Source organism: Methylorubrum sp. GM97, from assembly GCF_024347855.1.
GTDB classification, from domain to species: domain Bacteria; phylum Pseudomonadota; class Alphaproteobacteria; order Rhizobiales; family Beijerinckiaceae; genus Methylobacterium; species Methylobacterium extorquens.
In genome coordinates, this window is the sequence record NZ_AP025942.1 from 56,309 (window position 1) to 112,256 (window position 55,948).

Below are 55,948 nucleotides of genomic sequence, written 5' to 3' on the forward strand. Positions count from 1 at the left end.
CAGCTCTTCATGCCAGCACGACGGAGAACGTTGCTTCCGCTTCGTCACGCGGTTCGACGTCCTGGCAGGACAGGCTGATTAAGTGCGAAAAGGGGGGCGTGGCTGCATTTTCCATTCAACGGATCATGACGAGCCCAGAAACGTCTGCAACCCACCGAGGCTGTCTTCAGATCGCCTCGCACAAGGCAAACCCTCTATGGATCGTCGGACCGTCGTTTGCCAGAACCCGACCTTCTTCTCGGTCAGCATGAACCGCCGCATGATGGCGCTTCGCAAGATAGACCGCCCGATGTGTGAGACACACTCGCTGGACCGGTGAGGATCTCAGGGTGCGACAGCCTCGGCGGAATGGTTCGCCCACGCGCCGACAGGGACGTCGCGACGCGCTTTGACGCGCGCCAGCGCCTACAGCCCGGAGCGAGGCTGCTCGGTCGCGGCCTTGGCACGGTCCGGAATGCCCAACCCTAGCGCCTTGGCAATCTCTGAACGGTCTCGGCTATAGGATGCGGCCACCATCGGGTAATCGGCTGGCAGGCCGAACCGCGCGCGGTAGCTGCACGCGTCGAGGCCGCGGCTGGTCAGATGCCGCTTGAGCGTCTTGTAGGGCCTGCCGTCGATGAAGCTGATCAGCGCGTCCGGCGTAATCGACTTGCGGACCTCGGCCGGCGTTGGCCTTGCACTCTCCGGAGCGGGCGGCGCCGTCGTACCCAGCGAAAGGAGCGTTTGGTGCACGGTCCTGATCAGGTCCGGCAGGATGGCTCCGGGAAGATGATTGTTGCGCACGTAGGCGATTATGATGTTTGCCGTGACGGCTTCCAGACCGCAGCTGTCGTCGGTGACCATGCAGGTTCCCATCCCTTTTTGAAAAGGCCGGCACGCCGCCATGCCTCGGCCGCGACCAGCGTATTGAACAACCGCTCTCCGTCGGGCCCGCATGACCCGAAGCCGGCTTCCATGGACCGGGAGCCCGTGAACTCGGTGTCGTGAAGTTGGCCGGACAACCGAACCGGGACAGCGACGGGCCGGCCGTCCGCTAGGCCCGCACCCCAGCCTCATCCGGGCTGCCCACGTGAGGCGGGATGGGTTGCAGAACGATGGTCTAGAGCCGTGCCCGACCACCTTGGGTCGGATCACGCCTCTATCCTCTTGTTGTGCCGCGCTTTCTTTCGACGAACCGGAACCCACTTCGTCGGAAAGCGCTCTAGCGCCCTGCTGCGTCCGCGCAGGGCTGGCCCGAGCTCGGCGGTGAAGATCCAAAGTCCGCCTCTCGTGCATCCTTCATGAGTTCGGTCGTCGCGGCCTCTGCCTCCTCCAGATCGTTGCAGGCCATGCTCTCGACGGCGTGACCGCGTGCCCGATCGTAGAGTTCGACCCGGAGCGCCACACTCTCAGGCGGCGCGTCGGCTGCCAGTGTCTCGATCAAGCAGATCTCTCGGGTGCCGAATTGGGCGATCACGGCCATCTTGGAGCCGTCCGCCCGCGCGGGCAGCAGGATCAGCCGGGTGTAGGCCTGGACCAATAAGCGCTGCGGATCGAAAGCGCGGGTCGACCAGGGGTCTCGCAGGCAAACAACGGGCATCATAAATTCTGTCGCATCAGGCGGATTGATCTGGTCCAGCTGGATTGGACGTGTTTCGCACCCAATCTGGGGGCCGATGAGATCAGGAGAGCGGTGGAGACTGCTCTTTGACCAGCCGCATCCCTATCAGGGACATCTGCGGCTCGTCCTGCTATCTTCGGCCAAAGTGCTGGTACCTCATGCCATTCACAGCCAACCTCACCGCGACGAAGCAGGAGGTGCGTTCGCGCGCGGCGGCGCCGTCCATGCCCCCGAGCGCCACGGGCGCGCTGGCCCGACTCGCGGTGGCTCGCGCGGCTGCGTCAGGGATTGATGTCCGGCCGTGCCTGTCCAGGGCCGGTCTGAGCGAGCGCCAGATCAAGAACCGGCACGCTCGCATCGGTGCGACAAACCAAGCCGCGCTCGTCGGTCTGCTGGCTGAGGCGCTCGAGGATGACCTCTTCGGTTTTCATCTCGGCCAAAGCTTCGAGCTCGGTGAGATTGGTCTGCTTTATTACGTGATGGCCTCCGCCCCAACGCTGCGCGACGCGCTCTGTCGGGCGGAGCGCTACGCCGCGATCACGAACGAGGGTATCGCCCCGATCTACAGCCAGAGCGGTGAGGTCCGCGTCTCTTATGTCGGACCGGCTCGGCACGCTGCGCGGCATGAGGTCGAGTTCTGGATGACGGGTCTCGTCCGGGTCGCCCAGCAACTGACCAGCTTGCGACTATCGCCAATTCACCTGACCCTGTGCCACCCACGCCACGCGGGAGCCCGCGAGATCGAGGCCTTCCTCGGCTGCGCCATTGCGTTCGATGCCCTGGTGGACGAGGTTCGATTTTCCTCTGCCGCGGGGAACGCGGTCCTGACCGGCGCCGACCCCTACCTGCACGATCTCCTGCTCGGGTACAGCGAAGAAGCGCTCGCTCATCGTGTCCGTTTGGCGGAAAGCCTACGTACGCGGGTGGAGAACGCGGTGATGCCGCTCCTGCCGCATGGTCGGCCGCGCATCTCCGAGATTGCACGGGCACTGGGCACAAGCCAGCGAACCCTGTCCCGCCGCTTGACCGAGGAGGGGCTCAGCTTCGAGAGCGTGTTGGAAGAGATGCGGCGGGACCTTGCCCTGCGCTACCTTCGAGACACGCGTCTCTCGATCTCGCGCATCGCTTGGTTGCTGGGGTTCCGGGAGGCCACCGCCTTCACCCACGCCTTCCGGCGCTGGACGGGCCAGTCGCCGACGGAAGCGCGGGTAGAGCGGGACCGGGCTCTGAACCCGCCGCCTCCGCAGCGGTCCAATTAAGCCCTTCGGACGGCCGCGGTCAGATACCGAGCTGTGTAACCTCGGTCAGACCATCTCCCAGCAGACCTCGTCCACCGTCGCACGGTTTTGAAGCCTGCCGTAGGGCAAAGTCGATCGGCGCAGTCGTGAAGAGCTTGCGAGGCATGGCATCCGCCCTCCTTCAGGGTTCAGAGTGCCGAAACCTTGCGCCGGGCGCGGACCGTTTTGCTGAGCCAGGGCGAGATGGCACAGTCCCGGTCAAATGTCCCGACTGATCAAGCGTAGAATTTTGCACACCATAAAATGAGGCTGCAAAAGGAGACAATCCGTTTCTTGCCGTGGACGGTGCCGCGGAGGCTCCTGCCTCGCGGAGGCTGTGGCAGTAGCGCTAGGCAACCGGTCCAACAGATGTTTTTTACAAATCTCCATTCGATTTGCGAATTTCATCACTTTGCACGCCGACGGGCAGCCTCCGGATCCTGACTGGTGGCGCAGGAGACTGCGCGGACAACTATAGGAACACAATGTCTCCGAATTGATTGGAAGTCTGAAAATGGATTTATCAATTAGTTATGGCACCGGAACATGCAAAAGGAGGCATAAGCATGCGAGTTGCAGTGTTCAGTGCGAAAAACTACGAGCGCGCGCTTCTCGATGATCTGAACGTCGGCCAGGAGCATGACCTCACGTATTTCGATGCCTTGCTCGAACCAGGGACGGCCTCACTGGCGGCTGGGTTCACCGCAGTCAGCGTCTTCGTCAACGATAGCGTCAACCGCGATGTTTTGAGGCAGCTCGCCCAGGGGGGAACGAAGCTGGTCGCAACGCGATGCACGGGCTTCAACCACATCGACTTGGAGGCCGCGGATGAATTCGGAGTTCGAGTCGTGCGCGTCGTCAACTATTCTCCGAACTCCGTTGCCGAATTTGCAGTCGGATTGCTGCTGGCGCTCAATCGCAAGGTCCACCGTGCCTACAATCGGACGCGCGAGGGGAACTTCAGACTTGATGGTCTCATGGGGTTCGACCTTGTCGATCGTACCGTGGCAGTGATCGGCACCGGAAAGATCGGGACCATCTTCGGACGGATCATGGCTGGCTTCGGATGCCGGGTAATCGGGTTCGACGTGCACCGGTCGCCCGAATTTGAAAGAATTGGCGGACGCTATGTCGACGCTGCGGGCGTTGAAGAGGCGGACGTCATCTCCATGCATTGCCCCTTGACGCCCGAAACCTATCACATCGTCGATGCGCGAACGCTTGGGCGCGTGAAGAAGGGCGCACTGCTAATCAATACGAGCCGCGGCGGCTTGATCGATACCGACGCGGCGATCGATGCACTTAAATCCGGCCGGTTGGGCGGGCTGGCGATCGACGTCTACGAGCAAGAGGCAGAGCTGTTCTACAGAGATCTTTCGAGCACTGTGATCCCGGACGACGTCATCCAACGCCTCATCTCGTTCCCCAATGTCATCGTTACGGGACACCAAGCGTTCTTCACCCAGGAAGCGCTGGAGACGATCCTCGGCACGACGCTCAAAAGCATCTCTGAACTCGAGGCGGGCCACCCTCTCACAAACGAAGTTGCAGCTCCGAGACGCTTGCAAGGATGACCGATGCTGCGCCCGCGCTATGTTCCACCCGAAGATATTTTTCCGCCAAACCCCTGGGCATTTGAGGCCGTCCAATACGACGCACGTCTGGCGCAAGAATTGACGGGCCAAGCCGAGACGATGTTTGCCCTGTCCAACGGGTATCTGGGCATCCGCGGTTCAGTAGAGGAAGGTACTCCGGTTCAAGAGGCCGGCACCTATCTGAGCGGCTTCTACGAACACCGCCCGATTTCCTACGGTGAGCATGCCTACGGCTTCCCAACCGTGGGCCAGAGCATCTTGAACTGCCCGAGCGGTACGGCCCTGAAGCTCTTCGTCGAAGACGAGCCGTTCGTCGTTCCGCAAGCCGAGATCCTGTCATATCGGCGGAGCCTCGATCTGCGAGCCGGCACGCTGAACAGAGATGTTCGCTGGGCTTCGCCGGCGGGCACGCGCCTGCATATGCGGACGGTGCGTCTTGTCTCCCTCGCGCATCGACACCTCGCTGCCATCGCGTTCGTCCTCACGGCAGAAGATGCCGACGTCGAGATCGCGATCTCCTCGGAACTCGAAAACGCTCCGTCATCGACGGCCGACATCGCGGACCCCCGCCTCGCGGCGAGCCTTGCCGGGCGTGTCCTGCACCCCACGGGATTTCAAGCCGAGGGGATGCGCGCCATGTTGGGTTACCGGACTGAAAGCTCCGGGTTTCACCTCGGCTGTGGGATGGACCACGCGGTCTCCTCGGAGAGCTCATATCTCACAGAGCAGGTTTGCAGCGACGATTTTGCTGCCGTAACGATCCGCTGTAAGCTTGCGCGAAACAAGCCGATCGTGATTTATAAATATTTGAGCTATCATTATTCAGACAACTCTGCTCCGGCGCGGATCTTGTTCCAAACCGCCCTAACCCTGGACCGAGCGCTCAAGAGTGGATTTCAGGAAATCGTCGAGCGTCAAAGGAGCGATGTCGAACGATTTTGGGCGCGAGCCGATGTTGCGGTTGAGGGTGATAATCCGAGAACTCAGCAGACGATCCGCTGGAACCTCTTTCAGCTGCTGCAAGCTTCGGAGCGATCGGAGGGGCACGGAATCGGCGCCCGAGGTTTGACCGGAAGGACTTATGAGGGGCACTATTTCTGGGACACGGAAATATACGTGCTGCCATTCCTGATTTATACGAATCCAGCAATCGCGCGTAGTGTTCTAAAATTTCGCTACGACATGCTGGACAAGGCGCGGGCGCGCGCGCGCGAATTGGGTCACCGTGGGGCGACCTTTCCCTGGCGAACCATCAACGGCGACGAAGCGTCGGCATATTATGCTGCGGGAACGGCTCAATATCACATCAATGCTGATATCGCGTACGCCCTGCAAAAATATGTGAATGTTACCGGCGACAATGAATTCCTCTGGAGCTATGGCGCGGAAATTCTAACGGAGACTGCCCGCCTGTGGTTCGATCTCGGCTTCTTCTCCGAGTCGAAAGGAGGAAAATTTTGTATCAACGGTGTGACTGGACCGGATGAATATACCGCCATCGTGAACAATAACTGTTTCACGAACCTGATGGCACGAGAAAACTTGCGCTACGCCGCCCAGGTGGTTCGCGATCTCAAGCGCATGCACCCCGATCGATTTGATGCATTGGCCCAACGCACTGGTTTGGACAGTTCCGAACTGGCCGATTGGGAAGACGCATCCGAAAGGATGTACTTGCCCTATGACGAGCGTTTGAAGATTCATCCTCAGGATGACGATTTTCTGGATCTCGAGAAATGGGATTTTGCGGCAACTCCAGAAAACAAATATCCACTCCTACTGTACTATCACCCCTTGAATCTCTACAGGTCGCAGGTCATCAAGCAGGCCGATACCGTGATGGCCATGTTTTTGCTCAATGAGCACTTTACCCACGAAGAGAAAAGACGAAACTTCGAATACTACGATCCAATTACCACACACGATTCATCTTTATCTGTTTGCATTCAGAGTGTTGTAGCGAATGAAATCGGCCTGCGGCATAAAGCAATCGAATATTTCAAATTCGCCGCGGCAATGGATATGTCGGATATCGGCGGGAATATGATGAACGGCGCTCACGTCGCCGCAATCGGCGGCACGTGGCTTGCCCTCGTCTACGGCTTCGCGGGACTTCGCGACAGCAAGGGGTGCATTTCGTTCAATCCTGTCCTCCCGAAGGAGTGGTCCCACCTGAGTCTTGTCCTGACCGTAAGAGGACAGAGGTTTCGGATCGAGGTTGATCCCAACTCTGTCATTTACACTCTTCTCAGCGGAGAGCGGCTGGAGTTCTCGCATGTTGGCGAGGATCTCGTTCTTTCCTCCGCGGAGCCGGTGATCACGCGCCCGACCGGTCAGGGGCGGGCGGACGCTTAAAAGTCGAATGAGTCGGCCTGACAAGGCCTTGAACCGATCATGGTCAACGGGCCGTCTCATCGAGCGATGGGTCGGCGCCGACCCGTCGAGCAAATGACAGGTGCGGGACAATACTGGGATCCTCGGTATCAGCGAGGCGCGCACTGAAGTGGGAGTCCTTCCATGATGGCCTCAGTCAGCGAGCTGGTCGGGACGCAGCCGATCCTCGCACTCTTCCTCGCCATCGGCCTCGGTTATGCGGTGGGGCAAATCAGTATCCTGAACTTTTCCCTCGGCGTGGCGGCCGTGCTCTTCGTCGGCTTGCTGATCGGTGCCCTCGCCCCGAAGGCCCAAATCACCGGTCCGCTCGGTTTGGTCGGGCTGATCATGTTCCTCTACGCGATCGGGATTCTTTACGGGCGCCAATTCTTCGAGGGTCTGTCGGGGCCTGGGCGTATCTATAACGTGCTCGCGACCGTCGCAGTCGTCGCCAGCCTGCTGGTGGCGCTCGGCCTCGGCGCTATTTTCGATGTGAAACTCGGCCATACCCTCGGCATTTTCGCCGGTTCAATGGTCAGCACCGCTGCGCTTCAAGCCGCACTCGACACGATTGGGAACCGGGACCCATCCGTCGGCTACTCGGTCTCGTATCCGTTCGGCGTGATCGGCCCGATCCTCTGCCTCTATTTCATGACGCGCCGAGCGAAGCCGGTCTTTCCGCCGAAGCCATCGCGCTTCCACCTCGGCGAAGTGACACTCGAACGCCTGCCGTCCTCTGGCGCGACGCTCGGCGCCGTCATGGCGACGCTTCCGGCTGGCGTGCAGATTGCCGGCGTGCGGCAGGAGCATCATAACCGGCTGCCGGATCCAGACCTCGAACTGCATGCCGGTGACGCGCTTCTGATTGCGGCCGATCGCGCCGCGGCGTTGGACGAGGTCGCCACGGCGCTCGGACACATCGACCAGGGCAGACTTGCCAAGGATCGAAGCGATATCACCTACCAGCGCTTCTTCGTCTCGAAGTCGGCCCTGACCAGCGTGAGATTGGCCGACCTGCCCATGCCGCCGGATGTATCGATCCGCATTCTGCATGTCCGACGCTATGACGTGGACCTCATGCCCTCGCCGGACTTGATGCTGGAGTTGGGCGACCGGGTCGGCGTCATTGTGGCACCCGGGCAAGTGGTTGCCGCCCGGGCGCATTTTGGGGATACCCTGAAATCAGCCGCGGAATTCAGCTATGTCTCCGTCGGCCTCGGCATGGTGCTCGGCGTCCTTCTCGGCCTCTTGCCGATCCCCGTCCCGGGCGTGGGCACCGTCACGCTCGGCATCGGCGGTGGCCCCCTCATTGTGGCGCTGATTCTCGGCAGGCTTCGGCGCACTGGGCCGCTCAGCTGGGTCATGCCGCTGCCCGCCAATATCGTGCTGCGGAATTTCGGTCTGACGCTGTTTCTGGCGACGGTCGGGATCAATTCCGGTCAGGCTTTCGTCACCACGGTAGTGCAGACCGGGCCTCTGATGCTGCTGATCGGCGTGGCGGTGCTGCTGACCACGGTCGCAATCGTATTGCTCGTTGGCTTCTACCTGCTCAAAATCCCGTACGACGACCTGCTCGGTGTGGCCTGCGGTGCCACCGGCAACCCTGCCATTCTGGCCTATTCGTTGCGCATCGCGCCAACTGACCGGCCGGATATATGTTACGCGATGATCTTTCCTTCAATGACCATCGTCAAAGTACTCAGTGTGCAGATCATCGGCCTTCTCTCTCTTTCTGGTTGACTGTCTACCGGTGCAGCGTAGGGGCATGCACTTTTATTGCGGAAGACATCGCAGCGTGTGAGGGTTCGGCTTGGCAGCCAAGCCCCGGGGCCTCTCGGTGCTAGAGCGCTTTCCGATGAAGTGGACGCCGGTCCGGCGAAGGAAAGCGTGTTGAAACGAAGATCGAGAGACGCCGGCCTGATGCCATCAGGTCGGATACGACGCGAGCGCGGCGGCCTCGTCGGCTTACGGCAGCTGAGTGGCTTGGCGCCGTAGAGCGTGCCATCGGCGCCCGGCACGTCACGAGACGCCTTCGACTACAGCTCAAATCGCAGTGGCGATCGAGATGTCAGGTGCTGCGTCACGCCCGCGACCGTGACGTCCATCCCGTCTCCGTCCATCAGCCTGGCCTCCAGCAGAGGGCGGCTGACGCTGAGCCCGACGGATCGACCCCTCCACCAGACTTTGAACGAAAGGGTATCCCACTCAGGCGGCAGCTTGGGATCGAGCTCCAGCGTGTCGCCCGCTAAGTTCAGGCCGGCGATGCCCAGGATCGCCGCCTGCCACAACCCGCCAAGTCCGGCGATCCGAACGCCGCCGGCGCTGTTCGGATCGAGATCGAGGTCGAGAGACGCGGTCTCGCGCATGTATCGAAGAGCCGTGTCCGAGGCGCCCAGACGCGCGGCCACGCGGGCATGCATCGCGGCGCTCAAGGAGCTGCCATGGGCACAGCGTGGCTCGTAATGGCGGAAATTGATCTCCGCTCCCTGTCCGAGAAATTCTTGGGGCAACAAGGCGATCAACGCGACGACGTCGGCTTGCTTGATCACTTGCGAGCTTTGCGTCTGCTCCCGGCCGATGACCACATCGATCGGCAGTGCATGGTCGACATAGTCCGCGACGTTCAGCTGCTTGAGTCCGTGGAAGCCGGCGAACTGCTCGTACAGTCCGGTCGCGGGGTCGAGGCCGGTGACGATCCGCGCGACCGCGTCCCGCCAGTCATCGAGTTCCTGGTCGTCGAGCGCGAGCTTGTCTCGAAGCGCCTGGGCACGGTCCGGCCAACCCTCGCGCAACAGCTCGAGCGCCTCCAGGGCGCAGCCGATGTTCCACCGCGCCATCACGTTGGTGAAGGCGTTGTCGTCGACATCCTCATGGTACTCGTCCGGCCCGATCACATGGCGGATGTGGCGTCGGCCATCCGCTTCGGCGACGGCTCGGGACGCCCAGAAACGCGCCGTCTCGAGGAGGATTTCCGCCCCCGCATCGCGGAAGAAATCGTCGTCGCCGGTGGCACGCCAGTACTGCCACACCGCATAGGCGACGTCGGCGCTGATGTGGTGCTCCATCTTGCCAGTCAGGATCTCAATCGGCTTCCCGTCAGGCCCCAGCACCGAGTCCGGCGTGGTCTCCTCGCCGGTGTCGGCCGATTCCCATGGATAGAGCGCGCCTCGCCAGCCGCCGAGCGTCGCCTTGGCCCGTGCTCCGGGCAGCGTATGGAACCGGTACATCAGCAGCGCGCGCGCCGCTTCCGGCCAGACCGCGGTGTAGAACGGCAGAAGATAGATCTCGGTGTCCCAGAAGACGTGGCCGAAATAGGCATCGCCGGTCAGCGCGCGCGCACCGATCGAAACCCGGTCGTCGCTCGGGTTCGCGGCGCTCGTCAGGTGGTACACGGCAAACCGCAGCGCGCGCTGCAGGTCATCGTCGCCGTCGATGACGATGCCGCTGTCGCTCCAGTGTGCATCCCAGGCGGATTCATGAGCCTTGAGGATCGCGCGCCAGCCCACCGATGTGCTGCGCGCGAGCGCCGCCGCGGCGCGGGGCGCAGGATCGGGTTCCGACCGGTCGGCGCGAGCGACGGAGACGAGGCGGGCGAATTGCGCCACCTGGCCAGCCTTCGAGCGCCAACGCCAGATCCAACGCAGCGGAAATGGGCGCTCGGGGTCGGTTAAGGCGCCATCAAGATGCAACGATGCGGCACCCGCCATCGCGACGACCTTACCGGTCCCCTCGGTCCGCCACGCGCCGAGGTCGTTTTCGAGACGCACCGGCTCCATACCGACGCCGGCTAGCCCGAAGCTCGCTTCAAGGCGGACGTCGATGTCGTCGCGGTCCAGCACGATCTGCTGAAGCTGGAGTCCCACCGATCGGTCCGCCAGCGACAGGAGGCGCAGTTCGTGGCCCTTCGCAGTCACCCGCGCCGGTGTCCGATGCGTCCATTCGGAGAGAAGCACGCCGCGCCGCATGTCGAGCCGCCGCATGCCATGAAGAATCTCGCCTTCGCGCGCCACCAGCGGCTCCCCATCGAGGATGAGGCGGATCCGCGACCAATCGGCGACGGGCACGAGCGCCGGCACAGGCGGCTCGGTGTTGGGCATGTCGAACAGCCCGGCGACGTAGCAGCGCGGCCAAGAGGCCCATCGGATGTAGCCGAGCCAGCTCACCCAGGTCGGCCCTCGGCCCGTCGAGCGCGCGGCACGCATGCCGAGGAAGCCGTTGCCGAGGGCAAAGCGGGACTCGACCGCGCTCTCCGTAAGCACGCTGTAGCCTTCGTGCGTGAGAACCCAGCCGGGCTCCTGTGTCGGTCGAAGCACCTCAAGCATCTACAACGGGCTCCGTGACGGCTCGGGCGCGCAGCGTACCCGCGCCAAGGGCGGCGATTTCAACTTGGTCGAGGCTCGTCACGACGAGATCGGCGCCCGCTTCGCGCAGCAGGGCTTCGTCGCCGAGGCGGGCAATCCCGAGCGCGGTCATCCCGCCCGCCCGCGCCGCCGTGATGCCGGCAGGTGCGTCTTCGATGACGACGCAGTGCAACGGCGATGTGTTCAGAGCTTCGGCTGCGAGCAGGAACAGCGCGGGATCCGGCTTGCCCCTCGGCACGTCACGGCCACTCAGGTCGGCGTCGAACAGCGACAGGAGCGTGCGCCCATCCGGCAGCTTCAGCTGGGACAGCATGGCGGCGGCGTTTTTCGACGAGGAGGCCAGCGCCAACCGTAGCCCGGCCGACTTCAGGGCGGAGGCGAAGCGAAGGGCGTCCGGAAACACCTCGAAGCTACCCGCCTCGATCAGCTGGTCGATGAGAGCCTGCTTCCTGTCCGCGTACTCTGCGGTCCGGGCGGCGGCTTCAGGTCCGCCAAGCCGCTCCAGAGCCTCCCGAGCGCCTTCGAGGCGCGGCTTGCCGGCGACGTTGGCTTGATAGAACGACGTGGTGAAGCCTGCCGGGTCGGCGAACCCTGTGAGCGCCTCGCGCCACGCGCGCTCGTGCGGCGAGTCCACCAGCACACCGTCCACGTCGAAGATCGCCGCGAGGAGAGCCGGTCTCAAAACGCACGACGCCGGTCGAAGCGCCCCTCCTCACACATTGTCACTCTCCGTCGAGCCGAGACCGCGCGTCGTCGCCATCGGGCTCCAGGACCAGCCGGATACTTCCGGCATGTCGTCCCCGTGCCGATGAATGTACGCGCGATGGTCGATCAGCTTGTCCCGGATCGCCTGCTTGGCGTAGGCCGCCCGAGCGGCTAGGCCCGGCACGCGGTCGATCACATCGCTGACCAGATGGAACCGATCCATGTCGTTCATCACGCACATGTCGAACGGCGTGCTCGTCGTGCCTTCCTCTTTGTAGCCGCGCACATGGAAGTTGCTGTGTCCGTGACGTCGGTAAATCAGCCGGTGAATGAGCCACGGATACCCGTGAAAGGCGAAGACGACCGGCTTGTCCGTCGTGAACAGAGCATCGAAATCCTGATCTGACAGGCCGTGTGGATGCTCCGTGTCGGGCTGCAGCTTCATCAGGTTCACGACGTTGATGACGCGCACCTTGAGATCCGGCGCATGGCAGCGGAGGAGGTCGACGGCTGCGAGCGTCTCAAGGGTCGGCACATCCCCGCAGCACGCCATCACGACGTCCGGCTCGCTGCCGCGGTCGTTGCTCGCCCATTCCCAGATCCCAAGCCCGGCCGTGCAGTGCTTGACCGCCTGATCCATCGTGAGCCACTGCGGTGCTGGCTGTTTACCCGCGACGATCACGTTGACGTAGTTGCGGCTTCGCAAGCAGTGGTCGGTCACAGAAAGCAGACAATTCGCATCCGGCGGTAAGTAGACACGAACGACCTCGGCTTTCTTGTTCACGACATGGTCGATGAAGCCTGGGTCCTGATGGCTGAACCCGTTGTGATCCTGACGCCAGACGTGGCTGGAGAGAAGGTAGTTCAATGACCCAATGGGTCGTCGCCACGGAATATGGTTGCAGACCTTCAGCCACTTGGCGTGCTGATTGAACATCGAGTCGATGATGTGGATGAAGGCCTCGTAGCACGAGAAGAAGCCGTGCCGACCCGTCAGCAGATAGCCTTCGAGCCAGCCCTGACATTGATGCTCGCTCAGCATCTCCATCACGCGGCCGTCATGCGCGAGGTGGTCATCCCACGGATACGTCTCGGCCACCCAGGCACGGTTGGTTACCTCGAGTGCGTCCTGCCAGCGATTTGAGTTATTCTCGTCCGGACTGAACAGCCTGAAGTTTCGCGCTTCTGCGTTCAGGTCCATGACGTCGCGCAGGAAGCGTCCCATCACGCGCGTGGACTCGGCGACGGCGGCACCGGGGGCGGTCACCGGTATTGCATAGTCGTGAAAATCCGGGAGCCGAAGGTCGCGGAGCAGAGTGCCTCCATTGGTATGCGGATTGGCGCTCATGCGGCGGTCGCCCGTCGGGGCAAGCTCGGCAAGTTCGGAGCGAAGTCGGCCGCCTTCGCCGAAGAGCTCGGCGGGCCGATAAGATTGCATCCAGTCTTCGAGCATGCGCACATGGGCGGGATTGTCGTGCATCTCGCCCATGGGCACTTGGTGCGAGCGCCAGTAATCCTCTGTGCGCCGTCCATCGATTTCCTTCGGACATGTCCATCCTTTTGGCGTCCGAAGAACGATCATCGGCCAGAACGGCCGGCCCGTGAAACCCTTGTCGCGCGCGTCCGACTTGATCCGGCGAATGTCCCGCAGGACAGCATCCATGGTGGAGGCCATGCGCTGGTGCATCTCGGCCGGATCATGTCCTTCCAGGAAGTAGGGGGTGTACCCGTACCCACGGAAGAGATGTTCAAGCTCCGCGTGGCTAATTCTGGCCAGTACAGTCGGGTTGGCAATCTTGTACCCGTTGAGGTGCAGGATCGGCAGAACCGTCCCATCGCTCACCGGGTTGAGAAATTTGTTCGAATGCCAGCTTGTGGCAAGAGGCCCGGTCTCGGCCTCGCCATCGCCGACGACGCAAGCGACGATGAGGTCGGGGTTGTCGAACGCGGCGCCGTAGGCGTGCGAGAGGGAATAGCCCAGCTCTCCGCCTTCGTGCATCGAGCCCGGTGTTTCAGGAGCCACATGGCTCGGGATGCCGCCTGGGAAGGAGAACTGCTTGAAGAGGCGCTTCATGCCCTCAGCATCGGCGGAGATGTTCGGATAGACTTCGCTGTAAGTCCCCTCGAGGTATGCGTTGGCGATCAAGGCAGGACCGCCATGCCCCGGCCCTGTAATATATATAACATCAAGATCATGCTTTTTAATAAGACGATTCAGATGAACATAGATGAAATTCAAACCCGGAGTGGTTCCCCAGTGGCCGAGCAGACGCGGCTTGATGTGCTCCTTGGTCAGCCGTTCCACCAGTAGCGGGTTGTCGTAGAGGTAGATCTGACCGACCGACAAGTAGTTTGCCGCCCGCCAATAGGCATCGATCAGGGTCAGCTCGGCTGTCCGCGCCGTGCGCTTGGGCTGCCGCCGAGCTTTGAGGATCGCGTCCATTTGACTGCCTCGCTTCGGTGCTGGGTCGACTCTGGCGCGAAGCGGCGGGCTTGCTCCGAGTGGAGGCCTTGGGCATCAGCATGCCGCACGCTTCCGGCTGCGGTAGCGCGTCGTTTCGCCAAAGACCGGACGCGCGGCGCCTCAATACGGGGCACAGGCGCCGGTATACGCATCGTAGTAGGCGTAGGGCCCGCAGCCTCCGTAGCCGCTCCGATACCCGTAGTAGCCAGCGGCTGCGGCTGCACCGACCCCGGCCGCGGCGAGCCCGTAGCCATAGGGACGATAGCCACCCCAACCATAGCCGCCACGGACAACGTAGCCCCGGCTGACCCGACCGCCACCCCAACCGGGCCGGCCGGCAATGGGACGTCCCGCCCCCCAACCGGGGCGTCCGGCAATCGGGCCTGCAGCCCCCCAGCCTGGCCGCCCAATTCCGCCGCGGAAACCGCCACCGTGGAAACCACCACCGCCGCGGAAGCCACCGCCGTCGCGGAAGCCGCCACCACCACCGCGGAAGCCGCGCGCATCGGCCGCCAAACCGGTTAGGATCAGGGCCGCGAAGGCGGCCGATGAGATCAGGAGCGCTTTCATGAGGTCGTCTCCTAGCCGGAGGACACCAAGTCGAGGTGAGCCAAGTCGGATCCGGTCGTGCGACGACGCAGTGGGTCCGTACCGCATCAACCGTTTGGTGCAGAGAACGCTAGCACCGGGCCGGGCGCCTCGCTTGATCTGACAGGACAGGCACAAATCACGATGCGGCGCACTCTAAGAGAAGCCAGCAGTCGTCAGATGCTGAGCTGTGCAACCTCGATCAGGACATCCTCAAGATAGGCCTTGATTCGGCCGATCTCGGTCGCGCTCGGCCCCATGATGCTGAACCCGATCAACTCGCCGCGCGCATGTACCCTGCGGATCAGGGATTCTGCTTTCGTAGCCACCTCGCGCTCGGTCTGCGCGCGGAGGATGCTGCCCGTCTCGGTGGTCGTGATGCGAATTTCGAAGCCAGGCTTTTCAATCATGACTTCACCATGAAACAACCAGCCTGAGGCAAAATCTTGTCCATCGAGATGAAGGAAAGCTCTCCTACATCATTCTATATCATCGGTACATTGAGGCTTTGGGCGCCAATCTCCCGACGGATGGCAGGATGAGAAGGATCTGCCTGACGATTACGCTCAGATCCTGCTCGCTGATCACGCTCGTCGGCATCATGAGCGCACAGGCACCGGCACGAACGCACTGCCTTATCCGAGCCTTCTGCCGAGGAGGGGAGGATCTTATTGGTGTTCCTCGCGCTTCGTCTCGGAATGGTTTCCCTGCCTCCATGAGCTGGGCGTCATGCCTGCCCAGCGTCGGAAGGCGTGCGTGAAGGCGGCGGGCTCCGAGAAGTCCAGGACGGCCGAGATCTCCGTCATGCTCATTTTGGTATCGGCCAAGAGGCGCTTGGCCACCCGGAATTGCGCCTCGTTGGCAAGCTGCTTGAAGCTTGTCCCTTCGGCTCTCAAGCGGCGGCTCAAGGTGCGGCGACCGAGCGACAGGCGAAGCGCCGTCTTCATCACGTCGCAACGCTTCCGGATCACCTCGGCGCGCAGGTGCTGACGAAGCCCGTCCTTCAGCGTGGAGGGTCGTGCCGATTCAAGCCGGCGGATACGGTCCTCCACTCTGCGGCGCAGGACCGGATCGGCTCCAGCGATGCGCCGCCTGAGGAGGCTGGCCGGGAAGACCAAGGCGGCCGTCTCCTGATCGAACCGGACGGGTGCTCGAAAAAACTGGCTATAGGGCGTCGTGCTGCTCGGAGCAGAACGCGACAGCAGAACTTCCAATGGGGCCCAATCAGACCCGCACAGCGCCCGAAGGATGTTTGTCGCTGTGGCCAGCGCCCGATCCGAATGATGGACAGCACCCTCGGCTCCCGGCTCATACGGGCAGTAGGTGAGGACGGCCACGTCGTTGTCGATGCCGAGGCCGACCACCGCACCCCGATTCAACATGCCCAAATACGCTTCGAGAGCCCGCAAGGCATCGCCGATGGTATCCGAGTTGCCCAACAGCAGGCCGAGAAGCCCGAGGGAGGTGATGGTGGTCCTTTGCCCGATGAGGAGCCCCAAATGAGGGCAGCGGGTGCGCTCAACCGCTATGGCAATCAGGCGGCCGAGGGAGCTGTACGGAACCAGCTTGCCATGACACTCGAAGAGCCTCGGATCGAGCCCTGCCTCGACCATGAGGGTGTCGGGATCCGCTTCGAGTTCAACCAGGACGGCGTAGATCGCTTGAGCGACCCTGAGGTGCGCCAGGCCGACAGGAAGCAGGTTCTCAGGTGGGCTGGGGTATCCGGTTGCCAAAGCGGCACAAGAGAACATCGCAAGATCCTCCTATTCGGGGGCCAAGCCGATTCGAATAACTCAAGTTAACTTTGTGCAATTTAGTGCATTCGCGATGGATCTTCTTGATCGAAACGGTCATCGCGTTCGTGAAAACGTGACTGCCCAGTCGGCAGCCAAAACTTGGCCGTTGCACCAACTCAGATTGCGTGACGATGGCGGGGTGAGCGGTCGGCGCCGAGCGGCCCGCGCTGGCTGATCGGACGGCGGCTTCTGCTGAAAGTGGATAGTAGCCGGGCAACGAGCGCGGACTGATACTATTATAATGTGCTAGTTACTATTCGGACACGACATAATTTTTACGGAGATTTCTTGAACATCACCATTGATTGGTGTGCCACGCAGCTTCGCATTGTAGCTCGCGCGGCAATTTTAGCATGAGACCGATCGTCGATGGCGTGAAATCGACGATCTGCTGCGCCTCGAGGCCACCATGCTCAACATTTTCGCGGATCAGGGGAAGAGATATCTGTGATCTCAATCGACGGAAGCGGATCAACTCAATAAAATTCGTTTTCCATTGCTGCGTCTCATTTCGAGCAGCGTTGGTAGCCTGTGCCCGCCGGGTCTTGCTCATTGTAATAGCGTTTGAGGGGGCCGTTCGGCTGAGGCATCATGTAAACCCTGACCTCCTGGGCCGCCACGGCGTTCGCACAGTCGAGAACGAGAAGCTGGCGGTCCCCGGTCGGCCGAACCGACTTGATGCTGCACGTCGCCATGGGAGTCTTCAGGCGCTTTCCTGAGACGATGAAGGCCGGAGCGAAAATGTCGATCGGCTTCTTGAACGCCCCACCTTTGCCCGCGGATGAAAAGACATCCGCACAGTCGCGCCCTTCCAGTACCCAAGCGCCTTGATAGGCAGACAAACCGGGTCCTGCTGCCAACGCGTCCGACATACCAGCCGAGGCTGCAAGGCTTAGCCCGAGTCCTGCGACAGCCATGAGACGTGCCGTTCGCATCACCACCTCCTGCGTAAGCTCTATCGGACCGGCTGCTGTGTCTGTGCGGAGTAGAAATTTTCGTCCTGCTCTCGACCAAGGCACTTCGATTGATGCTCCCGCCGCCATGTACTGGGCGCAAAGCCTGACCATCGGCGGAACGCATGGCTAAAGGCGGCGGGTTCGGAGAAATCCAAGGCCGCCGAGATCTGCGCCATGCTCATTCTGGTATTGGCTAGGAGCTGCGTGGCGACTGAGAACTGCGCTTCGTTAGCGATTTGCTTGAACGTCGTGCCCTCGGCTTTCAGCCGACGACGCAGGGTACGGGGGGGGACCAGTCGCAGTCGCGCCACGTGCGCGGCCTTACAGCGCTGCCGCATCACCTGGGCTTGGAGGTACTCGCGAAGCTTGTCCTTCAGCGTGGAAGGCTGTTCGGCCTCAAGCTTGCGGATGCGATCCTCAACTCTCCCGCGGGCCGCCGGGTCCGCCCCCTTGATGCGCCGTTCAAGGAGTAGAGTTGGAAATACCAACGCGGCCGTTTCTTGGTCATACCGCACGGGCGCCCGAAAGAAGCTAATGTAGGGCGCTGTGTCGCGTGGCGCGGAGCGCGGCAACAGCACTTCTAATAGAGCCGCATCAGAGCCACCCAACGCCCGAACGACGTTTGTAATTGTGGCGAGTGCCCTCTCTGATTGGAGGGCCGTGCTCTCGGCTTCCGAGCCATAAGGGCAGTAGCTGAGAACGGCCACCTCACTGTCGATATCGAGTCCGACGACTGCGCCCCAGTTCCGCACACCAGCATGCGCTTCAAGAGCCCGCAAAGCGCCGCCGATGGTGTCCGAGTGGCGCATGAGCAGGCCAAGCAGCCCGAGCGAGGCCAATGTCGCGCGCTGTCCGACAAGGAGCCCGAGATGGTGACAACCCGTCCTCTCGGCTCCCAGAGCGATCAGGCGACCGAGCGAGGCGTATGGGACAGGGGTCCTGCCGCCGTCGAAGGTCCGAGGATCAAGCCCCGCCTCGGCGAGCAGTTCGTCCAAATTGGCGCCCAGTTCGACGAGAGTGAGGTAGACCGCTTGCGCGACCCCGGGGCGAGTCAAGCCAATGAGAGATGGCCTCTCGTGCGATCGGATGTCTCCAACGACCGCGGGCGGGCGTTGGCGCACAATTGAACCTGATTTCTCGGACGACGACGTGATGTGCCCCCCCTGATTCGAGGCCAAGCCTGCGTACTTAGGCTTGTATTATTTAACATTGCAATGATCATTTCATACGAATTGCCTTGGGAGAGCGTTATTTTCATTCCCATCGGGCACAAACTTCAATCACGCCACCATTGTCGTCGGATCGACGCGCCCGTCGTAAAGGCCACGGCAACCGCCCGGAATACGAGCAGGCTCCACGCCACCCACGTTGCCTCGACGCGGCCACGAAGGGCGACCGCTTCCGGGCCTTTGTCACCGACAGCCTGTCACCTGTGTTGAAGCCCGGCGATACGGAGATCCCTAACAATCACGGTGCTCACAAGGTGGTGGGCAAGCGCGACGGCGTCCAAACTGCCGGTGCGCAGTTGCTGCTCAGATTTACGGCCCTTTTCCCTGGAGATCATACGTCAACTTAAAACCGTTTCGATCCCGCAATCATAATTTGGAGGTTTTCCGCCAACCCCTAGATAAACAGCAGCACAAAGCCTGGAACCGATAGAATAAGCCGAGCCTATCAGTGGCTCGCCGCACATGCTCCACGACGCTGCCGAAATCACAGCATCCGTTTGCAAAGACTTCGCTTAATGTCCTCTTGGATCAAGCAACGCGATCGAGGCTGTCATACGACCCGAGCGACGTATTCTGGGGCCTGCCGTTCCTACGGACCGGCATCTCGGCGTGCCCCGGGCCGCACCCACATGTCGCGAGGTCAAAAGCCATGACCCTTAGGATTTTACCGCCTCTTATACTTGCCGCGTGCCTGGCCTCGCCCGCGCTTGCCCAGTCGGCGATTGACCGGGGCCAGCCAGCGGCCCTCATTCACGGCAACTATTGCGGGCTCGGCAATAACGCGCCGCGGCCGCCGATCGATGCGCTGGATGCCGCCTGCGCGCGCCACGACGCCTGCACTCCTGCCGGCGGCCTACCGTCGCCAGCCTGCAATCTGCGGTTCAAGCGCGAGACGGCATTCATTTCGCGTGATCCGCGACAGCCCGACGACCTGCGCGCGTTGGCAGGCTTCATGTCCGCCAGCGCGGCTCTTCTACCCTTCGATCCGGTTGCCCCGGTCGTTGGCACCAGCATGCCGGCATCCGGTCCGTATGGACCGTATTCGCCCGGTCCATACCGGCCCGCCTACTACGCCTATTAGAGCCGTATCCGCCCCGATCGCATCCATTCGGCGCCTCCAAACTGCTGTTGAGAGGCGCCGTTTTTGGACGAGCCGTTCCCTTCTCGTCGGAATGCGCTCCTGCGTCGTCGCGGATCCCGCCGGCTGCCAACAAGGATCGGGCTGGCTCCTGCGGATGATCTCGATCCTAAAATCAAGCAATCCGAGGATCGTCGAAACACCCAATACGGCTCGGTGGGTGTGAGCATGGAGGATGCGATGCAGAAACTTGCTTTGGTGTCGCTGGCAGCACTCGGAATGGGTGCGCTGATTGCCGCGGATACCGCTGAGGCCCGTGGTGGCTTTGGCGGCGGTGGCTTCCGAGGCGGCGGCTTCGGCGGTGGCGGTTTCCGCGGCGGCGGCGGCTTTGGCGGCGGATTCCGGGGCGGCGGATTTAGCGGTGGCGGCTTTCGCGGTGGCGGTGCCGTCGCTGGCGGCTGGCGCGGCGGCGTTGGCGGCTATCGCGGCGTGGCCGGTGGCTACCGCGGCGGTTTCTACGGCGGGCGCGGCTTCTACGGTGGTCGTGGCTACGGCTACCGCGGGTACGGCTATCGGGGCTACGGATACGGCGTCGGTGCGGGTCTCGCTGGTCTCGCGGTCGGCACGGCAGTCGGGGCTGCGGCCAGCAACTATTACGGCGGCTACGGCTACGGCTACGACGATGCCGGCTATGGTGGCTACGCTCCCGCCGCCTATGGCTCAAGCTATCCCGCTTACGGATACGGGGGCTGCACCTGCGGCTACTAATTCCAACGCATGAACGCTGGCCACTCGGCGGCGGCCGCCATGCGGCGCGCCATGCCGGTGGCGGCTGCCGTGGCCTTCACGATGGGCCCGCGCCGATCCGACGACAACGGCGACGCCCTCGCCCCTCCTGTCAGCCGTCGACTGGGAATCAGATCACGCTACGCGAGACAATCCCAGCTGACTCAGCGAGGTCGCCAGCCTCTCTAGCTAGGCGCTGAGGACGCCAGGAGCGCCTTGTAGCGCTCGATGGCGGTGCGCGCGTTGAACAACAGGCGGTCTGGTCCGAGTTCTTGATCCAGACCGGCGCGCCGCACCATGTTCAGGACGTCAGGGTTGAGGCCGACGAGCCAAAACGTCATGCTGGTCCGCCGTGCCCCATCCCGCAACATCTGCAGCGCCGAATACTCGATGTCGGGCACACGGCTGAGGTCGAGGGCGACGATACGCGGCTTGTGCTCGGCAATGAGCGCCCGAATCCGGTCTGCCACGTTCTGCGCGTTGGCAAAGTACAGGCGCCCCTCCGGGCGCAGGATCAGGAGGCCAACGAACGTCTCGTCATCGGGGTGCTCCGGTGACAGGGGGCGCAGCACGTCCGCGCCGTGCTTACGGGCGATGACAGAGATGCGGGGATGGGCTGTCTGGAGGCCCAGGCCGACCAGCGAGAGGACGATGGCGACGGTGATACCCTGAAGCGTCCCGAAGACGAGCACCCCGATCCCCGCCACGATTGCCCAGTGGAACTCCATCCGCCGCACTTTGAAGATGTCCCGGAACTCTGCCGGCTGGATGAGGCTGGCCGAGTAAACGATCACGACCGCCGCGAGGGTTGCCTGCGGCAGGAGGCCCAGGACCGGCGACAGGAGCAGCATCGTCGCGAGGGCAAGCGCGGCCGTCACGAATGAGGCTGCCTGCGTCCGGCCTCCGGCGGCCCGCACGACCCCGGTCTGCGATGCCCCGCCGCCGGCCGGCATTGCCCCGAGCAAGGCTCCCCCCAAATTCGCCGCGCCCGTGGCGGCCAGCTCACGATTGGCATCGATGGGCGGATCTCTTGAAGCCACGAAGGCCCGGCCCGCGGCGATGCTCTCCGTGAAGCTCATCAGGGCGATGCCCATGGCGCCCGGCAGGAGCGCCTGGAAAGCGTCAGGTCGGGCATGCTCAGGGAGGGGAGCCCCCGCGGGATCTCCCCGACCGTCGCGACTCCCCATGCGTTGAGGCCGAGCAGCCAAGAGGCCGCGATGGCGGCAGCGACCGTGACCAGCGGAACCGGCGAATGCGGCCTGAGGCGCTCAGCGCCGACGAGGACGGCCAGCGTCACCCCTGCGACAGCCAGGGTCGGCAGCGACGTCTCGGGGAGGTGGCGAGCGAGACTCGCGAGATCGATGAAGAACGACTGCTTCGCGGGATGGAGCTTGGGAGCTTGGGAGCTTGGTCCAGCAGGATCATGCAGGCGATTCCGGCCTTGAACCCGGTCAGGACCGGCACGGAGATGAAGCTGGCGATGAAGCCGAGCTTCACCAGCCGGGCCGCGAGCAGCAACGCTCCGACGAGGGCCGTCAGCGTCGCTGTGGTGGCAACCAGCCGCGCCGGATCGCCATCCGGCACCACGTTGCCGATTTCGGCGGCTGTCAGGATCGCCAGCGTCGTCGTCGAACTCACGCTCAGGACGCGGGATGAGCCCAAGAGGCCATAGATCAGCGTGGGAACGAAGGCGGTGTAGAGGCCGACCGCGACCGGGAGCCCGGCCACCGTGGCAAAAGCCATCGCCTTGGGGAGGACGACGGCCGCGGCGGTGAGCCCTGCCAGAATGTCGGAGCGGAGTTTCGTCGGCGCGTCGGTCGTGGAGGTCCGCGTCGTCGGTTCGAGGCCCGTCATCTGCGCTCCTCCGCGTCCGGTTTGGTCACTGGGGCCAAACCGGGGGGGGCTCCGTCGTCTCCTGCGGGAGCCGCTGAGTTGCGCGGCCTCGGCCAGCCTTCTGCGGCCGAGGTCGGCAGCGTGGATGCGAACAGCCGGGCAGTCCGTTCGCCGCCGACGATGATCTCAATGCACGCCTTCGTCCAGGTGGAATAGGGTTCGCCGAACTATCTGGAGAGATGACGTCGGTCGATGAACCGAAAGCAGGAAGCTGCTCCTGGGGGCGACAGGGCCGGGAAGAGACCAGCGCGCAGCCAGAAGGATCTCGCCGCAGCGATACACGAAGCCAGTGATCCGCGACCGCGTCGGAGAGCAGGTTTCACCGGCTGTCCTCCGGGATCAAGCAACGCTGCAGACTCGGTAGTACGAACCGGTCGACCAGAGTTCTGGACCCGAGCAGGTCACGGGTCCGGTCACGCCGGCGGGGACTGATGCGCCTCACCTCCATGTTGTCCTCCTGCGAGGAAACAACGTTATGAAAACTCTCCTGATTGCGTCTGCGGCTTTCGCGGCCCTGATCCTGACCAGCGTCACGGCAGATGCGCGCGGATTCCGTGGCGGCGGAGGCGGAGGCTTCCGGGGTGGCGGCATCCATGGCGGCGGCTTTCACGGTGGCCGGGCGGGCGGATTCCGCGGTGGGGCCGGTGGCTATCGCCGGGGCGTGGCCGGCTATCGCGGCGGTTATGGTCGCGTCGGCCGCTACGGTCACAGAGGGGTCGGCCGCTACGGCTACGGCTACGGCCGCTACGGTTACGGCCGGTATGGGTACCGTCCCGGATACGGGCTCGCCGCGGCCGGGGTCGGAGCTGCTGCGGCCGCCGGTTATTACGGCTCGACCTACGGCGGGTGCGGGCGATACGCCTTCTACGACCAGTATTCGGGCACTTGCCGCCCCTACTGACGGGCAAGCCCAGGAGACTGCGTCCGGATTCGGCGTCTCTGGACCCCTGTTTCGACGCGCATTTTTGACGAATCGGTTTCCATTTTGTCGGAATGCGCTCTCGGTCACGGGCCCGCAGTCGCGTGCCCGTGATGACGGTCATCCGTGCCAAATCTCATGGGTTCGCGACTTGAGGCGTGCTCAGGTTAGCCGAAGTACCAAGTGGACCGCGTCCGCCTCGCGTCGGCTGCTCAGCGGTAGTCCGGTTCGCTCGAACAGCTTCAGCATCGGAGCGTTGTCGGGCAAAACCTCCGCCGTCAGTTCCGTGAGCCCTGCCGCCCGGGCGATGTCCACGAGGTGCCGCACCAGCGCGGCACCGATGCCGCGCCGCTGATATTCGTCGATCACGGTGAACGCCACTTCGGCCTGTCCCGGACGCGTCGCGACATAGCGGGCGCCGCCGACGATCGCCTGTTCGCCATCCTCGTCCGCGGTCGCGACCAAGGCCACCTGCTCCCTGAAGTCGACGTTGAGGAAGAACGCAATCTCCTTGTCGGTGAAGTGGCGCTTCGCAGCGAAGAAGCGGCGATAGAGCGATTGGGCGCTTGTGTGGTCGATGGCTGCCAGCATCCGCTCCCGGTCATCCGGCCGAAGCGCGCGGATCTCCAAGGCGCGCCCATCGCAAAGATGCTCGACGGCCGAGTAGCATGACAGGTCTCCCATGGCATCGCTCCTTTCGGGATTGCCGCCGTCGGCTGTCACGCCGCCGTCTGCGATGGAAAGTTGACGCTCGTCATCTGAGTTGCAAGCGGCCGTCCCGGCAATAATGCACAAATGTTCTTCAGCCAGAATGAAGGTCATCCCATAAGACAGGGTGCGCCGTTGTTGAGGAGGTGGCCCAGAACATGCCGCGCCGCATATCGTTGTGCATGATCAAACGCCGGAAGATGGTCCGAGTAGAATTCGGATCGCCTACGCGGCCAGCGCCGTCGGCCGCCGATCCGTCCCGTCCGATCAAGCCGCCTGATCCCAAGAGCGTATGAGTTGGCGGTCCTCGTCTTCGCGGCGCAGGCGACGAGGCACCTGTGCGAGAGGTTACGCCCGTCGCACAGGACCGCTCCGGATCCTTTCCTTGAACTGTCAGAGGAGGCCAGGGTGTCGATTGCGACCATCGAACAGGCAGCGGTCGAAACCCGCGGACACGAGAAATATGACCGTCTGATCGTGGCTGCCCAGGCGCTGCCGAGGCTTCAGGTCGCCGTCGTCCATCCCTGCGACGCGGCCACATTGGGGGCAGCGCTCGAAGCCTCCGCGCTCGGAATCGTCGAGCCGATTCTGGTGGGCCCACTGGGAAAGATCGCCGCCGCCGCGGCCGCACTCGATGCGGATATCGGCGCGTTCCGGCTGGTCGACGCCGCTCACAGCCACGAGGCCGCTCAGAAGGCCGTTGCTCTCGTGCGCGCCGGCGAGGCCGAGTCCCTCATGAAGGGGAGCCTCCACACCGACGAGTTGATGGCTGCGGTGGTGCGCCGGGACGGCGGCCTAAGGACGGCTCGCCGCGTCAGCCACTGCTTCGTCATGGACGTGCCGGGCCATGCGACGCCCCTGATCATTACGGACGCCGCGGTCAACATCGCGCCCTCGCTCGAGGAAAAGCGCGACATCACGCAGAACGCCATCGACCTCGCACAAGCCCTTGGCGTCGAGTCGGTGCGGGTCGCCATCCTGTCGGCGACGGAAAGCATCAACGCGAAGATGCCGTCGACCCTCGATGCCGCGGCCCTCTGCAAGATGGCCGACCGGGGTCAGATCACCGGCGGCATCCTGGACGGCCCTCTTGCCCTCGATAATGCCATCGACCTCGAAGCGGCTCGGATCAAGAAGATCCATTCACCGGTGGCCGGCCAAGCCAACGTTCTCGTGGTCCCCGATTTGGAAGCCGGCAACATGCTGGCCAAGAGCTTGACCTTCCTGGCCCGTGCGGACGCGGCCGGGATCGTGCTTGGGGCTCGGGTCCCGATCATCCTGACGAGCCGGGCCGACTCTCGGCTCACGCGTCTCGCCTCCTGTGCGGTCGCCTCACTGTTCGCCGCCGCCCAGCGCGCCTGCCGGCCCCTTCCGGAGGTCTAGGCGATGAGCTCGGTCCTGCTTGTACTGAACGCGGGCTCTTCGAGCCTCAAATTCCAAGTGTTCGCGTTCGGCGAGACCGCGGATCCGCGCCGCATCTTCAAGGGTGTGTTCGAGGAACTCAGCGGTTCGCCCCACCTGCTGATTCGGGACAGCGCCGGGACGGTTGTTGCCGACCAAGCCTTCCACCGTGAAAGCCTGTCCGGCCACGAGGAGGCGCTCCTGCACGTGGCGGCTTGGCTGCGTGAGCATTGCAGCGGCTTCCGGCTCGCCGCCGCCGGGCACAGGGTCGTCCATGGTGGAAGGGCCTATAGCAGGCCGGTGCGGGTGGACGAGGAGGTGCTGGAGGCGCTGGAGCGCCTAGTACCGCTCGCTCCGCTCCATCAGCCGCACAACTTGGCGCCGATCCGGATCCTCCGGCGGCGTTTCCCGGACCTCCCCCAGATTGCCTGCTTCGACACCGCATTCCACCGCAACCAGCCTGAAATCGCACAGCTTTTTGCCCTACCGCACGCGATGACCGAGGCGGGGGTGCGCCGCTACGGCTTCCACGGCCTGTCCTATGCGCACATCGCCTCGGTCTTGGCGCAGTACGACCCCGCCCTTGCCACCGGCCGCGTCGTCGTCGCTCATCTCGGCAATGGCGCCAGCCTGTGTGCCCTGGAGCGCGGGCGGAGCATCGCGACCACGATGGGCTTCTCCGCACTCGACGGACTGCCCATGGGAACGCGCTGCGGTAGCCTCGATGCCGGGGTCGTCTTCTACATGATGCGGGAGATGAAGCTCGACCCGGACGAGGCAGAGCGGATGCTCTACACGCAATCGGGCCTGCTCGGGGTCTCCGGACTGTCGCACGACATGCGCAGGCTCCGTTCCCTCGCGGCGACCGATCCCGATGCGCAGCGGGCCATCGACCTCTTCGTCTACCGGATCGAGCGGGAACTCGGCTCACTGGTGGCGGCACTCGGCGGCCTGGACGCCCTCATCTTCACCGGCGGCATCGGTGAGAACGACGTCGCCACACGGGCCGAAGTTCTGCGGGGAGCCGCCTGGGCCGGTTTCGAACTCGACGCGGCGGCCAATGCTTCCGGCGGCCCGCAGGTGACCCGAGGGCCCGGTCCCGCTGCCTGGGTCATTCCGGCGGACGAGGAGATGACGATCGCGCGCGGAACGTGCGAAGCGCTGGCCCAGGTCCAGCGCGAACCGGCCTCATGAACAACAGGAGTTCGCCATGGAAGCGCTGAAGACGAATCCACAGACCGAACACGAGCTTGGCGACGAGAGCTTCATGTCCGCCGCCGAACTCGGCGCTTATACGGCCAAACTGAAGGCCGCGAAGGCCCTGCAGACCGAGGATCGAGCCGAAGAGGCGCGGGCCGAGCTCATCAAGGCTCTGTCCGAGACCATCGAGGTCACGCCTAAGAAGGTGCACGAGATCATGACGTCGCTCATATACAAGCTCCGGATCGCGGCCGAGCAGGGCAAGAACGAACTTCTCGTGATGCGTTTCCCGAACGTAATGTGCAGTGACGGCGGACGGGCCATCAACAATTTCGAGAGCGGTTGGCCCGAGACCCTGACCGGACGCCCGCGTCAAGCTTTCGAGTTCTGGCGGGACCGCCTGCAGCCGGCCGGCTACGGTCTGAAGGCCGTGATCGTCAACTTTCCCGACGGCATGCCAGGTGACGTGGGCTTCTTGCTCACCTGGGAGACACGCAGCGCATAGGTTCCACCGCCCTTCAGGATGGCAGCCATGACCGCTCGATCACGACTGGCTTGAGTCCGAGAAGGCGGGCAGGCCGTTGCGCCGCGTCTTCGATGGGGGCTGGTTGTCGGCGCGCCGGTTCCAACGGCTGGCCAACTCCGCGCCGGTGCGCCGCGAAGCTCTCCTGGGCATCGGTTGCGAGCTGACCGGCATGACCATCGACGTCGAAGATGGCTAAGAGTGCCTCGCGAGACGCCCGGTCACAGGCACCCTCCCTCCCGCGCTGGCGGCGCAGTGGGCGTTTTTTTGTGAGACACGCAGCCTCATGCCCTGCCGGCGCTCGGCCGCGCCTCGACCCCGGGATTGCCCTGGAGCTTGCCGGCGTGATTCCAACCTCAGGGCAGGCCAGGCGCAGGTCTCGCTCGGTGACGGGCTCGCCGGCGCGGCCGGGGGTCGGGACCCCAGCGTTCGAGAGGTTGATATAGAACGTGTCCATGCCGTCCCCGTCCTCCGAGAGGGCGGCTGCCGCGACGGCCTCGGCGAGGTGCTTATTGTCCTCGTCGGTCATGGCCGCGAAGACGGCGTCGGCGATCTTTGCATGGTCGGGCATCTTGTGGGTTCTCAGTGGTTGCGTCGTGCACAACCTCGGTCCGCCACCTTACTTAGGGACTAACCGCGTCCCGGCCGCCCACCGGGGGATCGGGACCTTGGTTCATCGAACATTGACAGCGGCCGTGGCGGCGGCGGGCTCGCACCCGCGGGAGGGCCTAGCCGGCCGGGGCGACGGCGCGGGCGTGACCTCGAACGGAACACGGGGCATGGCGCAGGCTGCCGGGTGGTTCGCCCGAGCGCTCGAATCCGGGCGGATCGCGCCCGGACGGATTTCGGGTGTCGCAGCCCGAGAACAGCCCGAGAAACGAAAAGCCCTAGACGGGGGTCCAGAGCTTCGAAAGACTAAGTGGCTGATCCTATGAAGGAAAGGCCGTGTTGTGTTGGTAGCGAGGGAGGGATTTGAACCCCCGACACAAGGATTATGATTCCTTCTTTCGACAAATTCTCAAGGCTTCGAAGGAACCAGATATTAGGGAATCCTATATCAGATATAGGCAATTGCTTCGATCGCCTCCGCAGTGCCTATCGCCTGACCGGATCCGAAGCGCGACCCAGATGCGACCCAGACCATGGCTGAGTACCTCGCGAATGGCAAGCAGTCGAAGATCACCGTCGAGACGCTGAAGGCCTTGCTTCGCAAAGTTGGGGCGGCAGAGAGCGAGCAACGTGACCCGGAATGCCCAGGACTAGTACTGCGGGTCCGGCCGCGAGCGGGGGTGCGCTGGTCGTACAAGGGCAGACTGCACGGCAAGGAGAAGCGTTGGGATCTCGGGGCGGCCGTTGCTACGCGTGAAGGAATCGCGGCTGTTCGGGAGAAGGCCGCTCGCATTCGGGAAGACCTCCGGCGAAACTTGGACCCAATGGCATCGAAGACGGACGCTCCACCGATAGTGGCGCCTCCGGCGTCCTGGAACTGGGAGGCGGGTGTTGCCGCGTTCCTTGTGCATATCGCACGTACGCGCCGCCCTGATACCTACACCGACTATCGGCGGATTCTTGAGAACACGAAGTGATCGGCCCCCACGCGGTGGTCCAAGTTCTAAGTTAGTGCAGGGTCGGCCTTTGCTCCACGGGTCGCTTGGCCGGCGGAGCCGACCGAGTGAGCGCAGCCGGCCAAGCGGTGAAGGCCGGCACGAACACCTCCGGGGCCGGTGGTCGGTAGCCGAGCGAGGCGTGCGGGCGCACGCTGTTGTAGTGTAGACGCCAACTCTCGATCACGATCTGCGCCTCCTTGAGCGTGTAGAAGATCTCACCGTTCAAAAGCTCGTCCCGTAGTCGTGCGTTGAAGCTCTCGACGTAACCGTTCTCCCATGGCGAGCCGGGTGCGATGTAGGCTGTTCTGGCGCCGACACCGGTGATCCAGGCCTGCACGGACTTGGCGATGAACTCCGGACCGTTGTCCGAGCGGATATGGCTGGGCACGCCGCGCAGGATGAACAGGTCGGACAGCACGTCGATCACGTCCGCCGCCTTCAGCTTGCGTGCGACGCGGATCGCTAGGCACTCCCGCGTGAACTCATCGACCACGTTCAGCATCCGGAACTTGCGGCCCTCGTGCGTGCGGGCTTCGACAAAGTCGTAGGACCAGACGTGATCGCGACGCTCCGCCCGCAATCGCAGGCAGGAACCATCCCCGTCCCAGATGCGGCCGCGCTTGGGCTGCCGAGACGGGACCTTCAGCCCCTCGCGCCGCCAGATCCGTTCGACCCGCTTGTCGTTGACGAACCAGCCCGCCGCCTTCAGCAATGCACCGATCTTCCGGTAGCCGTAGCGCCCGTACTGGCGAGCCAGTTCCACGAGGTCGGCTGTCAGCGCGGCCTCATCCTCTCTTCCCCGCGGCACCTTGCGCTGCGTCGAGCGATGCTGCCCGAGCGCCCGACAGGCGCGGCGCTCGGAGACGTCTAGGACGTTCATGACATGCGCGATGCAGGCGCGTCGGCGCGCGGGGCTGGTCAGTTTCCCCGAGCGGCCTCCTGCAGGATCAGCTTGTCGAGGGTGAGATCCGCAATCGCCTTGCGCAGCCGCTGGTTCTCAACCTCCAGGTCCTTCATCCGTCGAACCTGATCGCTCTTCAGGCCGCCGTACTCCTTGCGCCAGCGGTAGTAGGTCACTTCCGTCACGCCGATGGCCCGGATCGCCTCCGCCACGCTCTGGCCCTGCGAGACCAGAACATCCACCTGCCGCAGCTTGGCGACCACGTCTTCCGGCTTGTGCCGCTTCGTTCCCATCTGTCCGTCCTCATCTGGCTCAAAAGCCATACCTCAGGGCGGACCACTTCAGTGGGGGCGGATCATGCCAGCGTTCGCGCACCTCGGCCATGAGGGTGCGCATGCGCGGTGTGAGCGACGCGCCCGCGTCTGTGTCCAGCAACGCGGCCAGGCAAGCGGTGAGCTTGGCGCGCCCCTGCGCCACGACGTGGCCACGCTCCAGCAGGACGGAACGGATCTGGTTGGTCAGCGCCGTGCGCTCGCCCACGAGCTGGTCGCGGACCCGGTGCAGGGTCTGCACGTCGAGCTGCGCCTCGGACTTGAGTGCCACGAAGCGCATCGTCGGGCGTGTGGCCGCCTCGGCGATGGCCTCGGCGTCGCGGTCGTCGTTCTTCTGCGCCTTGACGTAGGGGCGCACGTACTCCGGCGACATCAGCCGGACGGTGTGGCCTTGCTCGGCCAGGGCGCGGCCCATGTGATGGGCGCCGCAGCAGGCCTCCATCGCAACGACACACCCCGGCAGCTTCGCGCCGAAGGCGATCACCCCCTCGCGCCGCATGCGTCGGCGCAGCACGACCCGCCCCGCCGCGTCCAGCCCGACGAGGCTGCAGCTGTTCTTGCCCAGGTCGATCCCAAGAACCGCAATCGTCATCGTCCCGCTCCCTTCCTCATCTCGGCTACCCTGCAAGCCTAGCAGCGCAGTCCGGTGAGGGGCGGGCCATCCATAAAGGGGGGATCTGCGGCCGAGCGAGATGCTCGTGAAGCACTTGGCCGCTCTCGTGGCGGCTATGGCACCAAGGCTTGCGTGATCGCCGACGGGAGAGGCCGCGCCGTCACCTTCCGCATCGCTCCGGGGCAGGCCCACGAACTGCCTTACGCCATCCCGCTCCTCGACCGGTTGCCCGGCGTGCCCAAGTGGGTCGTGGGCGACCGCGGCTATTCCAGCCACGGCTTCCGCGAGCACATCTGGACCACCGGTGCACGCCCCGCGATCCCGACCAAGCGCAACGAGGAGCAACTCGCTTGTCCGGATTGGGTCTACAACAACCGCAACATCGTCGAGCGGCTATGGGCGCGCCTCAAGGAGTGGCGCGCCGTCGCCACACGCTACGAGAAGACCGCCGTCAGCTTCGCCGGTGTCCTCTGCCTCGCCGCAACGCTCGATTGGCTCAAGTGACAACAGGCCCTAGGCCAACCGCTACACCGCTTCAGACTTCCTCCGGGATTTGGTCGCGTTCGTGCCGTACAAGATCCACACGGTGCTGACCGACAACGGGGTGCAGTTCTGCCATGCCCCGCTCAACCGCTCAGGCCCTACTGCCCTCTACAGCCGGCACATGTTCGATCGCGTTTGCCACGAGCACGGCATCGAGCATCGCCTGACCAAACCCAACCATCCGTGGACCAACGGTCAGGTCGAGCGGATGAACCGCACCATCAAGGACGCCACGGTCAAACGCTACCACTACGAGACCTACGAACAGCTCCGGGCGCATCTGCAGCTGTTCGTCGACGCCTAAAACCATGCCCGTCGGCTGAAGACCCTGCGCGGCCTCACGCCCTACGAGCATGTCCTTCAGGTCTGGACCAAACAGCCCGAACGCTTCAGGCTCGATCCGTCACACCACATCCCGGGACCATACACCTAGAAGCGGACACCTCTAGACCACGTCATGCACGAGTCGGCCGGGTTCGTAGCCGAACGCGGTGCCAGCTGCGGCCTGAACTCTGCGCTGGGCCGACCTGCAAAGTCATGGCCCAATGGAAAGTGGCTTGGAGGCACCGCTGCTCTTTCCGCACGAGCCGGGGTGCGGTTTGCTTTCGGCATAATCCAATCCTAATTTCTCACTCCGGAAGGGATATCTCGCGATAGTACTAGGGGTGCCGGGAGGACTTTTACGACGTCCGCTTCCCACGTCGAAGCGGACGACGAAGGCCGCGGATGGGAGGGACAGCTATGGGTCAGGAGTGTGCGGTCATGCTCAACGCCCCATGGTAGGCTCGTGGATCGGGCAGCCGTTGAACTTCTGCCGGAACTCCGCTGAATGCCTGTAGGGGGCATTGCGCGCCCGGTTGATGTTGCCGAGCGGACGGTGGGCGGCGAGGCCGGTCCAAACCGCGAACCGCATGCGCTCGTTCACTGCGTCGACGCGCTCGACGTCCCAACTGTCCTGCGGTCGCACGGTGATGGTGGCAACCCGCTGAAACGGCGCCTCCTCCTCGTCCCACTGCACCGTCGGGTCCTCGACCGGCTGACGCTCCAGGTCGCGGCATAGCTGAACCCGGAACTCCCAGATCCCCTCGATGCCGGCCATCTCCGACTGCACGGTCTCGCGGATCGCGTCAGGGCGGCCGGAGGCGTCGATCTCGGTGCCGGTTAGCGCCTTGAGAGCGGGGGACACGGGCGCCACCGAGAACTTCGCAATGTGGTCGCCGTAGCGGAACGGGGTGACGCTGTAGTAAGTCTCGCCGAGCGGGTCGACGTTCGGCGCGCCACCGAGCGAGCCCAGCGTCGGGCTCTCGATGCCGACCGCCGTGAGCGCCTTGTTGACCCCACGCAGCACGGTGGAGGCGGCGACCTTCACGCCCTCGATGCGGTCGGTGGTCTTGGCCAGCAGCTTGAGGCTGCCTAGTAATTTCTCAGTGTTCGGCGCCTGGAAAACCGAGCCGTTGACCATGACGAAATCCTGTGTCGTTCCCTCCGCGTCCGGCAGGCGCTCGCCGGACACGTCCAGGACCTTCATGGCGAGGCCGCGCGGCAGGGAGACGGCATCGGGCAGAATGTCGCCGGCATTGGTCGACATCCGCAGGTAGACCTTGTGCTCGCCCGCCGTCGCGAACAGCCCTTGCGCAAGTTCAGGAGGCAGCCCCGCGTCGATGCGCAGTACGCCTTCCAGGATGCCGTGTGACTTGGCGTGGACCGAGCGCACCGCATGGCCGGAATCGTTCGCGACGGTCTCCAGAATTGTGTCGAAGGTCGCGTTGAGCTGCTCGATGGTCCGATCCTCGTCGGGCATCACATCCTCGACGTCGGCGCTGTAGCGGACAGGTGCTTGCAAGGTTCGTCGTCCTTCGTCGTCCTTCGTCGTTCATCTCGGGACAGAACATGCCCGACGGATCGGCGTTCCGGATTGCGCGCCGCTCAATTGTCCGTGAACGACCCGTTGGGAACGTCCGAGCCGGCTGGCGTTTGTCAGGGCGACGGTCCGCCTGGACCCCCATTCCCGACCGTGTGGCCTCATGCCTTGAACGGTGCCGCTTCTGAGAGGCGCGCATTCGATGAAGCTCGGCAGCCTCTCTGCCCCTGGCCCGAGGTCGAGGCGGAAAGTGAAGGACGAGCATGACCTACCTGCGTTTCGCGCCCGACATCGAGCAGCCCGCCCCGAACGAGCAGGAGACCATTGACGGCATCATCCAGGGTATGACCCAGCAGTCGCAGACGGTGGAGAAGCGCGAGCACCATGCCGTGCGCGCTAGCCACGCCAAGAGCTCGGCCTGCGTCACGGGCGAGTTGACGGTTGCCGCCGGCCTGCCGCCGGAACTGGCCCAGGGCCTGTTCGCGACCCCGGGTACGCACAAGGTGGCCGTACGTTTCGCCCAGGGTCCCGGCGAGACCCTCGGCGACCGGGTGTCCACCCACCGGGGCATGTCGATCAAGGTGTTCGGCGTGCCCGGCGAGAAGCTTCCCGGGCACGATGTGGAGACCCAGGACTTCGTGCTCGCCACCGGCACGACCTTCCCGTCGGGCACGGCGGCAGGCTTCCTGCGGGACGGCACGGTGATCGGCAAGTCGACCGGAATGCCGGAGGGCTTAAAGAGCGCCGTCTCGGCCGGCGCCCGCACGCTCAACAAGGTGCTCCACGCCTTCGGCACGGAGAGTGCCATGGCCGACTTCTTCGGCCATCCCTACAGCCACCCACTGGCGGACAGCTACTTCAGCCAGGCGCCGATGCGGTTCGGCGACTACGTGGCCAAGCTCGGCGCGGTGCCCGCGACGCAGGCGCAGCGGGACCTCGCCGAATGGCACCTCGACCCGCACGGGGACGAGGACGGCTTCCGGCACGCTGCGATCGCGTTCTTCCGGGACGACGACGTGGTGTTCGAGCTCAAGGCGCAGCTCTGGGCCGATGCCGAGCGCCAGCCTATTGAGGATTCCTCGGTCGACTGGCCGGTCTCGATCAGCCCGTACCGCACGGTGGCGACGATCTGCCTGCCTCGGCAGGACGCCTACTCCCCCGAGCGGGTGCGTTACTTCGACGAGGTGATGACCTTCCGCCCGGCGCACAGCCTCGCGGCGCACCGGCCGCTGGGGTCGATCATGCGGGCGCGCCTGCAGGTCTACCAAGCGCTGAGCGACTTCCGTCACCGGGAAAACGGCGTGACCGCCGAGAACACCGCCTCGCCCGAGAGCATCCCAGCCTGAGGCCCACCCTTACCCACTGTCATGCAGAGGAACGATCCATGACCCTTCAGGGAAAAACCATCGCCATCCTGATTGCCCCCCGTGGGACGGAGGAGCCGGAATTTACGAAGCCTCGCGAGGCGCTGCTTGCAGCCGGCGCGACCGTCACGGTGGTCGGGCTTGAGGCAGGAGAGGCCGAGACCGTCAACAATGACCTCGACCCCGCCGGGAAGTACCCGGTCGACAAGGCCATCGACGGCGTGTCCGCCTCCGACTTCGACGGGCTCGTCATCCCCGGCGGCAGCGTCGGTGCCGACAAGCTCCGCGGCAGCGAGGCCGTGGTCAGGTTCGTGCGGGACTTCTTCGAGCAGGCCAAGCCGGTCGGCGTCATCTGCCACGGGCCCTGGACGCTGGTGGAGGCCGACGTCGTGAAGGGACGCAAACTCACCTCATTCCCGACCGTGAAGACCGACATCCGCAACGCCGGCGGGGAATGGGTCGATGCGGAGGTGGTGGTCGACAAGGGCCTCGTCACCAGCCGTAACCCGAAGGACCTGCCGGCCTTCTGCGCCAAGATCGTCGAGGAGTTCGCCGAAGGGCGTCATCCGGACCAGGCCCGCAGCGCTTGAGACCGCCCTTCGTCAAGGCGTCGGGCGGGTTGCCCGGCGCACAGCCCCAGGAATCGCGATGTCACGTTTCTCGAACAAGGTCGTCCTGGTCACGGGTGCCGCGTCCGGCATCGGCGAGGCCGCCGCACGCCGCTTCGGCGAGGAGGGGGCGAGGCTCGTCCTCGCCGACATTAACGGCGAGGGACTGGAGCGGGTCGCCGCCGAAATCGGGGTCGACAGGACGCTTACACAGGTCGCCGACCTCTCGAACGCCGACCGGTGCCGGGAGGTCGTCACGGCGGCAATCGAGCGCTTCGGCCGCCTCGACGTCCTCGTGAACAATGCCGGGAAGGATCACCTGGGACGTGTCGACGAGGGCGACATCGGGGATTTCTCGACGATCATCGAGACCGACCTGTACGGCGTCTTCTACATGACGCGCTTCGCCCTGCCGCACCTGCGCGAGAGCGGCGGGTGCATCGTCAACCTTTCGTCCGTCTCCGGGCTCGGCGGCGACTGGAACCACAGCTTCTACTGCGCCGCCAAGGGTGCGGTGACGAACTTCACCCGCGCGGTGGCGATGGACGAGGCGGCCCACGGGGTCCGGGTGAACGCGGTCAACCCGACGCTGGTCTACACGCCGTTCACCGCCGGCATGCAGGACCAGCCAGACCTCGTGGCCAAGTTCAACGAGCGCATCCCGATGGGTCGGGGCGCCCAGCCGGACGACATCAGCGGGGTCATCGCCTTCCTGGCGAGCGAGGACGCGCGCTTCGTCACCGGGGTGAACCTGCCGGTGGACGGCGGCCTCTCGGCCTCCAACGGCCAGCCGAAACTCAGCTAGATGAGAGCCCCGGCACCGGTCGGCACCGCGTCCTGTCACCCTTGGTGAACCTCGTCTCCGTTCAAGAAGCCTTAACTGGGCCAGCGACCTGCACGACCGCCTGCCCGAAGGCCGGCAGGTAGCCCTGGCTGACCGCGCTGCCAATGGCTCCCTCGCGACCGACGGTGGCGGTCTCGACCGACTTGCCGTCCCGGAGCGGCACCACAAGCGTCATAACGCAACCCTGGGCCGGGAAGGTGACGTGGCTGACGTCGTCGCCGGCCCGGAACAGCACGTCGCCCCGCCCGACCTCGCGCCGTTCGGCGTATGGCGCCAGGAGCGCGCGGTCGGCGCCGTCGAGGGCTTCGAGCAGCAAGTTGCCGTCAAGGGAGCGCAGGGGGGATCTGGTCACGGGGGTATCGTCGGTCGGCGGCAATCGGGTTGTCCAGTAACGGATTTCCCGGCGCAAAGATGTCCGTTACCTGACAACTTACCGTGATGCTGTGCCCGGCAAGTCAAATTCTCTTGGCGACGCGGTCCGGCGGCCGAGAACGGAGGAGCTGGCGGTTCGCCCTCTCCATCGGGTGTGTTCTGCGGGTGGGTGCCAACCATCGCCCGTGACCGAGCTTCCCGCAGCGCCTGCGGACTGCCGTAGTCGCGACAAGTCGTAGTCGGCGGCCCGGTCTAGGTCATGTCCGGGCGGCGGAAGGTGACGAAGGAAGACATGCCCCAGAACGGCCTGTTCTTCGCCAGGCGGCACCCACTGGACGACATCGTGAAGGCGCTCAAAGGCATCGTCGCGCAAGTCATGGAGTAGACTTCCGGCTCGACGAGGGCGGGTCCGCCGCATCGCCAGGGCCGCCAGACTGTCGGCGAACTCTTCCCGGCCAAAAGCCACGAGCCTCAGCACCGAAGCCCGAGCTTGTCGAACAACGCTACCAAGGCCCCGCACAGCTTTCAGCAGCAGAAACGTCGAAGGGCCGTCATCGAGATAGCAGCCCTCTGTTGCAGAAGATTGATGCAGTGCGGAACTTTGGCGCCTGAAGGCAGAACAGTAGCTTGGCTGCCATCAACAGCTACGCGTGGCCACGGTCAGCACCGCCAAGCTGGTGATGTTGGTGAACTTGATCGCAGGGTTCACGGCACGCGCTGCATCCACCCTACTAGCGGTGCCGGGAGGACTTTTACGACGTCCGCTTCCCACCTGTGGAACCTCAGAAGGTCCGCATTCAGGCTGCTCAATGAAACAGGGGATGCTGCCGGGTTGGGTGGATCGCCGACCGGGAGTTCCAAGGCCACGAACGCGAAAGGCTGCAGCGTGGCGGTTAGATTGCCTATTCCGCGGCACGAGCCCTGGTCAGCAAGACCACCAAGACGTGATCGACGAGGTTGATCAGACGCTCTCGCGGGACCGATGCACCAGATGGTCCGGCGTGATGGGCCAGGAGCGCAACGGCCGTGTCGCTCAAGGCGTCGAGTTCCACCTCCGACAAGGACGCATGTCCGGCGTCGGCCGCGCGCCGGGCGAGCGTGTCCAGTTCGGCCCGAACGGATAGGCCGAAGCGATTTGAAAGGGTTTGATAGAGATCGGGATGTGACCGCGCCATCTCCATCGTCGCCGTGACGATCTCGGGGCGGTCGTCGCAATTGCCGGCCTGCTCCATCAACGCGAGAAGATCGTCGCGCAGAGACGTGCCGGGATAGCGCGGCGTCGCCATGGGGCTCAGCGTGGCGACGGCGTCGGCCACGAGATCCGCCTTCGCGGTCCAACGCCGATACAAGGTCGCCTTCGACACTCCCGCACGCGCCGCGACATCGGTCATGGTCAGGCCGTGGTACCCATTCTCGCCGAGTAGTTCGAGCGCTGCGCCGATGATCAGGTCGTCGCGGGTTTTGTCTTGAGCGCGCCCGCGCTCGGCCGGCGGCAGGCGGCGCTGATGTCGTTGAGCCTGATCGTTCATGGCCGTCATATACGTCCATCAATGCGAAAATCAATCGTATCGAAACTCTTGCGTTTCGTATTTTGCAGACCCATCCTTGGGCTGGCACGGACCTGATGCCCTGCACGTCATAGCTCACCCAAGGCTTTTCATGTCGAACCCCGATATCCATCCCATTCTCGTCGCCGGTGCCACCGGCAAGCAGGGCGGTTCTGGTCCAGGACGCCGTCTCGACCGGAGCGGACGGTGCCCGGATCATCCAGGTCTACGGCGGCTGCGGTCCCTACGGCCACCGGGGACCCTACGGCGGGTGCCGGACCGGCGGGCAATGGGGTGCCTACGTCCGCGGCCGCTCGTGCCCGGCGGGCTTTCACATCGGGCCTTATGGCCGCCGCTGCTGGCCGAACTGAGCCTTTCGACACTCATCCAGGCGATGCGTCCGGCCTCGGCCGGGCGCCCGGCCACGACGATGGTCGAGCGACGGTGGACCTACGGCTACCCTTGAAAGCGAGAGGCTTCGCAGAATGAGTTTCGGACGCATCCCTCCGGTCCGGCCCACGCGAAGGAACGTCCTTTCGGGGGCTGCGGCCGGGCTGGCCACGACGGTAGCCTCCAGGGCGGCATTCGCGGCATCCGTCGCCGACCCGTCCCAGGCGGGACCGCTGGGCGATGTCTGGATCGGGTCCCCGCAGGCGCGGGTGAGGTTGATCGAGTATGCCGCCGTGACCTGCCCGCACTGCGCAAGGTTCCATGCGGAGACATGGCCCGTCATCAAGGCCCGCTGGATCGACGCCGGGCAGGTGCGCTTCGCGCTGCGCGGGTACCCGTTGACCCCCCTCGACACCGCGGGCTTCATGCTCGCGCGGGCGGACGGGCAGCGCAACTACTACGCCGTCACGGACCTGCTGTTCGAGCGGCAGGCCGCGTGGGCATTCGCGGCCAAGCCGCTTGACGCCATGCGCGACCTCATGCGGCAGGCCGGCTTCGGTGCCGAGCGGTTCGACGCCACCCTGCGAGACCAGGCCCTCTACGACGGTGTGAGAATCGTTCACGAGCGGGCGACGTCGGACCTGGGCGTGCACAGCACCCCGACGCTCTTCGTCGGCGATGACAGGCTCGAAGGGGCCCTGGGTGCCGACGCGCTGTCGGAACGCTTAGGGCGTGAGCTGGGGCGGCGTCCCGGCTGACGCGAACGCTGCAGTCGGAAGCCGGGTGGCACGGTCACGGGCGTACCCGCTACCCCTCTGTCGAACCCCCTGCAACTTGCGCCACGCGCGGCTACGCGTCGTCGGTGCCCCGAGCTCGCGTTCAATATCTGCGACTTCTCATCCAAGGGGCTCGACATCCCAACGAAGCCGGTCTTGGCGCCGGTCGGGAAGCGGGCTTTGCATCCGGATGGGGCACTGGTCGTCAATGTGCCCGAACCTGCTGACGTCATGGCCGCCGCTTTTGGGGCCGCTTTAAACCCCCGAGCGGACATTCGCATCGGCGGGGCGGAAGGTCTGCAATGGGTCAGGAGTTAGCATGCCGCTAGTTCTGCTGTGCGCCATCAGCGGACCTTAGTTTGAAACCACTGGAATGGCCGCTTGGAGCCCGACAGCAGCCGTTGAGATGGAATGGTTGGGCTGGCGGCCACAACGTCCTGCCGTTGTGTGGCATTAAATCACCCTCGGTCGGAGGACGCGGGCCATGGATCGATCGGGATCGCCGGCAACCGCCCCACGGTCGCGCTGGCAGGTCCGACCTTCGAACCGTTCGCGGCTACCGTGCCCGACGGAAGCGAGGAGGGGGCCTCGATCCCCAATCTGCGCGAGCCGAGCGGGGACTGGGTAGGTCGCGGCTCGGGTCAGGCGGTCCGGGTGCCGGTCTGCTAGGATGAGAGCCGACGCGACCTGCCGAAGCGTGCCGGCGGCCGGCTGACATGAAGCGATGCGCTGGCCTCGTACTGGCGACGGCGCTGGCTATCCGGCAGGCCTCTGCCGACCCGGTGGAGCTTGCCACCTTCCGCGACCTGCCGCGGCCGGAGCCGACCCTGCAGGTCGCCTACGGCGAAGCGCCCACGCAGAGCATCGATGTCTTCCTGCCCGACGGCCCGGGCCCCCATCCGGTTGTGGTCCTCATCCATGGCGGCTGCTGGAGCGCCACCACCGCGGGGCGCGAGCAGATGCGTCACCTCGGGCCGGAACTGACGCGGCGCGGCGTCGCCGTGTGGAGCATCGGCTACCGCCGCGCCAACGAGGCCGGAGGCGGCTATCCTGGCACCTACCAAGACGTCGCTTCGGCGCTCGACCGGCTCGCAGAGGACGCGCCTACCCATCGGCTGGACCTCTCGCGTGACGTGCTCGCCAGGCACTCCGCGGGCGGCCAACTCGCGCTGTGGGCGGCTTCGCGCGGCTCGCTTCCCGCCGCGAGTCCCCTGAATGGGTCGCCCCGGTTCGTGCCGCGCGCCGTCATCAGCCTGGGCGGCGTGGGCGACCTCGCGACGTTCGCCCGGCTCGTCCCGGTGCTGTGCGGCCCCGGCATCGTCGAGCGGCTTGCTCCGGACGACAGGCTCGCGGAGGTCTCGCCGGCGGCCCTGACGCCGTCGGCCGGATCGGTCGTCATGGTTAGCGGCGTGCTCGACCGGCTCGTGTCGCCATGGGTCGCCTACGACTATACCCGCGCCCTGCGGGGCAGGGTCGCGACCGCGCCGAGGCTCGTCGACGTCCCGGATGCCGGCCACTTCGACCTAGTCACGCCGTCCGCTCCGGCCTGGCAGCGGGTGCGCAGCTTAATCGAGGAGACGCTGGAAGCCCGGTGAATGGCATCGCCGGACCCTCAAACCCGGTAGCGCAGGGCCCCGACCAGCCCAGCAGTCAAGGGAGCTGCACCGGTGTCAGTTCGCCGGCTGAGCCTCCGGGAAGCTCCACGAACCGCCCAGGACCTCCGCCCGAGGCCGGTAGAGCCGCACCATGTAGTTCCAGCCCGGCATGATCGGCAGGCAGTTCGGATCCTTCCCGTCGCAGCCACCGAACCGGACCTCGACCACGCCATTCGCGTCCTTCCGAGCCGTCACGTTGTTGAGTGAGTAGGCGTCGTACGGGTTTGCTCTGTAGTAGCCTTCGGCGTCGTAGAGGCTGATCGACCAGAAGCCGTCGACCGGAACCTCGCCGACCTTCAGCAGGTAATTCGTCCCTCCATCGTCCTTGGCCGGCACGACGTTGACATAGATGGCGTCGCGCGGCGCGTTCGCGCCCCAGGCCGAGGCTGCGCCGATCAGGTGCTGGATCGGATCGACCTCGTCCTTGGTGCCGAAGGCGCGTCGCGTGTCGCCGACCGTGCTCGCAAGCACGAGCAGGGCGTCGCGTACCTTCTTCTGACTGGTCTGGTCCCAGTTCGGGATCTCGAACGTGCCGGGGCCCGCCGGCTGCGAGACCTTGATCGCATCCTGGAGCGCGTGAACCCTCTTCAGGTCGCCAGGATCGTTCGGGTCGACCAGGGTGCGAACGCCGACGAGCGCGTAGCGCGTGTCTGCCTTGGCCTTGTCGACGACATGCGGACCGGCACCGTACTCGGTCGTCGTGTAGTGATCCTCGGTGATGACCTGCAGCGACATGAACCGCTGCCCCGCCTCCGGAAGCTCGATGGTCACCGGTCCTGCATCGAGGTCGAACACTGCCGTGGAGTACAGCGTGTCGCGGTTGCCGCGGATGACCGATTGGTGAGCGATGGGCATCAACTCCCGGATATGATGGAACTTGGCAAGGCCATCCTCGCGCACCCTGTTGTTGAAGTACATGTGCGTCTCGGCTCGCACGAAATTGTCGGGCGTGACCGGGACGGCGTCCTGCGCAAGCGCGAATGCCGGCACCATCAGGAGGCTAAAGCAGGCAAGGGCTCGTAGGCTTCTCATCGTCATTGACCTCGCTGCTCCGCGACGTGCTCGATGTCCGGCAACCGCCAAGTCTTCTCGAACAGAGGCTTCTGCGGTCCGTAGAAGCGGAAGATGACCTCCCATCGCCCGCCCGCGCGCGTGGGTACCCAGTTCGGTTCCTTGCCTGCGGGAGCCTCCGACCCGAAGAGGATGTCGACCGAGCCGTCGGCATTGGGTTGAAGCCCCTGGCTGTTCGAGCCGCGGCTCGACCATTTCTGGTCGCGTATGAGCCCGTGGGTGTCCCGGTCGTAGACCGTGGCCGACCAGTAGAGCGAGACGGGTGCCTTGGCCGGGACCGTCAGCTTGTAGGTGCTTCCACCGTCGAGAGCTTTGCCATCCTTGTCCCGGATGGTGACGAGGTAGAACTGGCCGGAGCCGAGATGCTTGATGCTAGAGAACGCGAACGAGAAGAACGTGCCGCGGTCGTCCACCGGATAGGTGCCGGGCTTGCTGAAAAGGTTCGACAACCCCTCGCTGAGGTCGTGCGGCACAGGTAGGGCCCACTGCCTGCCCTCATAGAAGGTTGGGGTGAAGAGCGCCTCGTATCGTTGCTCGAGCAAGGCATGGGCTTCGCCGGCCGCCTGCTCCAGGATCTTCCGCGTTTCGGGGCCGGGCTCAAATGGCTTGCCCCGCTCGATTCCGACTGACTTGAGCTGGTCGATCATCGCCTTGTCGCGGTCGAGCCAGGCTTCCCGCTGAACGAAGCGGTCGAGCGCCTCGAAGAAGCGTAGGTCGTAGGGGATGGTGCTGTCGTAAACCGTGCTGGCTGCGTCGACGAAGGTCGTGGCCGGTGGTGCAGTCGCTTGCGACAGCGGGTAGAGCTTGACCTCCCTGGCGTAGGCGACCGCCTTCGCGACGTCCGCCTCGCTTCCGCTCCCGACATTGGAGCGGAGCAGCGCGTAGGCCATGCGCGTGTCGGATGCGAGCCGGATGAAGCCCTCAGGAATGGGTCCGGCATAGCCGGGTGGGAGGATGAGGTACTTGCCGCCCTTACCCTTGTCCACGCCTGCCGGCCCGACATCGTCGAGAGCTGCCTGCCAGGCATCCATGATCGTACCGGTGATCTCGCCCCCGCTGGCGGGCGGGATTTCGAGCACCATCGGGTCGGTTCCCCTCGTGTCGATGAAGGGCATCACGTAGACGGTGCTGGGGTTCGGGGTCAGGGTCTGGTTCTTCCAATCGGGAATGCCGGACCAGTAGACGATCTGGTTCTCCGTCCCGCCGGCCTTCCGCATCGCCTGGAACATGCGATCGAAGTTCACCGCCGGCATGCCCCAGATGACCGCCTCGACCGCGCGCCGCTGGGTCGTGCGCGCCACGAGGTCGGACGGCGAGGTCTCCTGGGCGACGGCCGGACATACCGCCGCGACGAGGCTGAGCAATCCGATGCCGATCCTCTTCATCGCGCTTCCTCCAAGGATGGTCAGAACGGGTTGACGTAGTTGAGGATGGCCGCCTGCCGCAGGACGACCTTGCGGACGACGTGCGCGGCCTGGACGTGCTCGGTGTAGATCGCGACCGTACCCGTGCTGCCGGCCGGGAGGCGGCGCGCCGTCTCGGGATCGTCGAGCGTGAACCGAACCACGAACGGCGCCGAAACCAGCTCGGGCGGCGCCACGGCCAGGCCCCCGGGCTGCGCCTGCCCCGTCGCGATGGCCTGCAGGACCGACTGCACGCGTCCGGTATGGATCATGCCGGGATAGGCCTTGAAGGTGATCTCGACGGGCTGCCCGGGCTCGATGTAGCGCGCGTAGACCTGCGGGATCTCGGCGGCGAACAGAGTGTCGGCTGTGTCGATGAAGGCCATCACCGGCGCCTGGGCGGTGACCCGCGCGCCCTTGCGAAGTGCGAGGTTGGTCACGTAGCCGGCTGCCGGGGCCCGCACGGTCGTCTTGTCGAGGTTCCACTTCGCCCCTTCGAGTTGGGCGCGCAGCTGGTCGGCCTCGGCCTGGCGCTGCTCGACGTCGAAGGCGCGACCAGTCCCGCGGGTCTGCAGCTGGGTCATCTCGGAGAGGCGGGTTTCCGCGAGCTTCAGCTGAGCCGCGATGGCATCGACCTGCGACTTGTAGGGGACAGGATCGATGCGGAAGAGGACGTCGCCGGCCTTCAAAGGCACGTTGGCGGCGACCGGCACGTCGATGACCTCGCCGGCCACCGAGGGCACGATCTGCACCGAGTTGCGGATGACGGCGGCCGGGCCCGAGGGCGCCCCCCAGCCCATCGGGATGAACAGCCCGATTAGGAGGACGATCAGGACGAGCGCCGGCGAGAGCTTCCAGAACAGGTTGAAGGGGATGAACCTGAGCCAGACGAACAGGACGAGGAGCACGATGTAGCTGTTGAGCAGGAAGACGATCATGGCCTCGTCTCCCTGCGCGTGGGGGCGTCGACGTAGGCCCAGGTCAGGATGAGCGGCCAGAACACGAAGCCGCAGATCAGGGTGGCCCAGCTCCCCACGGCGACGGCCTGTGCCCAGGGATGGCCTCGCCTGCGCGCGATGCGGCCGGGCATCGCCCCGAGCGCGACGAAGGCGGCCACGAGCGTCAGGACGGCGACGGCGAGGACGATCCAGGCGAAGATGTCGATGAATGGCATCGGCGGGCACCTCACGGTCGGAAGGCGCGACGCAGCCGCCGGCCGTCGGCGGGGCGCGCACGCAGGTGGGGACCGATAAGCTTGCGGAAGGCGAAGGCGACCTGGTCGTATTCCTCGCCACAGCCCTCGGCACGCTCCTTCGGCAGGTAGCCCTCGGCCGCTACGTAGCCGTAGCGCCGGCGGTCCGAGCCGTAGGCCATGCAGGTCAGGTTGTAGAAGCGCTGCCAGGACAGGCCGTGCACGTCGGCGAAGGCGCCCTTGTCGACGGGCTCCTCCCTGGCCGTCGTCGCGAAGAAGTTGGCGCCCCCGTTCACGACCATGCGTGCGTCCGCGGGCGAGAGGTGGAGCAGGATCAGGGAGGCGACCTGGTCGGCCGCGTCCTCCTCCCTGCCCAGGATGGGCACGCGCAGGAGGTCGAACAGGGCGTGGCTGCTCTCGTGCAGCAGGATCTGGAACAGCGGACCGCGGATGGCGTCGTGGCGGGTGATTCCGGCACGGGAGCGCGTTCTCGGAGCGGCTTGGACGATGCTGTCGAGGAGTTCGTAGCACACCGTGACGCTCCGGTTCTCGGGCGCGTACCAGGCGTTGAGCTCGCCGGCGCATTCCTTGAAGCGGTAGGTCAGCCGGGTCGGCAGGCGAACAAGGCCGACGATGGCCCCGACCCGCTCCAGCACGCGCCTCTCGCGCATGGCATCATGGATTTCGCGATAGGCCGCCTTCCTCGGCGCCTCGTAGACGACCCGGACGCGACCGGCCTCGGGCACGTTCCGTTGCGCCGCCGCGTCGGCGGGTGCCGTGGCCATGGCGACGACCACGGCCATGAGCCAGGCTTGCGCACGCATCAGCGTCGGTCCCCGGCCACGTCCAGCCGCGCCATCGCACGGACTGCGGCCTGGTCCTCCAGGGAGACGATGCGGTCCTTCCGCCGGGTCAGACGGTAGAACGGGAGGGCGATTACCCCGCCGCCCATCAGGTAGCGTACGTCGACGATGGCGAGTTCGTGCATGCCGTCCGGCGAGGTGCGCACGTCCGCGATGCGGCCGATGGCGTGGCCGTCCGCGGTGTAGACCCGCTTTCCCCGCCCCGACCGCCGCAGGCTCTCCGCCAGGATCTGGTAGTAGGCGTTGTCCCAACCGTTGGACGGGGAGGATGGTACTGGGGCCTGCGCGCCTGCGGGGACCGTGCCGGCGAGGGCCAGGAGGACGGCGAGCAGCCCGCTGCCGATCCGCATACCGCGCCGCGACCGTGTCCTCATGGGATCCTCCTTTGCGAGCTCGGGGCGGGATTAAGCGGAGGCAGCCTTGACCGGCGTTCGCGGGCGGGGGCGGCCTCCGCGAGGGCATCCTTCCGCAGCCCCGAGAGCCGCGTGATCAGTCGCCACGCGTCGTCTATCGCCCAGGGCGAGGGAGCGGCACCGAACAGGGCCGCATCGAGAGGCCTGGCCGCCCTGTCGATGTCGGCGTCGGGCATCCGGCTCGGCCCGAGGACATCCTTGAGCCGCGCCCGCCAGCGGCGGAGGGCAGCGTAGGTCGGCCCGGGCTCCGCACGGCGACAAGCGCGCCGGAGGCGGCGAAACTCCGCAGGCTCGGACCGCTGCCAGCGCACGACCCACGTCTGGAGGGCGTCTGCTAGCTGACGCCACACCCCGTGGCCGACCCAGAGGAGCGCGCCGAGCACGACGAGCCCGGCCATATAGACAGGCCAAGGCAGCTGTTCGGAGGGCCGGGAAGTATCCGGACCAGCCTCGGCTGCCGGGACGACCTGCAAGCGCATGCCGGGTGCCCCCTCCGAGCGGAGGGCGGCCGCCTGCAGGTCCCACCAGGGCTGTTCCAGGCTGGGGAGCGTGAACATCCCGGGCTTCTCGAAGACGTAGGTGATGCGGTCGACGCGGCGTCCGATCAGGGTGCCGCGATTGCTGCGGTCGTCCGCGTTGGGCGGGTCGGGGTAGGCCCTCACGCCATCGGGCGTCGAGCCGCGCAGGTCCTGCATCGCGAGGGCGGGCACATCCTCGGCCTCGCGGATGATGGTCCGCCTTAGGGCGGCGCCGACCTTGAACGCTTTGCTCGGCTCCGGATCCCAGCGCTGGTCGAGGGTCAGACGCGACGTGGAGACCACGGGCTGCGTGGCGTCGACGCCGGCAGGCACGGCGACCGCCAGCGTCGCCTCCTGTCCACTTGCGGATCCGGCAACCTCCCGGTGCCGGTCGAGGACGGTCACGTGGGCCGGGGGCACGGTCAGCGCACCCCCGCGTCGCGCGAAGAGGGCGAACTCGGAGCGCTGGCCGACGTAAGGCCGCCCGTTCACCCAGTCGCGGATCGTCGTACCCTGGCTCTCAAACCGGAACACCTGGGCGCCGGGCACCTCGGGCAACGCGACCTGGGGCGGGGCCGGCATGTCGTCCGGGAAGAGGACGTCGACCGTCACCGCGACCCGTTGGCCGATGACCGCCTCGGGCGGCTGCACGCCCTGGCGGACAAGCACGTCCTCGGGGGCTCCCCTTGGGCTGCGACCGATGGGATCGCGAGACCCGCCACGACGGCAAGGAACGCGAGCCTCCTCATCGCCCCGGCTCCGGCGGTGGGCTGACCCCGGTCGGAGTTCGCACCTGGTAGGAGAACTTGGCGCGCAGGAAGTCGGCGGGGCGCGTCCGGACGCGGCGCAGCCACAGCGCCCGGGCCGCCTCGTCGCTCATGGCCGGACCGCCCTCGACCTGCGTGTCCTCTCCCTTCCCGGCATCCTTCTTCGACCGGTCATAGACGACCTCGTCGGGACGGGAATCGGTGTCGTCCGTCACGCCCCCCTGCTGGCGCGTCCGCTCGGCGCGCAGGCGCGCCAGGCTGCGGTTGGCCTCCGCGTCGAGCCAGCCGGGGCGCTGCTCCAGCGCGCGGGAATAGCGCTGGACCGCCTGGTCGTACTGCCCGAGCATGACGAGGGCGTTGCCTTGGTTGTAGGCGGCCTCGGGGGTGTCGAGGCCGCCCAGCACCTGCGCCGCCTGCTTGAAGTCGCCGGCGCGGAACAGGGCGATGCCGCGCCAGAGCGGGTTCGCGAAGGAGGCAGCCGCCGCCTCGTACTCGGCTCGCTCGAACCGCCAGCGGGCCCGCTGGTCCGGTGAGGCGAACAGGTCCGCCGGTCCGGCCCCGAGGGCGACGAGCCCCAGGGCGACTACGGTCAGGCCCGCCACCACTTCGTAGGGATGGACGCGTCCCACGTTGCCGAGGCGGTTGCGGAAGGCTGCGATGCGGTGGGCTGCCATCGGGATACGCCTCAGCTCGCCAGCACCCAGCCACGCCGGAACCAAGCCGCCACGAGGACGGCCAGCAGCGGGCTCAGCCAATAGCCGGCCTCCTGCCACCGTTCGCTGGCCGGATCCCCGGCGGCCGGCCGGGCGACGTCGAGGCGGCGGGCGATCCGCCTGACGTCCGCGTCGTCGACCGAGACCGGCACGAGGGTCGCTCCCAGGGCCGCCGCCGCGCTCCCGAGGGCCCCGGACGCCCGTGCCGGCGGGACCATCGCCAGCAGCGTCACGGGCGAGGCGTCGCCACCACCGGCCGCCCGAAGCTGGTCGTCCTGACCCGGGTCGGCCGAGTCGGCCAGAACGAGGATCGAACCGCCCTGACCGCCGCTCGCGAGGATCCGGGCCGCCAGGGACACGGCCTGCGCGAGACGGTCGCCCTCGACCGGCATCACGTCCGGGGCCAGCGCCTGGGCCATCGACGTGACGACCGCCGGGTCGGGGGTCGGCGGCAGGACGAGGTGGGCGGACCCGCTATAGGCGACAAGGCCAGCGGCCGCGCCTTCGCGCAGCGCGAGGAGGTCCGAGACCTTCTGCCGGGCGCGCTCGGCTCGGCTCGGCGCCACGTCGGTTGCCTGCATGGAAGGCGTCACGCGCAGGACGATCATGACGGGTGGCTGCGTCGCGGCGAACGGCGCTGGCTCGCGCCGCCAGGTCGGTCCGGCAACCGCAACCGCCCCGAGGCACGAGAGCACGGCCAGCAGGGCGGCCGGGGCGACCCGGCCCTGCCGGTCGCCGGCTACGATCAGCAGGGGCAGCAGGTCGGGGGCGATCACCTCTCGCCAGCGCGTCGTCGTGTCGGAGCGTACGCGTGTCAGCCACCACAGCGCCGCGGCCGGGACGAGCAGCAGGAGGGCCCAGGGCCGCAGGAAATGGAAGGTAGCGAGCGCGCCCATCACGCAGTGCCCCTGGATTCCACCGCGCGTGGCGCCCGACGGCGGGATGCCAGCGCGAGGCCGAGGGCTTGGGCGGCCATGCTCAGCAGAAGGGCGAGGCCCAGCGGGATCCAGTAGAGGTCCGTCCGCGGCCGGAACGTGACGGTCTCGATGCGCCGGGTCTCGACGGCGTCGAGGAGGCGGTAGATCCCGGCGAGCGCGTCGCGGTCGAGCGCGCGGTAGAAGCCGCCCCCCGTCACGGTGGCGATGTCCCGCAGCGCCGCCTCGTCGAGCTTCTCCTCCCCAACCGTGGCCGGGTCGCCGATGGCCACGGCGTGGACGACGATCCCCTTGTCCTTGGCGACCCGGGCGGCTTCGGCCGGCGGGACGCGGCTCGCCGTATCGTTCCCGTCCGTCAGGGCGATGATCGTCCGGGCACGCGCGCCGGACCGGTCGAAGAGCGTGATGCCGAGCCCGATGGCGTCGCCGAGGGCTGTCCGTGGTCCTGCCATGCCGACCGCCGTCTCGCGCAGGAGCTCGCGGCAGAGGGCCAGGTCGGTGGTGAACGGAACGAGGGTGAAGGGCGCGTCACCGAAGACCGCTACCCCGACCCGGTCGCCCCGTCGTCGCGCCAGGAAGTCGTCGAGGATCTCCTTCACGGCCGTGAGGCGGTCGGTGGGCCGACCGGCGGCGTCGCGGAAGTCGCGCGCGTCCATGGAGCCCGACAAGTCGACGAGCAGGAGGAGGTCGCGCGTCGGCTGGTCGCGATGGAGCGGCGCCTCGACCCGTTGCGGTCGCGCCAGCGCGACCAGCGTGAGAAGCCAGCAGGCGACGAGGACGCCGCTGCGCCAGGGTGTTCGCCGCGCCACGACGGCTCCCACGCGCGGCACCTCGCCGGTCAGGTGCACGAGCCGCTCGAAGAATGGGACCCGCAGGTCCGGGCGCCGCTCCGCGAGCGGGGGAACGAAGCGGTGCACGAGCCACGGCAGCGGCAGCAGCAGGGCGACCCAGGGGTAGGCGAAGGTCAGCATGGCTCCCGCTCCCCGGACCGCTCGTGACCGGCGACCCAGTTGCGCGCCTCCTGCAGCGCGGCCTTCAGGTCCGGCGTGGAGACCGCCGCGCCGCCCGCGTAGGCCCATCGCGCGATCCACCGGCCGGCCCCGTCGGTGAAGGCGGTGGTGTTGCCGGTCCAGTCGAGGAAGCTCAGCCAGGCCGGCCCGGTCAGCGAAGCCACCTGCGCGCGGGGGAAGGCCGCGAGGGCCGTCCGCTTCAGCACGGTGGCGAGGTCGGCCGTGGCTCCCGCGAGAAGGCCGGCGTCGAGCCGGCGCGCGATGGCGTCGAGCTCCCGTCTCGCCTGGCGGCGATAGGCGTCGGCCCGGTATCGGCGCCAAGCCCGCCAGAGCGCCACCAGGCCCGCCGTGACGAGCCCGGCCCCCAGGATCCACCAGCCCGGCGCAGGCGGCCACCAGGGCGCTGGCGCCGGAAGGGCGAGGTCGCGCAGGTTCTCCAGGCTGGCCGGGTCCGAGATCACCGGGCGGCCCCATCGGTGAGGGAGACGCCCCGTAGCCCGGTGTCTCGCCGCCGGCCCAGCAGCTCGCGGACCTGCTCGGCCACGTCGCGGTCCGTACGGATCGGGAGGACGGGAATCGCGCGCTTGCGCGAGAATGCCTCCAAGCGATCCCGCCGGTCGGCGAAGACTTCGCCGAAGCGCTCCCGCAGCCCCTTCGAGGCGGTGTCGACCTCGATCTCGCGGCCGCCGTCGCTGACCACGACGGGGCCGAGGTCGGGCAAGTCCGCCTCCAGCGGGTCGTGGACGAAGAGGAAGATCACGTCGTTGTGGGCTGTCAGGTTCGTGACGAGCTCTACCGTCTCGGCATCGGATCCGGCCCCGTCGGTGATGAGGCAGACGAGGCCATCGTGGGGGACCATGCGGGCGACCCGGCGCAAACCCTCGTTCAGTTGGCTAGGCGCCCCGGTCCCCTCGGTGCGCGCCGACAGGGCCCGGTTCGCCCGAACGGTCTCGTCGAGGATGCGCCGGATGGCGCGTTCGCGGGCATCGGGCCGGATCGCGACGAGGCCGGCCGGCGTCAGCAGCACCGCACCGACGCGGTCGCCGAGCGAGGCGACCCGCCAGGCCGCCAGGGCGGCCGCCTCCGCGGCGACCACGGACTTCGTCGCGCGCCGGCTGCCGAAGAACATCGTCGGGCGCTGGTCGATCAGGAGGATGACGGGCCGGTCGCGCTCCTCGGTGTAGACCCGCACGTACGGCTTCCCGAGGCGGGCGGTCGCGCCCCAGTCGATCGTGCGGGTGTCGTCGCCCTCGACGTAGCCGCGGAGCTCTTCGAAGCTCAGCCCGCGTCCTCGCAGCCGCGAGGCATGCCGGCCGTAGAGCAGGCTGTGGACGGGTTGACGCGGCAGGAAGCTGAAGCCGGTAGCCCTGTGCTTGAGCCGCATGAGGCCGGCGAGGTCGACATAGGCCCGCGCCCGTTCCGCCATTGTTCCATTCGGGTGCGAGGCGATGTGGGGCATGTCGCTTCTCCCTCCGGCTCAGGCTGGCACGGCGACCTGGGCGACGATCTCGTCGACGATGTCGTCGACCTTCAAGCCGTCGGCGCCGGCCTCGTAGGAGGGGGAAATCCGGTGGCGCAGGCAGTCGTGCGCGACGGCCTGGACATCCTCCGGGGTGACGTAGTCGCGCCCGCGCAGCCAGGCGACGACGCGCGCCGAGCGGTCGAGGGCGAGCGAGCCGCGCGGGCTCGCGCCGAGCGCGATCCAGCGGCGTAAGCGGTCGCCGTACTCCGCCGGGCGCCGGGTCGCGGCGATGAGCGCGACCATGTAGGTCTCGACGGCCTCGACCGTGGTGACCGCTTCGATCTGCCGTCGGGCGGCGAACACGGCGGCTTGGGGGATCTTGGGCGGCGGCGTGGTGGCCGTGCCCGCGGTCTCGGCCCGCACGAGGCGCAGCACCCGTACCTCGTCGGCGTCGCTCGGGTAGCCGATGGTGACGTGCATCAGGAACCGGTCCATCTGCGCCTCGGGCAGCGGATAGGTGCCCTCCTGCTCGATGGGGTTCTGGGTCGCGAGCACCATGAACAGGTCGGGCAGCGGGTAGCGCTTGCCCGAGACCGTGACCTGCCGCTCCTCCATGGCTTCGAGCAGGGCCGACTGGACCTTGGCGGGCGCCCGGTTGATCTCGTCGGCCAGCACGAGGTTGCCGAAGACCGGCCCCTTCCGGAACTCGAAGGTCCCGCCCGTCCCGTCGCTGCGGTAGACCTCGCCGCCGGTCACGTCCGAGGGCAGGAGGTCGGGCGTGAACTGGATGCGGCTGAACGCGCTCTCCAGGTTCCTGGAGAGGCTCTTGATCGCCCGGGTCTTGGCGAGGCCGGGCAGACCTTCGAGCAGGACGTTGCCGTTGGCCAGGAGGGCGATCACAAGCCGCTCGACCACCCGCTCCTGGCCGATGATGTCCTGGTTGACCCGTCCCTGCAGGCCGAGGATGGCCTCCCGCGGGCTCGCCTCGGGCGGCACCGCCTCCGGACGCGTCAACGGCTGGGGCTGCCCTGCCATCGCCTACCTCCGCTCGGCGGCGGGTTCGACCGGAAAGACCGTGCCCCAGTCCCGCCTCATGTCCACGACAATCCAGCCTCGCCGCTCCGCCTCGTCGAGGGCCTTGTCGAGCCGCCCGACATAAGATTGGCGGTCGTAGGCGTACTCGCGCTCGGCGTCGGTGTGATGCACGAGGCCGAGGAGGCGAGGTCCGGTTCCGGCGGCGGTCCACTGCAGCATCTGGTGGTCGCCGTCCGAGTTGCCGAAGGCCAGGATCGGCCGGCGGCCGATGAAGCGGTTGATACCGGACGGCTTGCCCGGACCGTCGTCGATGAACTCGACCTTCGCCTCCTTAACGAGCACCAGTGTACCGTCGGGCCTCGTCTCGAACTTGGTGACGCAGGACGAGCCCACGACCTGCTCGGGAGGGATGCCGTAGGTACGCTCGGCGAAGACGCGCATGAACTCGACGCCCCCGCCGGAGACGATGAAGGTCTTGAATCCGTTGGCGCGCAGGTAGCCGAGCAGGTCCAGCATCGGCTGGTAGACAAGGCTGTCGTAGGATCGCCCGAAGCGGGGATGGTGCGCCGTCCGGAGCCAGTTCTCGACCGCAGCAGCGAACGCGTCGGTGGTCATGCCCGCGTGCGTCGCCGCCACGACCTGTAGAAGGCCCTTCTCACCGATAGCCGCCGCGGCTCGCGGACCGGCTTCGATGACCTCCTTGAACGGAGGCGTGTCACGCCACTCGGGGCGCTCCGGCGCGAGCGCCGCGACTTGGTCGAGGGCGAACGCCACCTGGAAGTAGACCGGGTTCTCCGCCCAGAGGGTACCGTCGTTGTCGAAGGCCGCGATGCGCCGGGCGGCCGGGACGAAGTCCGGCCCGCCCTCGCGCGTGACCCGCGCGACGAAGTCCAGGATCGCCTGCTTCCCCGCGCCCTCGTTCCATGACGGCAGCGGGTCGGCTTGGCCGGCCGTACCGGCCCAGGATACACCCCGCGCCATGACCAGCGTAGCTGCCGCACACAGGACCGTGCGCCGGCGGACGGGGAATGCCTCGGACTGCATGCGGATCTCCCAAGACACGGGCGGGCCGGCGGCGTGGCCCGCGCTCACGGTCACTGGTTCCGTGTTTCGAACGAGCGCTCCATCTTCTCCACGATCTGATCGATGCTGAAGCTCGCCGGCCTCTGGCTCGGCGGGTACTCCTTGAAGGTCGCCAGAAATTTCGCCGCGGCCTGCGGAGCCGAGAGGAACACGCCTGCGGCATCGGACATGAACCAGTCGTAGTACGTGTTCGACGTGATGTCGGCACGCTCGTATGGGTCGGACCGCATGTTGAAGACCTTCGGGACGCGGAGTTTCGTGAACGGCTCCGCCCAGATCCGCATCGTGCCCGGGGCGCGCTGCTCCTCGAAGACGATCTTCCAGTTCCCGTAACGCATGGCGACGAGGTCGCCGTCATCGTCGAAGTAGATGAACTCGTTGCGCGCGCTGCCCGGTTGCTGACCGGTGAGGTGCGGCAGTTGATTGTAGCCATCCAAGTGGACCTTGAAGGTCTTCGTGCCTGCCTGGTGGCCCTTGAGCAGCTTGTCCTTGATGTCGGGGTCACCGGCGGCCGCCATCAGGGTCGGCACCCAGTCGAGCCCGCTCATCATCTCGTTCGATACCGTGCCGGCCTGGATGCGTCCCGGCCAGCGGATCACGCACGGCACCCGGAAGGCGCCTTCCCAATTGGTGTTCTTCTCGCTTCGGAACGGCGTCGTCCCGGCGTCCGGCCAGGAATTCTGGTGGGGGCCGTTGTCGGTGGTGTAGAGCACGATGGTGTCGTTGCCGATCCCGAGGTCGTCCACGGCCTTGAGGATCTGGCCGACCGTCGCGTCGTGCTCGATCATGCCGTCGGCGTACTCTGTCCGTGAGTTCAGGCCGGGCTTGTCGCGGTGCTCGGCGCGGACGTGCGTGCGGAAGTGCATGCGCGTGGAGTTGAACCAGCAGAAGAACGGCTTGTTGGCCCGCACCTGCCGCTGCATGAAGTCGACGGCGGCGGCCGACGTCTCCTCGTCGATAGTCTCCATGCGCTTCTTCGTGAGCGGCCCGGTATCCTCGATCCGGCCATCGGCGGAGGCCTTGAGGACGCCGCGCGGACCGAACTTCTTCCGGAAAGCGGGGTCCTGCGGGTAAAAGTGGTTCTCCGGGTCTTCCTCGGCGTTGAGGTGGTAGAGGTTGCCGAAGAACTCGTCGAAGCCGTGGTTCGTCGGCAGGTACTCGTCGCGGTCCCCGAGATGATTCTTGCCGAACTGGCCGGTGGCATAGCCCAGCGGCTTCAGGAGCTCGGCGAGCGTCGCGTCCCTGGCCTGAAGGCCGACGGCGGCACCCGGCATGCCCACCTTCGACAGGCCGGTGCGAAGGGTGCACTGCCCGGTGATGAAGGTCGACCGCCCCGCCGTGCAGCTCTGCTCGGCGTAGTAGTCGGTGAACATCATGCCTTCCTTGGCGATCCGGTCGATGTTGGGCGTGCGGTAGCCCATCAACCCGAACGAGTAGGCGCTGATGTTGGTCTGCCCGATGTCGTCGCCGAAGATGACGAGGATGTTCGGCGGCCGGCCCGCCGCGCCCGACCGCGCCGGCGGGGCTGGTTGGGGTTGGGGCTGCTGCGCGCGAGCGCCGGGGGCCGCGCCCAGGCCGGCCGCGACCAGCGCCGTGCCCCGCAGCAGCATGGCCCTGCGGTTCACGCCCGTGGGCTGCCCGTCTCCGGCGGCATCCTGGGACGGCACGATGTCGGTCATGATCCACTCCTTAAGACGCAGCGGAAGCCGATGTGGCTGGTGGAGGTGTCGACCGGGTGCGGGTGGCGCGCGGCTGGACGGTAGCGCCGGCAGTAGTTCGGAGCGCACAGGTGCGAGCCGCCCTTGACCACCCGGCGGGGAATGCGGATCGCGGGCTGGCTGGGGTTGTAGCTGCCGTTCTCCCCGCCACCGCGGGGGTTCTGCGGAATGCAGCAGGCCTTCGGCGCGTCGGCGGGGTGGCGCGGGGAGAAGAAGTCCGCGGTCCATTCCCACACGTTGCCGGTCATGTCGTGCAGCCCGTAGCCGTTCGGCGGGAAGGCGTTGACCGGCGAGGTGCGCTCGTAACCGTCCTCGGCGAGGTTCTGGTGCGGGAAGTTGCCTTGCCAGGTGTTGGCCATGTGCCGGCCGCCGGGCGTGAGCTCGTCACCCCAGGCGAACTCGGCTCCGTCGAGCCCGCCGCGCGCGGCGTACTCCCACTCGGCCTCGGTCGGCATATTCTTCCCGGCCCAGGCCGCGTAGGCTTCCGCGTCGGCGTAGGCGACGTGCACCACCGGGTGGTCGTCCAGCCCTGCGATGGAGGAGCCGGGCCCGAGGGGTCGCCGCCAGCTGGTCCCGAACTTGAACCGCCACCAGGCGCCGAAGTCCCGATGGTCGACGGCGCCCTTGGGGGCCTTGAACACCAGCGACCCGGCCTGGAGCATGTGCGGCAGCGCTCCGGGGTAGTCCGCCGCCTTTGGCCTGCGCTCCGCGAGGGTCACGTGACCCGTGGCCCGCACGAAGGCGCGGAACCGGGCGTTGGTGACCGGCGTGCGGTCGATCCAGAACCCGTCGACCCGGACCCGATGGACCGGCGCCTCCTCCGGGTAGTGCCGGTCGGAGCCCATGCGGAAGGTACCGCCCGGGACGAAGACCATGTCCCGCGCCGCGTCCGATGCGGCG

General features: G+C 66.0%; 51 protein-coding genes, 1 tRNA gene and 4 pseudogenes (1 of these 56 only partly in view). 19 read left to right on the plus strand and 37 right to left on the minus strand.

The window, feature by feature from the left end:
* Positions 1-405: 405 nt before the first annotated feature.
* Both MSPGM_RS00270 and MSPGM_RS00275 read right to left on the minus strand, forming a co-directional pair.
* The gene (locus MSPGM_RS00270) at positions 406-843 is read right to left on the minus strand and encodes a MucR family transcriptional regulator (protein WP_209688135.1); all 438 of its coding nucleotides are present in this window, start codon (positions 841-843) and stop codon (positions 406-408) included.
* A 358-nt stretch (positions 844-1,201) separates the two neighbouring features.
* Complete coding sequence (locus tag MSPGM_RS00275) at positions 1,202-1,582, minus strand: hypothetical protein (RefSeq protein ID WP_261926060.1); 381 nt, start codon at positions 1,580-1,582, stop codon at positions 1,202-1,204.
* Positions 1,583-1,758: 176 nt separating this feature from the next.
* Between MSPGM_RS00275 and MSPGM_RS00280 the strand changes: the two genes are divergently transcribed.
* From MSPGM_RS00280 to MSPGM_RS00295, 4 genes are all read left to right on the plus strand, one after another.
* Positions 1,759-2,859, plus strand: a complete 1,101-nt coding sequence (locus tag MSPGM_RS00280; RefSeq protein ID WP_209688700.1) for an AraC family transcriptional regulator — start codon at positions 1,759-1,761, stop codon at positions 2,857-2,859.
* A 584-nt stretch (positions 2,860-3,443) separates the two neighbouring features.
* Positions 3,444-4,451 (plus strand): 2-hydroxyacid dehydrogenase, encoded by a 1,008-nt coding sequence (locus MSPGM_RS00285; protein WP_209688133.1) that lies wholly within the window; start codon positions 3,444-3,446, stop codon positions 4,449-4,451.
* Positions 4,452-4,454: 3 nt separating this feature from the next.
* Positions 4,455-6,827, plus strand: a complete 2,373-nt coding sequence (locus MSPGM_RS00290) for a glycoside hydrolase family 65 protein (RefSeq protein WP_261926061.1) — start codon at positions 4,455-4,457, stop codon at positions 6,825-6,827.
* A 165-nt stretch (positions 6,828-6,992) separates the two neighbouring features.
* Positions 6,993-8,585 (plus strand): aspartate:alanine exchanger family transporter, encoded by a 1,593-nt coding sequence (locus tag MSPGM_RS00295; protein ID WP_261926062.1) that lies wholly within the window; start codon positions 6,993-6,995, stop codon positions 8,583-8,585.
* 296 nt (positions 8,586-8,881) lie between these two features.
* On the opposite strand, the gene MSPGM_RS00300 is transcribed toward MSPGM_RS00295, so the two are convergent.
* The 9 genes from MSPGM_RS00300 to MSPGM_RS00340 form a co-directional block, all read right to left on the minus strand.
* Positions 8,882-11,167 (minus strand): glycoside hydrolase family 65 protein, encoded by a 2,286-nt coding sequence (locus MSPGM_RS00300; protein ID WP_209688130.1) that lies wholly within the window; start codon positions 11,165-11,167, stop codon positions 8,882-8,884.
* Entirely contained in the window at positions 11,160-11,888 is a 729-nt protein-coding gene (locus tag MSPGM_RS00305) for an HAD family hydrolase (RefSeq protein ID WP_209688129.1), read from the minus strand. The genes MSPGM_RS00300 and MSPGM_RS00305 overlap by 8 nt, the downstream gene beginning before the upstream one ends.
* Before the next feature lie 30 nt (positions 11,889-11,918).
* Entirely contained in the window at positions 11,919-14,354 is a 2,436-nt protein-coding gene (locus tag MSPGM_RS00310; protein WP_209688128.1) for a phosphoketolase, read from the minus strand.
* Positions 14,355-14,495: 141 nt separating this feature from the next.
* Positions 14,496-14,945, minus strand: coding sequence for a hypothetical protein (locus MSPGM_RS00315; RefSeq protein WP_209688127.1), 450 nt, complete (start codon positions 14,943-14,945; stop codon positions 14,496-14,498).
* A gap of 194 nt (positions 14,946-15,139) precedes the next feature.
* On the minus strand, positions 15,140-15,373 hold the full coding sequence (locus tag MSPGM_RS00320) for a hypothetical protein (protein ID WP_015950075.1): 234 nt from the start codon (positions 15,371-15,373) through the stop codon (positions 15,140-15,142).
* A gap of 258 nt (positions 15,374-15,631) precedes the next feature.
* Positions 15,632-16,714 (minus strand): AraC family transcriptional regulator, encoded by a 1,083-nt coding sequence (locus tag MSPGM_RS00325; protein WP_209688126.1) that lies wholly within the window; start codon positions 16,712-16,714, stop codon positions 15,632-15,634.
* 340 nt (positions 16,715-17,054) lie between these two features.
* Positions 17,055-17,312, minus strand: coding sequence for a hypothetical protein (locus MSPGM_RS00330; protein ID WP_261926429.1), 258 nt, complete (start codon positions 17,310-17,312; stop codon positions 17,055-17,057).
* The gene (locus tag MSPGM_RS00335) at positions 17,266-17,694 is read right to left on the minus strand and encodes a hypothetical protein (RefSeq protein ID WP_261926063.1); all 429 of its coding nucleotides are present in this window, start codon (positions 17,692-17,694) and stop codon (positions 17,266-17,268) included. Before MSPGM_RS00335 ends, MSPGM_RS00330 begins: the two co-directional genes overlap by 47 nt.
* A 20-nt stretch (positions 17,695-17,714) precedes the next feature.
* Positions 17,715-18,836, minus strand: coding sequence for a helix-turn-helix transcriptional regulator (locus MSPGM_RS00340; RefSeq protein ID WP_209688699.1), 1,122 nt, complete (start codon positions 18,834-18,836; stop codon positions 17,715-17,717).
* A gap of 757 nt (positions 18,837-19,593) precedes the next feature.
* On the opposite strand from MSPGM_RS00340, the gene MSPGM_RS00345 reads away from it, so the two are divergent.
* Entirely contained in the window at positions 19,594-20,025 is a 432-nt protein-coding gene (locus tag MSPGM_RS00345; RefSeq protein WP_015950079.1) for a hypothetical protein, read from the plus strand.
* A gap of 237 nt (positions 20,026-20,262) precedes the next feature.
* A complete protein-coding gene (locus MSPGM_RS00350) occupies positions 20,263-20,790 on the plus strand; it encodes a hypothetical protein (RefSeq protein ID WP_246687771.1) in 528 nt (175 codons plus the stop codon).
* 203 nt (positions 20,791-20,993) lie between these two features.
* On the opposite strand, the gene MSPGM_RS25455 is transcribed toward MSPGM_RS00350, so the two are convergent.
* Complete coding sequence (locus tag MSPGM_RS25455) at positions 20,994-21,536, minus strand: STAS domain-containing protein (RefSeq protein ID WP_410007719.1); 543 nt, start codon at positions 21,534-21,536, stop codon at positions 20,994-20,996.
* A gap of 36 nt (positions 21,537-21,572) precedes the next feature.
* Positions 21,573-22,662 (minus strand): annotated as a pseudogene (locus MSPGM_RS00355) (SulP family inorganic anion transporter); the annotation flags it as partial.
* A 514-nt stretch (positions 22,663-23,176) separates the two neighbouring features.
* Here MSPGM_RS00355 and MSPGM_RS00360 point away from each other — a divergent pair.
* Positions 23,177-23,602, plus strand: coding sequence for a hypothetical protein (locus MSPGM_RS00360; protein ID WP_012251874.1), 426 nt, complete (start codon positions 23,177-23,179; stop codon positions 23,600-23,602).
* Positions 23,603-23,782: 180 nt separating this feature from the next.
* Here the strand turns inward: MSPGM_RS00360 and MSPGM_RS00365 are convergent, their stop codons facing one another.
* A complete protein-coding gene (locus MSPGM_RS00365; RefSeq protein ID WP_209688698.1) occupies positions 23,783-24,304 on the minus strand; it encodes a GNAT family N-acetyltransferase in 522 nt (173 codons plus the stop codon).
* A 432-nt stretch (positions 24,305-24,736) separates the two neighbouring features.
* On the opposite strand from MSPGM_RS00365, the gene MSPGM_RS00370 reads away from it, so the two are divergent.
* The 3 genes from MSPGM_RS00370 to MSPGM_RS00380 are packed head-to-tail and all read left to right on the plus strand — an operon-like array spanning position 24,737 to position 27,434.
* Positions 24,737-25,711 (plus strand): phosphate acetyltransferase, encoded by a 975-nt coding sequence (locus tag MSPGM_RS00370; protein WP_209688697.1) that lies wholly within the window; start codon positions 24,737-24,739, stop codon positions 25,709-25,711.
* Positions 25,712-25,714: 3 nt separating this feature from the next.
* The gene (locus MSPGM_RS00375) at positions 25,715-26,923 is read left to right on the plus strand and encodes an acetate/propionate family kinase (protein WP_209688124.1); all 1,209 of its coding nucleotides are present in this window, start codon (positions 25,715-25,717) and stop codon (positions 26,921-26,923) included.
* A gap of 16 nt (positions 26,924-26,939) precedes the next feature.
* Positions 26,940-27,434, plus strand: a complete 495-nt coding sequence (locus tag MSPGM_RS00380) for a hypothetical protein (RefSeq protein ID WP_015950086.1) — start codon at positions 26,940-26,942, stop codon at positions 27,432-27,434.
* A gap of 13 nt (positions 27,435-27,447) precedes the next feature.
* Here MSPGM_RS00380 and MSPGM_RS00385 read toward each other — a convergent pair whose 3' ends face one another.
* Complete coding sequence (locus MSPGM_RS00385) at positions 27,448-28,023, minus strand: hypothetical protein (RefSeq protein ID WP_209688123.1); 576 nt, start codon at positions 28,021-28,023, stop codon at positions 27,448-27,450.
* Positions 28,024-28,406: 383 nt separating this feature from the next.
* A tRNA-Leu gene (locus MSPGM_RS00390) sits at positions 28,407-28,478 on the minus strand.
* A gap of 116 nt (positions 28,479-28,594) precedes the next feature.
* Between MSPGM_RS00390 and MSPGM_RS00395 the strand changes: the two genes are divergently transcribed.
* On the plus strand, positions 28,595-29,038 hold the full coding sequence (locus tag MSPGM_RS00395) for an Arm DNA-binding domain-containing protein (protein WP_261926064.1): 444 nt from the start codon (positions 28,595-28,597) through the stop codon (positions 29,036-29,038).
* Positions 29,039-29,069: 31 nt separating this feature from the next.
* Here MSPGM_RS00395 and MSPGM_RS00400 read toward each other — a convergent pair.
* Positions 29,070-30,253, minus strand: a protein-coding gene (locus MSPGM_RS00400) for an IS3-like element ISMex5 family transposase (RefSeq protein ID WP_209688052.1) whose coding sequence is annotated in 2 segments (ribosomal slippage) — positions 29,070-29,989 and positions 29,989-30,253 — 1,185 coding nt in all. Because the reading frame shifts where the segments join, the coding sequence is not laid out codon by codon here.
* A 67-nt stretch (positions 30,254-30,320) separates the two neighbouring features.
* Positions 30,321-30,884, minus strand: a pseudogene (locus MSPGM_RS00405) (IS110 family transposase); the annotation flags it as partial.
* Positions 30,885-30,947: 63 nt separating this feature from the next.
* Between MSPGM_RS00405 and MSPGM_RS00410 the strand changes: the two are divergent.
* Both MSPGM_RS00410 and MSPGM_RS00415 read left to right on the plus strand, forming a co-directional pair.
* Positions 30,948-31,409: pseudogene (locus tag MSPGM_RS00410) on the plus strand (IS5 family transposase); the annotation flags it as partial.
* Between the two features lie 28 nt (positions 31,410-31,437).
* Positions 31,438-31,881: pseudogene (locus MSPGM_RS00415) on the plus strand (integrase core domain-containing protein); the annotation flags it as partial.
* A 333-nt stretch (positions 31,882-32,214) separates the two neighbouring features.
* On the opposite strand, the gene MSPGM_RS00420 reads toward MSPGM_RS00415, so the two are convergent.
* Positions 32,215-33,291: a catalase family protein gene (locus MSPGM_RS00420; protein WP_261926065.1), complete on the minus strand. Its 1,077-nt coding sequence runs from the start codon at positions 33,289-33,291 to the stop codon at positions 32,215-32,217.
* 281 nt (positions 33,292-33,572) lie between these two features.
* Between MSPGM_RS00420 and MSPGM_RS00425 the strand changes: the two genes are divergently transcribed.
* Genes MSPGM_RS00425 through MSPGM_RS00435 form a run of 3 tightly spaced genes read left to right on the plus strand, consistent with a single transcriptional unit; the run spans position 33,573 to position 36,086 of the window.
* Positions 33,573-34,655: a catalase family protein gene (locus tag MSPGM_RS00425; RefSeq protein ID WP_253394472.1), complete on the plus strand. Its 1,083-nt coding sequence runs from the start codon at positions 33,573-33,575 to the stop codon at positions 34,653-34,655.
* Between the two features lie 38 nt (positions 34,656-34,693).
* Positions 34,694-35,263 carry a type 1 glutamine amidotransferase domain-containing protein gene (locus MSPGM_RS00430; RefSeq protein ID WP_253394474.1) on the plus strand — a complete coding sequence of 190 codons (570 nt, stop codon included), beginning with the start codon at positions 34,694-34,696 and terminating at the stop codon, positions 35,261-35,263.
* A 58-nt stretch (positions 35,264-35,321) separates the two neighbouring features.
* Positions 35,322-36,086: an SDR family NAD(P)-dependent oxidoreductase gene (locus MSPGM_RS00435; RefSeq protein WP_261926066.1), complete on the plus strand. Its 765-nt coding sequence runs from the start codon at positions 35,322-35,324 to the stop codon at positions 36,084-36,086.
* 61 nt (positions 36,087-36,147) lie between these two features.
* On the opposite strand, the gene MSPGM_RS00440 is transcribed toward MSPGM_RS00435, so the two are convergent.
* Together MSPGM_RS00440 and MSPGM_RS00445 are read right to left on the minus strand one after the other, a co-directional pair.
* The gene (locus tag MSPGM_RS00440; protein WP_261926067.1) at positions 36,148-36,477 is read right to left on the minus strand and encodes a cyclic nucleotide-binding domain-containing protein; all 330 of its coding nucleotides are present in this window, start codon (positions 36,475-36,477) and stop codon (positions 36,148-36,150) included.
* A 922-nt stretch (positions 36,478-37,399) separates the two neighbouring features.
* Positions 37,400-38,035, minus strand: a complete 636-nt coding sequence (locus MSPGM_RS00445) for a TetR/AcrR family transcriptional regulator (protein WP_261926068.1) — start codon at positions 38,033-38,035, stop codon at positions 37,400-37,402.
* Positions 38,036-38,169: 134 nt separating this feature from the next.
* Here MSPGM_RS00445 and MSPGM_RS00450 point away from each other — a divergent pair, with 134 nt between their 5' ends.
* The 3 genes from MSPGM_RS00450 (at position 38,170) to MSPGM_RS00460 (ending at position 40,805) form a co-directional block, all read left to right on the plus strand.
* On the plus strand, positions 38,170-38,415 hold the full coding sequence (locus tag MSPGM_RS00450; RefSeq protein ID WP_410007720.1) for a GCG_CRPN prefix-to-repeats domain-containing protein: 246 nt from the start codon (positions 38,170-38,172) through the stop codon (positions 38,413-38,415).
* Positions 38,416-38,529: 114 nt separating this feature from the next.
* A complete protein-coding gene (locus tag MSPGM_RS00455) occupies positions 38,530-39,192 on the plus strand; it encodes a DsbA family protein (RefSeq protein ID WP_261926069.1) in 663 nt (220 codons plus the stop codon).
* A 734-nt stretch (positions 39,193-39,926) separates the two neighbouring features.
* On the plus strand, positions 39,927-40,805 hold the full coding sequence (locus MSPGM_RS00460) for an alpha/beta hydrolase family protein (protein ID WP_261926070.1): 879 nt from the start codon (positions 39,927-39,929) through the stop codon (positions 40,803-40,805).
* Between the two features lie 75 nt (positions 40,806-40,880).
* Here the strand turns inward: MSPGM_RS00460 and MSPGM_RS00465 are convergent, their stop codons facing one another.
* From MSPGM_RS00465 to MSPGM_RS00540, 16 genes are all read right to left on the minus strand, one after another.
* Positions 40,881-41,897: a DUF1254 domain-containing protein gene (locus MSPGM_RS00465; protein WP_261926071.1), complete on the minus strand. Its 1,017-nt coding sequence runs from the start codon at positions 41,895-41,897 to the stop codon at positions 40,881-40,883.
* A gap of 2 nt (positions 41,898-41,899) precedes the next feature.
* A complete protein-coding gene (locus MSPGM_RS00470; protein ID WP_261926072.1) occupies positions 41,900-43,321 on the minus strand; it encodes a DUF1254 domain-containing protein in 1,422 nt (473 codons plus the stop codon).
* Positions 43,322-43,341: 20 nt separating this feature from the next.
* The gene (locus MSPGM_RS00475; RefSeq protein ID WP_261926073.1) at positions 43,342-44,277 is read right to left on the minus strand and encodes an HlyD family secretion protein; all 936 of its coding nucleotides are present in this window, start codon (positions 44,275-44,277) and stop codon (positions 43,342-43,344) included.
* Positions 44,274-44,513, minus strand: a complete 240-nt coding sequence (locus MSPGM_RS00480) for a DUF3302 domain-containing protein (RefSeq protein WP_261926074.1) — start codon at positions 44,511-44,513, stop codon at positions 44,274-44,276. Before MSPGM_RS00480 ends, MSPGM_RS00475 begins: the two co-directional genes overlap by 4 nt.
* Before the next feature lie 11 nt (positions 44,514-44,524).
* The gene (locus MSPGM_RS00485) at positions 44,525-45,316 is read right to left on the minus strand and encodes a DUF4344 domain-containing metallopeptidase (RefSeq protein ID WP_410007721.1); all 792 of its coding nucleotides are present in this window, start codon (positions 45,314-45,316) and stop codon (positions 44,525-44,527) included.
* 38 nt (positions 45,317-45,354) lie between these two features.
* A complete protein-coding gene (locus tag MSPGM_RS00490; protein ID WP_261926076.1) occupies positions 45,355-45,768 on the minus strand; it encodes a hypothetical protein in 414 nt (137 codons plus the stop codon).
* A complete protein-coding gene (locus tag MSPGM_RS00495; protein ID WP_261926077.1) occupies positions 45,765-46,994 on the minus strand; it encodes a BatD family protein in 1,230 nt (409 codons plus the stop codon). Before MSPGM_RS00495 ends, MSPGM_RS00490 begins: the two co-directional genes overlap by 4 nt.
* Before the next feature lie 76 nt (positions 46,995-47,070).
* The gene (locus tag MSPGM_RS00500; protein ID WP_261926078.1) at positions 47,071-47,766 is read right to left on the minus strand and encodes a tetratricopeptide repeat protein; all 696 of its coding nucleotides are present in this window, start codon (positions 47,764-47,766) and stop codon (positions 47,071-47,073) included.
* Between the two features lie 11 nt (positions 47,767-47,777).
* Entirely contained in the window at positions 47,778-48,701 is a 924-nt protein-coding gene (locus MSPGM_RS00505) for a VWA domain-containing protein (protein ID WP_261926079.1), read from the minus strand.
* Positions 48,701-49,711 (minus strand): VWA domain-containing protein, encoded by a 1,011-nt coding sequence (locus tag MSPGM_RS00510; RefSeq protein ID WP_261926080.1) that lies wholly within the window; start codon positions 49,709-49,711, stop codon positions 48,701-48,703. Before MSPGM_RS00510 ends, MSPGM_RS00505 begins: the two co-directional genes overlap by 1 nt.
* Positions 49,705-50,211 (minus strand): DUF4381 domain-containing protein, encoded by a 507-nt coding sequence (locus tag MSPGM_RS00515; RefSeq protein WP_261926081.1) that lies wholly within the window; start codon positions 50,209-50,211, stop codon positions 49,705-49,707. Before MSPGM_RS00515 ends, MSPGM_RS00510 begins: the two co-directional genes overlap by 7 nt.
* A complete protein-coding gene (locus MSPGM_RS00520) occupies positions 50,208-51,209 on the minus strand; it encodes a DUF58 domain-containing protein (RefSeq protein ID WP_261926082.1) in 1,002 nt (333 codons plus the stop codon). The genes MSPGM_RS00515 and MSPGM_RS00520 overlap by 4 nt, the downstream gene beginning before the upstream one ends.
* An 18-nt stretch (positions 51,210-51,227) precedes the next feature.
* The gene (locus MSPGM_RS00525) at positions 51,228-52,247 is read right to left on the minus strand and encodes an AAA family ATPase (RefSeq protein ID WP_261926083.1); all 1,020 of its coding nucleotides are present in this window, start codon (positions 52,245-52,247) and stop codon (positions 51,228-51,230) included.
* 3 nt (positions 52,248-52,250) lie between these two features.
* Complete coding sequence (locus tag MSPGM_RS00530) at positions 52,251-53,291, minus strand: HAD family hydrolase (protein ID WP_410007702.1); 1,041 nt, start codon at positions 53,289-53,291, stop codon at positions 52,251-52,253.
* A gap of 50 nt (positions 53,292-53,341) precedes the next feature.
* A complete protein-coding gene (locus MSPGM_RS00535; protein ID WP_261926084.1) occupies positions 53,342-55,009 on the minus strand; it encodes an arylsulfatase in 1,668 nt (555 codons plus the stop codon).
* Positions 55,006-55,948 carry the 3' portion of a formylglycine-generating enzyme family protein gene (locus tag MSPGM_RS00540; protein ID WP_261926085.1) on the minus strand. It continues 29 nt past the right edge of the window, so the window shows 943 of its 972 coding nt (coding positions 30-972); the start codon falls outside the window, past its right edge; the stop codon is at positions 55,006-55,008. Before MSPGM_RS00540 ends, MSPGM_RS00535 begins: the two co-directional genes overlap by 4 nt.

Excerpts from the sequence above, each read along its gene's own strand:
- MSPGM_RS00270 (WP_209688135.1), bottom strand. The coding sequence starts at position 843 with ATGGTCACCGACGACAGCTGCGGTCTGGAAGCCGTCACGGCAAACATC.
- MSPGM_RS00275 (WP_261926060.1), bottom strand. The coding sequence starts at position 1,582 with ATGATGCCCGTTGTTTGCCTGCGAGACCCCTGGTCGACCCGCGCTTTC.
- MSPGM_RS00280 (WP_209688700.1), top strand. The coding sequence starts at position 1,759 with ATGCCATTCACAGCCAACCTCACCGCGACGAAGCAGGAGGTGCGTTCG.
- MSPGM_RS00285 (WP_209688133.1), top strand. The coding sequence starts at position 3,444 with ATGCGAGTTGCAGTGTTCAGTGCGAAAAACTACGAGCGCGCGCTTCTC.
- MSPGM_RS00290 (WP_261926061.1), top strand. The coding sequence starts at position 4,455 with ATGCTGCGCCCGCGCTATGTTCCACCCGAAGATATTTTTCCGCCAAAC.
- MSPGM_RS00295 (WP_261926062.1), top strand. The coding sequence starts at position 6,993 with ATGGCCTCAGTCAGCGAGCTGGTCGGGACGCAGCCGATCCTCGCACTC.
- MSPGM_RS00300 (WP_209688130.1), bottom strand. The coding sequence starts at position 11,167 with ATGCTTGAGGTGCTTCGACCGACACAGGAGCCCGGCTGGGTTCTCACG.
- MSPGM_RS00310 (WP_209688128.1), bottom strand. The coding sequence starts at position 14,354 with ATGGACGCGATCCTCAAAGCTCGGCGGCAGCCCAAGCGCACGGCGCGG.
- MSPGM_RS00315 (WP_209688127.1), bottom strand. The coding sequence starts at position 14,945 with ATGAAAGCGCTCCTGATCTCATCGGCCGCCTTCGCGGCCCTGATCCTA.
- MSPGM_RS00320 (WP_015950075.1), bottom strand. The coding sequence starts at position 15,373 with ATGATTGAAAAGCCTGGCTTCGAAATTCGCATCACGACCACCGAGACG.
- MSPGM_RS00325 (WP_209688126.1), bottom strand. The coding sequence starts at position 16,714 with ATGTTCTCTTGTGCCGCTTTGGCAACCGGATACCCCAGCCCACCTGAG.
- MSPGM_RS00330 (WP_261926429.1), bottom strand. The coding sequence starts at position 17,312 with ATGAGCAAGACCCGGCGGGCACAGGCTACCAACGCTGCTCGAAATGAG.
- MSPGM_RS00335 (WP_261926063.1), bottom strand. The coding sequence starts at position 17,694 with ATGCGAACGGCACGTCTCATGGCTGTCGCAGGACTCGGGCTAAGCCTT.
- MSPGM_RS00345 (WP_015950079.1), top strand. The coding sequence starts at position 19,594 with ATGACCCTTAGGATTTTACCGCCTCTTATACTTGCCGCGTGCCTGGCC.
- MSPGM_RS00350 (WP_246687771.1), top strand. The coding sequence starts at position 20,263 with ATGCAGAAACTTGCTTTGGTGTCGCTGGCAGCACTCGGAATGGGTGCG.
- MSPGM_RS25455 (WP_410007719.1), bottom strand. The coding sequence starts at position 21,536 with ATGGAGTTCCACTGGGCAATCGTGGCGGGGATCGGGGTGCTCGTCTTC.
- MSPGM_RS00360 (WP_012251874.1), top strand. The coding sequence starts at position 23,177 with ATGAAAACTCTCCTGATTGCGTCTGCGGCTTTCGCGGCCCTGATCCTG.
- MSPGM_RS00365 (WP_209688698.1), bottom strand. The coding sequence starts at position 24,304 with ATGGGAGACCTGTCATGCTACTCGGCCGTCGAGCATCTTTGCGATGGG.
- MSPGM_RS00375 (WP_209688124.1), top strand. The coding sequence starts at position 25,715 with ATGAGCTCGGTCCTGCTTGTACTGAACGCGGGCTCTTCGAGCCTCAAA.
- MSPGM_RS00380 (WP_015950086.1), top strand. The coding sequence starts at position 26,940 with ATGGAAGCGCTGAAGACGAATCCACAGACCGAACACGAGCTTGGCGAC.
- MSPGM_RS00385 (WP_209688123.1), bottom strand. The coding sequence starts at position 28,023 with ATGCCCGACCATGCAAAGATCGCCGACGCCGTCTTCGCGGCCATGACC.
- MSPGM_RS00395 (WP_261926064.1), top strand. The coding sequence starts at position 28,595 with ATGGCTGAGTACCTCGCGAATGGCAAGCAGTCGAAGATCACCGTCGAG.
- MSPGM_RS00425 (WP_253394472.1), top strand. The coding sequence starts at position 33,573 with ATGACCTACCTGCGTTTCGCGCCCGACATCGAGCAGCCCGCCCCGAAC.
- MSPGM_RS00430 (WP_253394474.1), top strand. The coding sequence starts at position 34,694 with ATGACCCTTCAGGGAAAAACCATCGCCATCCTGATTGCCCCCCGTGGG.
- MSPGM_RS00435 (WP_261926066.1), top strand. The coding sequence starts at position 35,322 with ATGTCACGTTTCTCGAACAAGGTCGTCCTGGTCACGGGTGCCGCGTCC.
- MSPGM_RS00445 (WP_261926068.1), bottom strand. The coding sequence starts at position 38,035 with ATGACGGCCATGAACGATCAGGCTCAACGACATCAGCGCCGCCTGCCG.
- MSPGM_RS00455 (WP_261926069.1), top strand. The coding sequence starts at position 38,530 with ATGAGTTTCGGACGCATCCCTCCGGTCCGGCCCACGCGAAGGAACGTC.
- MSPGM_RS00460 (WP_261926070.1), top strand. The coding sequence starts at position 39,927 with ATGAAGCGATGCGCTGGCCTCGTACTGGCGACGGCGCTGGCTATCCGG.
- MSPGM_RS00465 (WP_261926071.1), bottom strand. The coding sequence starts at position 41,897 with ATGAGAAGCCTACGAGCCCTTGCCTGCTTTAGCCTCCTGATGGTGCCG.
- MSPGM_RS00470 (WP_261926072.1), bottom strand. The coding sequence starts at position 43,321 with ATGAAGAGGATCGGCATCGGATTGCTCAGCCTCGTCGCGGCGGTATGT.
- MSPGM_RS00475 (WP_261926073.1), bottom strand. The coding sequence starts at position 44,277 with ATGATCGTCTTCCTGCTCAACAGCTACATCGTGCTCCTCGTCCTGTTC.
- MSPGM_RS00480 (WP_261926074.1), bottom strand. The coding sequence starts at position 44,513 with ATGCCATTCATCGACATCTTCGCCTGGATCGTCCTCGCCGTCGCCGTC.
- MSPGM_RS00485 (WP_410007721.1), bottom strand. The coding sequence starts at position 45,316 with ATGGCCACGGCACCCGCCGACGCGGCGGCGCAACGGAACGTGCCCGAG.
- MSPGM_RS00490 (WP_261926076.1), bottom strand. The coding sequence starts at position 45,768 with ATGAGGACACGGTCGCGGCGCGGTATGCGGATCGGCAGCGGGCTGCTC.
- MSPGM_RS00500 (WP_261926078.1), bottom strand. The coding sequence starts at position 47,766 with ATGGCAGCCCACCGCATCGCAGCCTTCCGCAACCGCCTCGGCAACGTG.
- MSPGM_RS00505 (WP_261926079.1), bottom strand. The coding sequence starts at position 48,701 with ATGGGCGCGCTCGCTACCTTCCATTTCCTGCGGCCCTGGGCCCTCCTG.
- MSPGM_RS00510 (WP_261926080.1), bottom strand. The coding sequence starts at position 49,711 with ATGCTGACCTTCGCCTACCCCTGGGTCGCCCTGCTGCTGCCGCTGCCG.
- MSPGM_RS00520 (WP_261926082.1), bottom strand. The coding sequence starts at position 51,209 with ATGCCCCACATCGCCTCGCACCCGAATGGAACAATGGCGGAACGGGCG.
- MSPGM_RS00525 (WP_261926083.1), bottom strand. The coding sequence starts at position 52,247 with ATGGCAGGGCAGCCCCAGCCGTTGACGCGTCCGGAGGCGGTGCCGCCC.
- MSPGM_RS00530 (WP_410007702.1), bottom strand. The coding sequence starts at position 53,291 with ATGCAGTCCGAGGCATTCCCCGTCCGCCGGCGCACGGTCCTGTGTGCG.
- MSPGM_RS00535 (WP_261926084.1), bottom strand. The coding sequence starts at position 55,009 with ATGACCGACATCGTGCCGTCCCAGGATGCCGCCGGAGACGGGCAGCCC.